57 protein-coding genes and 1 pseudogene (2 of these 58 only partly in view) are annotated in these 55,412 nt (G+C 61.2%); 28 read left to right on the top strand and 30 right to left on the bottom strand.

The features are described 5' to 3' along the window. The 4 genes from RA29_RS05730 to RA29_RS05715 form a co-directional block, all read left to right on the top strand. On the top strand, nt 1-408 hold the final stretch of the coding sequence (locus RA29_RS05730; RefSeq protein ID WP_039683648.1) for an alpha/beta fold hydrolase. 528 nt of this gene lie to the left of the window's left edge; 408 of the gene's 936 nt are visible here — the last part of the coding sequence; its start codon lies beyond the left edge, outside the window; its stop codon occupies nt 406-408. A 311-nt stretch (nt 409-719) separates the two neighbouring features. Next, nucleotides 720-1,730 carry a tRNA dihydrouridine(20/20a) synthase DusA gene (gene dusA, locus RA29_RS05725; RefSeq protein ID WP_039683647.1) on the top strand — a complete coding sequence of 337 codons (1,011 nt, stop codon included), beginning with the start codon at nt 720-722 and terminating at the stop codon, nt 1,728-1,730. Between the two features lie 28 nt (nt 1,731-1,758). After that, nucleotides 1,759-2,580: a sulfite exporter TauE/SafE family protein gene (locus tag RA29_RS05720; protein WP_039683645.1), complete on the top strand. Its 822-nt coding sequence runs from the start codon at nt 1,759-1,761 to the stop codon at nt 2,578-2,580. Beyond that, the gene (locus tag RA29_RS05715) at nt 2,577-3,314 is read left to right on the top strand and encodes a hypothetical protein (RefSeq protein WP_039683643.1); all 738 of its coding nucleotides are present in this window, start codon (nt 2,577-2,579) and stop codon (nt 3,312-3,314) included. The genes RA29_RS05720 and RA29_RS05715 overlap by 4 nt, the downstream gene beginning before the upstream one ends. A gap of 21 nt (nt 3,315-3,335) precedes the next feature. Here the strand turns inward: RA29_RS05715 and RA29_RS22350 are convergent, their stop codons facing one another. Genes RA29_RS22350 through ccmI form a run of 3 tightly spaced genes read right to left on the bottom strand, consistent with a single transcriptional unit; the run spans nt 3,336 to nt 5,265 of the window. Next, the gene (locus tag RA29_RS22350; RefSeq protein ID WP_082029442.1) at nt 3,336-3,578 is read right to left on the bottom strand and encodes a DUF1289 domain-containing protein; all 243 of its coding nucleotides are present in this window, start codon (nt 3,576-3,578) and stop codon (nt 3,336-3,338) included. Continuing rightward, a complete protein-coding gene (gene ruvX, locus RA29_RS05710) occupies nt 3,575-4,051 on the bottom strand; it encodes a Holliday junction resolvase RuvX (protein WP_039683641.1) in 477 nt (158 codons plus the stop codon). Before ruvX ends, RA29_RS22350 begins: the two co-directional genes overlap by 4 nt. Then, a complete protein-coding gene (gene ccmI, locus RA29_RS05705; RefSeq protein ID WP_039683639.1) occupies nt 4,048-5,265 on the bottom strand; it encodes a c-type cytochrome biogenesis protein CcmI in 1,218 nt (405 codons plus the stop codon). Before ccmI ends, ruvX begins: the two co-directional genes overlap by 4 nt. Nucleotides 5,266-5,471: 206 nt before the next feature. Here ccmI and RA29_RS05700 point away from each other — a divergent pair, with 206 nt between their 5' ends. Both RA29_RS05700 and RA29_RS05695 read left to right on the top strand, forming a co-directional pair. Beyond that, nucleotides 5,472-6,716, top strand: coding sequence for a sarcosine oxidase subunit beta family protein (locus RA29_RS05700; RefSeq protein WP_039683637.1), 1,245 nt, complete (start codon nt 5,472-5,474; stop codon nt 6,714-6,716). 106 nt (nt 6,717-6,822) lie between these two features. Then, nucleotides 6,823-7,080, top strand: coding sequence for a hypothetical protein (locus RA29_RS05695; RefSeq protein WP_039683635.1), 258 nt, complete (start codon nt 6,823-6,825; stop codon nt 7,078-7,080). Nucleotides 7,081-7,144: 64 nt separating this feature from the next. Here the strand turns inward: RA29_RS05695 and RA29_RS05690 are convergent, their stop codons facing one another. Beyond that, entirely contained in the window at nt 7,145-7,330 is a 186-nt protein-coding gene (locus RA29_RS05690) for a hypothetical protein (protein WP_039683634.1), read from the bottom strand. A gap of 200 nt (nt 7,331-7,530) precedes the next feature. On the opposite strand from RA29_RS05690, the gene RA29_RS05685 reads away from it, so the two are divergent. The 6 genes from RA29_RS05685 to RA29_RS05665 all read left to right on the top strand — a co-directional run bounded on the left by RA29_RS05685 (nt 7,531) and on the right by RA29_RS05665 (nt 13,011). Beyond that, entirely contained in the window at nt 7,531-7,749 is a 219-nt protein-coding gene (locus RA29_RS05685; RefSeq protein ID WP_039683631.1) for a hypothetical protein, read from the top strand. Nucleotides 7,750-7,836: 87 nt separating this feature from the next. Continuing rightward, nucleotides 7,837-8,166 (top strand): sarcosine oxidase subunit delta, encoded by a 330-nt coding sequence (locus RA29_RS05680; RefSeq protein ID WP_039683629.1) that lies wholly within the window; start codon nt 7,837-7,839, stop codon nt 8,164-8,166. Nucleotides 8,167-8,266: 100 nt separating this feature from the next. Next, nucleotides 8,267-11,281 (top strand): sarcosine oxidase subunit alpha family protein, encoded by a 3,015-nt coding sequence (locus RA29_RS05675; RefSeq protein WP_039683627.1) that lies wholly within the window; start codon nt 8,267-8,269, stop codon nt 11,279-11,281. Beyond that, entirely contained in the window at nt 11,274-11,843 is a 570-nt protein-coding gene (locus RA29_RS05670; protein ID WP_039683626.1) for a sarcosine oxidase subunit gamma family protein, read from the top strand. The genes RA29_RS05675 and RA29_RS05670 overlap by 8 nt, the downstream gene beginning before the upstream one ends. A gap of 77 nt (nt 11,844-11,920) precedes the next feature. Then, on the top strand, nt 11,921-12,325 hold the full coding sequence (locus tag RA29_RS22770) for a hypothetical protein (protein WP_152612937.1): 405 nt from the start codon (nt 11,921-11,923) through the stop codon (nt 12,323-12,325). An 86-nt stretch (nt 12,326-12,411) separates the two neighbouring features. Then, nucleotides 12,412-13,011, top strand: a complete 600-nt coding sequence (locus RA29_RS05665) for a superoxide dismutase (RefSeq protein WP_039683624.1) — start codon at nt 12,412-12,414, stop codon at nt 13,009-13,011. 153 nt (nt 13,012-13,164) lie between these two features. Here RA29_RS05665 and RA29_RS05660 read toward each other — a convergent pair whose 3' ends face one another. Continuing rightward, nucleotides 13,165-13,704 (bottom strand): TIGR00730 family Rossman fold protein, encoded by a 540-nt coding sequence (locus tag RA29_RS05660; RefSeq protein ID WP_039683622.1) that lies wholly within the window; start codon nt 13,702-13,704, stop codon nt 13,165-13,167. 126 nt (nt 13,705-13,830) lie between these two features. Here RA29_RS05660 and RA29_RS05655 point away from each other — a divergent pair, with 126 nt between their 5' ends. Both RA29_RS05655 and RA29_RS05650 read left to right on the top strand, forming a co-directional pair. Continuing rightward, entirely contained in the window at nt 13,831-15,171 is a 1,341-nt protein-coding gene (locus tag RA29_RS05655; protein ID WP_082029455.1) for a LysM peptidoglycan-binding domain-containing protein, read from the top strand. Between the two features lie 79 nt (nt 15,172-15,250). Then, the gene (locus RA29_RS05650; RefSeq protein WP_039683618.1) at nt 15,251-17,104 is read left to right on the top strand and encodes an ABC transporter ATP-binding protein/permease; all 1,854 of its coding nucleotides are present in this window, start codon (nt 15,251-15,253) and stop codon (nt 17,102-17,104) included. A gap of 292 nt (nt 17,105-17,396) precedes the next feature. Here the strand turns inward: RA29_RS05650 and RA29_RS05645 are convergent, their stop codons facing one another. Beyond that, nucleotides 17,397-21,287: an efflux RND transporter permease subunit gene (locus RA29_RS05645; RefSeq protein WP_039683616.1), complete on the bottom strand. Its 3,891-nt coding sequence runs from the start codon at nt 21,285-21,287 to the stop codon at nt 17,397-17,399. Continuing rightward, nucleotides 21,284-22,579, bottom strand: coding sequence for an efflux RND transporter periplasmic adaptor subunit (locus tag RA29_RS05640; protein ID WP_039683614.1), 1,296 nt, complete (start codon nt 22,577-22,579; stop codon nt 21,284-21,286). The genes RA29_RS05645 and RA29_RS05640 overlap by 4 nt, the downstream gene beginning before the upstream one ends. Before the next feature lie 243 nt (nt 22,580-22,822). On the opposite strand from RA29_RS05640, the gene RA29_RS05635 reads away from it, so the two are divergent. Together RA29_RS05635 and RA29_RS05630 are read left to right on the top strand one after the other, a co-directional pair. Then, nucleotides 22,823-23,494, top strand: coding sequence for a hypothetical protein (locus tag RA29_RS05635; protein ID WP_039684056.1), 672 nt, complete (start codon nt 22,823-22,825; stop codon nt 23,492-23,494). A 1-nt stretch (nt 23,495) separates the two neighbouring features. Then, nucleotides 23,496-24,851, top strand: a complete 1,356-nt coding sequence (locus RA29_RS05630) for a PQQ-like beta-propeller repeat protein (protein ID WP_241462552.1) — start codon at nt 23,496-23,498, stop codon at nt 24,849-24,851. A 651-nt stretch (nt 24,852-25,502) separates the two neighbouring features. Here the strand turns inward: RA29_RS05630 and RA29_RS05625 are convergent. From RA29_RS05625 to RA29_RS22345, 11 genes are all read right to left on the bottom strand, one after another. Further along, the gene (locus RA29_RS05625) at nt 25,503-26,285 is read right to left on the bottom strand and encodes a creatininase family protein (protein WP_039683612.1); all 783 of its coding nucleotides are present in this window, start codon (nt 26,283-26,285) and stop codon (nt 25,503-25,505) included. Further along, on the bottom strand, nt 26,282-27,220 hold the full coding sequence (locus tag RA29_RS05620; RefSeq protein ID WP_039683610.1) for a 2OG-Fe(II) oxygenase family protein: 939 nt from the start codon (nt 27,218-27,220) through the stop codon (nt 26,282-26,284). Before RA29_RS05620 ends, RA29_RS05625 begins: the two co-directional genes overlap by 4 nt. After that, nucleotides 27,217-27,813 (bottom strand): NAD(P)H-dependent oxidoreductase, encoded by a 597-nt coding sequence (locus RA29_RS05615; protein ID WP_039683608.1) that lies wholly within the window; start codon nt 27,811-27,813, stop codon nt 27,217-27,219. Before RA29_RS05615 ends, RA29_RS05620 begins: the two co-directional genes overlap by 4 nt. Then, a complete protein-coding gene (locus RA29_RS05610; protein WP_052249478.1) occupies nt 27,813-28,424 on the bottom strand; it encodes an NAD(P)H-dependent oxidoreductase in 612 nt (203 codons plus the stop codon). Before RA29_RS05610 ends, RA29_RS05615 begins: the two co-directional genes overlap by 1 nt. Continuing rightward, the gene (locus tag RA29_RS05605) at nt 28,421-29,815 is read right to left on the bottom strand and encodes an FAD-binding oxidoreductase (protein ID WP_039683606.1); all 1,395 of its coding nucleotides are present in this window, start codon (nt 29,813-29,815) and stop codon (nt 28,421-28,423) included. Before RA29_RS05605 ends, RA29_RS05610 begins: the two co-directional genes overlap by 4 nt. Beyond that, the gene (locus RA29_RS05600) at nt 29,812-31,083 is read right to left on the bottom strand and encodes a cytosine deaminase (protein WP_039683604.1); all 1,272 of its coding nucleotides are present in this window, start codon (nt 31,081-31,083) and stop codon (nt 29,812-29,814) included. Before RA29_RS05600 ends, RA29_RS05605 begins: the two co-directional genes overlap by 4 nt. After that, entirely contained in the window at nt 31,083-31,943 is an 861-nt protein-coding gene (locus RA29_RS05595) for an ABC transporter permease (protein ID WP_039684050.1), read from the bottom strand. The genes RA29_RS05600 and RA29_RS05595 overlap by 1 nt, the downstream gene beginning before the upstream one ends. Beyond that, nucleotides 31,940-32,722 (bottom strand): ABC transporter ATP-binding protein, encoded by a 783-nt coding sequence (locus RA29_RS05590; RefSeq protein WP_039684048.1) that lies wholly within the window; start codon nt 32,720-32,722, stop codon nt 31,940-31,942. The genes RA29_RS05595 and RA29_RS05590 overlap by 4 nt, the downstream gene beginning before the upstream one ends. Nucleotides 32,723-32,805: 83 nt before the next feature. Continuing rightward, nucleotides 32,806-33,792, bottom strand: a complete 987-nt coding sequence (locus RA29_RS05585) for an ABC transporter substrate-binding protein (protein ID WP_039683602.1) — start codon at nt 33,790-33,792, stop codon at nt 32,806-32,808. Between the two features lie 197 nt (nt 33,793-33,989). Then, a complete protein-coding gene (locus RA29_RS05580) occupies nt 33,990-34,469 on the bottom strand; it encodes a protein tyrosine phosphatase family protein (protein ID WP_039684046.1) in 480 nt (159 codons plus the stop codon). 14 nt (nt 34,470-34,483) lie between these two features. Continuing rightward, on the bottom strand, nt 34,484-34,738 hold the full coding sequence (locus RA29_RS22345) for a DUF1272 domain-containing protein (RefSeq protein WP_082029441.1): 255 nt from the start codon (nt 34,736-34,738) through the stop codon (nt 34,484-34,486). 63 nt (nt 34,739-34,801) lie between these two features. On the opposite strand from RA29_RS22345, the gene RA29_RS05570 reads away from it, so the two are divergent. Further along, complete coding sequence (locus tag RA29_RS05570; RefSeq protein ID WP_039683598.1) at nt 34,802-35,806, top strand: helix-turn-helix domain-containing protein; 1,005 nt, start codon at nt 34,802-34,804, stop codon at nt 35,804-35,806. A 195-nt stretch (nt 35,807-36,001) separates the two neighbouring features. Beyond that, nucleotides 36,002-37,066, top strand: coding sequence for a Hint domain-containing protein (locus tag RA29_RS05565; RefSeq protein ID WP_039684044.1), 1,065 nt, complete (start codon nt 36,002-36,004; stop codon nt 37,064-37,066). A gap of 96 nt (nt 37,067-37,162) precedes the next feature. Here the strand turns inward: RA29_RS05565 and RA29_RS05560 are convergent. From RA29_RS05560 to RA29_RS05550, 3 genes and pseudogenes are all read right to left on the bottom strand, one after another. After that, nucleotides 37,163-38,092 (bottom strand): annotated as a pseudogene (locus tag RA29_RS05560) (sterol desaturase family protein). Then, complete coding sequence (locus tag RA29_RS05555; protein WP_039684042.1) at nt 38,089-38,478, bottom strand: hypothetical protein; 390 nt, start codon at nt 38,476-38,478, stop codon at nt 38,089-38,091. The pseudogene RA29_RS05560 and the gene RA29_RS05555 overlap by 4 nt, the downstream one beginning before the upstream one ends. 155 nt (nt 38,479-38,633) lie before the next feature. After that, a complete protein-coding gene (locus RA29_RS05550; RefSeq protein WP_039683596.1) occupies nt 38,634-39,200 on the bottom strand; it encodes a TlpA disulfide reductase family protein in 567 nt (188 codons plus the stop codon). 24 nt (nt 39,201-39,224) lie between these two features. On the opposite strand from RA29_RS05550, the gene argH reads away from it, so the two are divergent. The 5 genes from argH to RA29_RS05530 all read left to right on the top strand — a co-directional run bounded on the left by argH (nt 39,225) and on the right by RA29_RS05530 (nt 45,153). Next, entirely contained in the window at nt 39,225-40,616 is a 1,392-nt protein-coding gene (argH, locus tag RA29_RS05545) for an argininosuccinate lyase (RefSeq protein WP_039683594.1), read from the top strand. Continuing rightward, on the top strand, nt 40,613-40,789 hold the full coding sequence (locus RA29_RS23145; RefSeq protein WP_193743470.1) for a hypothetical protein: 177 nt from the start codon (nt 40,613-40,615) through the stop codon (nt 40,787-40,789). Before argH ends, RA29_RS23145 begins: the two co-directional genes overlap by 4 nt. A 3-nt stretch (nt 40,790-40,792) precedes the next feature. Continuing rightward, nucleotides 40,793-41,110: a DUF2834 domain-containing protein gene (locus RA29_RS05540; RefSeq protein ID WP_039683592.1), complete on the top strand. Its 318-nt coding sequence runs from the start codon at nt 40,793-40,795 to the stop codon at nt 41,108-41,110. 94 nt (nt 41,111-41,204) lie between these two features. Further along, nucleotides 41,205-42,470: a diaminopimelate decarboxylase gene (gene lysA, locus RA29_RS05535; protein ID WP_039683590.1), complete on the top strand. Its 1,266-nt coding sequence runs from the start codon at nt 41,205-41,207 to the stop codon at nt 42,468-42,470. A gap of 70 nt (nt 42,471-42,540) precedes the next feature. Further along, nucleotides 42,541-45,153 (top strand): TIGR02302 family protein, encoded by a 2,613-nt coding sequence (locus RA29_RS05530; RefSeq protein ID WP_039683588.1) that lies wholly within the window; start codon nt 42,541-42,543, stop codon nt 45,151-45,153. 3 nt (nt 45,154-45,156) lie between these two features. On the opposite strand, the gene RA29_RS05525 is transcribed toward RA29_RS05530, so the two are convergent. Further along, nucleotides 45,157-45,966, bottom strand: coding sequence for a zinc-ribbon domain-containing protein (locus RA29_RS05525; protein WP_039683586.1), 810 nt, complete (start codon nt 45,964-45,966; stop codon nt 45,157-45,159). 147 nt (nt 45,967-46,113) lie between these two features. Between RA29_RS05525 and RA29_RS05520 the strand changes: the two genes are divergently transcribed. Genes RA29_RS05520 through RA29_RS05505 form a run of 4 tightly spaced genes read left to right on the top strand, consistent with a single transcriptional unit; the run spans nt 46,114 to nt 49,010 of the window. Next, nucleotides 46,114-46,791, top strand: coding sequence for an ATP-binding cassette domain-containing protein (locus tag RA29_RS05520; RefSeq protein ID WP_039683584.1), 678 nt, complete (start codon nt 46,114-46,116; stop codon nt 46,789-46,791). Next, a complete protein-coding gene (locus RA29_RS05515) occupies nt 46,788-47,693 on the top strand; it encodes an FtsX-like permease family protein (protein WP_039683583.1) in 906 nt (301 codons plus the stop codon). The genes RA29_RS05520 and RA29_RS05515 overlap by 4 nt, the downstream gene beginning before the upstream one ends. Then, complete coding sequence (locus tag RA29_RS05510; protein WP_039683581.1) at nt 47,690-48,421, top strand: lysophospholipid acyltransferase family protein; 732 nt, start codon at nt 47,690-47,692, stop codon at nt 48,419-48,421. The genes RA29_RS05515 and RA29_RS05510 overlap by 4 nt, the downstream gene beginning before the upstream one ends. Beyond that, on the top strand, nt 48,408-49,010 hold the full coding sequence (locus tag RA29_RS05505) for a pyridoxamine 5'-phosphate oxidase family protein (RefSeq protein WP_039683579.1): 603 nt from the start codon (nt 48,408-48,410) through the stop codon (nt 49,008-49,010). Before RA29_RS05510 ends, RA29_RS05505 begins: the two co-directional genes overlap by 14 nt. Before the next feature lie 39 nt (nt 49,011-49,049). On the opposite strand, the gene RA29_RS05500 is transcribed toward RA29_RS05505, so the two are convergent. After that, a complete protein-coding gene (locus RA29_RS05500) occupies nt 49,050-49,550 on the bottom strand; it encodes a fasciclin domain-containing protein (RefSeq protein ID WP_039684040.1) in 501 nt (166 codons plus the stop codon). Between the two features lie 326 nt (nt 49,551-49,876). Between RA29_RS05500 and RA29_RS05495 the strand changes: the two genes are divergently transcribed. Then, a complete protein-coding gene (locus tag RA29_RS05495) occupies nt 49,877-50,245 on the top strand; it encodes a hypothetical protein (RefSeq protein WP_152612936.1) in 369 nt (122 codons plus the stop codon). Between the two features lie 81 nt (nt 50,246-50,326). Here the strand turns inward: RA29_RS05495 and lpdA are convergent, their stop codons facing one another. The 7 genes from lpdA to RA29_RS05460 all read right to left on the bottom strand — a co-directional run. Next, nucleotides 50,327-51,715: a dihydrolipoyl dehydrogenase gene (gene lpdA / locus RA29_RS05490; protein ID WP_039683575.1), complete on the bottom strand. Its 1,389-nt coding sequence runs from the start codon at nt 51,713-51,715 to the stop codon at nt 50,327-50,329. Nucleotides 51,716-51,790: 75 nt separating this feature from the next. Next, a complete protein-coding gene (locus RA29_RS05485) occupies nt 51,791-52,201 on the bottom strand; it encodes an MAPEG family protein (protein WP_039683573.1) in 411 nt (136 codons plus the stop codon). Next, nucleotides 52,198-52,743, bottom strand: coding sequence for a hypothetical protein (locus tag RA29_RS05480; protein WP_039683571.1), 546 nt, complete (start codon nt 52,741-52,743; stop codon nt 52,198-52,200). Before RA29_RS05480 ends, RA29_RS05485 begins: the two co-directional genes overlap by 4 nt. Further along, complete coding sequence (locus tag RA29_RS05475; RefSeq protein WP_052249476.1) at nt 52,740-53,168, bottom strand: MAPEG family protein; 429 nt, start codon at nt 53,166-53,168, stop codon at nt 52,740-52,742. Before RA29_RS05475 ends, RA29_RS05480 begins: the two co-directional genes overlap by 4 nt. Beyond that, nucleotides 53,165-53,566, bottom strand: a complete 402-nt coding sequence (locus tag RA29_RS05470) for a hypothetical protein (protein WP_152612935.1) — start codon at nt 53,564-53,566, stop codon at nt 53,165-53,167. Before RA29_RS05470 ends, RA29_RS05475 begins: the two co-directional genes overlap by 4 nt. Nucleotides 53,567-53,776: 210 nt before the next feature. After that, nucleotides 53,777-55,297, bottom strand: a complete 1,521-nt coding sequence (odhB, locus tag RA29_RS05465; protein ID WP_039683567.1) for a 2-oxoglutarate dehydrogenase complex dihydrolipoyllysine-residue succinyltransferase — start codon at nt 55,295-55,297, stop codon at nt 53,777-53,779. A 4-nt stretch (nt 55,298-55,301) separates the two neighbouring features. After that, nucleotides 55,302-55,412 carry the final stretch of a 2-oxoglutarate dehydrogenase E1 component gene (locus RA29_RS05460; RefSeq protein ID WP_039683565.1) on the bottom strand. Its footprint extends 2,847 nt past the window's final position, so only the last 111 of its 2,958 coding nucleotides appear in the window; its start codon lies beyond the right edge, outside the window; its stop codon occupies nt 55,302-55,304.

Genomic DNA, 55,412 nt, shown 5'->3' with positions numbered 1-55,412 from the left:
GCTTGGCGTACGGGTGCCAAGCATGTGCTTTTCCATCGGTTGCCAACACCGCAGCAGGATCGAGCCCACGCACAGATGGTATTCGAGCCGGGCAAGCTTTTCGCGGACATGGCCAACGGCATTGAGGTCCGGGCAAAAGACTTGCGCATACCAACGCTTACGGTCGCCGCCCGCAGGGATCGTGCCGTGCCTGCCAGAGTTGTCGGGTGTATCACTGACTATTATTCCCGCGCACCCCAGCCGACGACTCTGAAGATTTACGATCAACATGGGCACTGGCTTTTGGACGAACCGGACAGCGCGCAGCTGTTTGATGATGTTGCGGATTGGATCGAAATACCTATGAAAATGAACATGAATGAGGCCGCATGGGTGAAGTCAGTCGCACGTCAGGTCGGTAAAGTCTGAACTGCTTTCCCGATACCAACGTGCGTGTACTGCCTGTTGGCTTAGTGGCCTCGGAAAGCGATTGGGGACGATCCGCAGGTTAGACTGGTGCAAAGCGCGTCCTTCAGAAAGCTGGTCGAAGCTCCACTGTAAGATGCGGTAGGTGGCTCTGTGCTTAAACCCGATTTCAGGGTTCACCTCTTGCCACCAATGACCTAATCGCTGATGCAAGATCGCCTTTGCGCCAGATGGGCGGGGCATTATCTGTCAACCGAACATCGTGTACACCACAGGCCGGTTTCGGGATTTGCCCGACCTCAGGAGAGAGCCCAATGCCGACGAATGCAGCCACCAATGCCGCGCGCTTGTCCGTTGCGCCGATGATGGATTGGACAGATCGGCATTGCCGTTACCTGCATCGACAACTGAGCGCACATGCGCTGCTCTACACAGAGATGGTGACTTCACCAGCCTTGGTACGGGGCCGCGCCATTCATCTTTTGGATCATGATCCGGCAGAACATCCTGTTGCTCTGCAACTTGGGGGCTCTGACCCGACCGAGCTTGCACAGGCGGCACGTCTCGGGGCTGCGGTCGGGTATGACGAGATCAATCTGAACTGCGGCTGCCCGTCCGACAGGGTGCAGTCGGGAACCTTTGGCGCGGTCCTTATGCGGAACCCCGCAACGGTCGCGGCTTGTGTGGCGGAAATGCGTGCTGCGGTCGACGTGCCCGTAACCGTAAAGTGTCGCATCGGCGTCGATGACCAGGACCCCGAGGAGGTTTTGCCCGAATTCCTCGCGCGCATAGTGGCTGCGGGCTGCGAGCGGGTTACGATCCACGCCCGCAAGGCTTGGCTCAAGGGGCTTAGCCCAAAAGAAAATCGCGACATTCCTCCGCTGGATTACGATCTTGTGCAGCGGATGAAGGGGCTTTTTCCCAATTTGCACATCTCAATAAATGGTGGGATCACGTCGCTCGAGCAGGCCGAGGCGTTGCTGGCCAGTGGCCTTGATGGTGTGATGATCGGGCGGGCGGCCTATCACCAACCAACAGACATTCTGGCGCAGGCAGATCGCAGGGTCTTCGGCTCCGGCACGGATACCTCTGCCGAAGACGTCGTGGCTGCGATGTTGCCATATATCGAAGCGCATCTGACCGCCGGTGGGCGGCTGCATCAGATCACCCGGCATATGCTGGGTCTTTTTGCGGGGCGTCCAGGTGCGCGCGGCTGGCGCCGTGTGCTGAGCGAGGGCGCCACACGCGACGGTGCGGGCCCCGAAGTTGTGGACGCGGCGCTCGCCCACGTGACGGCACTGGCCCCTGACGCCAAAGCGGTGTAGCACCACGCGACGTTGCGTGGGGTGCCTGATGCCGGACACAGTTCTACTTATCCAGATGTCACTGGTCCTTGCGGGCATAGGGGCGTTCGCTGGCGTATTGGCCGGCCTTCTCGGCGTCGGCGGCGGCATCGTGCTTGTTCCTGCGTTCTTTTATGCCTTTCAAACGCTTGGATATGACGGGCCCGACCTGATGCAGATGTGTTTGGCCACGTCGCTTGCGACCATTATTGTGACATCTGTCCGTTCAGTGATGAGCCACAACAAAAAGGGTGCTGTCGATTGGGACATCCTCAAAGGGTGGGCGCCCGGCATCGTGATCGGGGCAGTGCTTGGCATGCTTCTTGTTGCGCAATTGCGGTCAACGACGCTGCAAGCCATCTTCGGCATCCTCGCCCTTGTCGTTGGGCTCTACATGGGCCTTGGTCGGGCAAGCTGGCGTGTTGGACCAGCCATGCCCAAGGGCGTTGGCCGTGCCGCGCTGTCACCTGCGATGGGCTTTTTGTCTGTCCTCATGGGCATCGGCGGTGGCAGCTTCGGTGTTCCCATGATGAGCCTGTTTTCCGTCCCGATCCACCGTGCTGTCGCGACCGCTGCGGGTTTTGGTGTGCTGATCGCGGTTCCGTCGGTCATAGGCTTCCTTCTCGTCGGGGTCGAAGGGCCTGTGCCGCCGATGACCATTGGTGCGGTCAATCTGATCGCCTTTGGGATCATCATCGCGATGACGCTGATCACCGCGCCTTGGGGTGTCAAGCTGGCGCATGCGATGGATCCTGGCCCGCTCAAGCGGGTCTTTGCGGTCTTCCTCGTGCTGGTCGCACTCAACATGCTGCGCAAGGTTGTCCTGGGATGATGTCGCGCGACGGGTTTGTGGTTTTCGACCACGATCCGCGCACAGCGCATTGGGCCGAGGTTGCGCGGACAACTGCGACACGGCTGGCGCAAGATCCGAAAACAAGGGCCGCCAACCTGCGACACGGAAAGACGTGGTTCGTGGGCGTCGATCTCTTGCCGAATGATGCGCAGGGGAGCGTCGATGGCGTGCCGCTCGAGGGCCCGTGGCAGGCGCATGTGCCCGATCTTCCGCTTCATGCCGCACAGGTGTCCATTGTCTATCCCGGCTATCCCATGCGCGACCCGGATCAGAGCGAGGCCAACCACCGTTTTCGCCAGACCCGTATGGCGGCCCATGTGGACGGTCTCCTGCCCGAAGGGCCAGAACGCCGTCGGTTCCCGCGTGAATGTCACGCCTATATCTTGGGCCTGCCCTTGAACGAAGCCACGGCGTCACCAACCGTTGTCTGGTCGGGCAGCCATGTCATCATGCAGGCTGCGCTGGCTGATGCCGTCGCAGACGAGGACCCCCGAAAGGTCGACGTGACCGATATCTACCAAGCCGCACGGCGCACCGTGTTCGAAAAGTGCGCGCCGGTTCCAATCTGTGCACGTCCTGGACAGTCCTTCCTGATCCATCGTTTCGCCTTGCACGGAACACAGCCCTGGGACGGGCCGGATGGCGATGGACGTATGATTGCGTTTTTCCGACCAGAGTTCACGGATGCGCGCCAATGGCTCACCGCACCCTGACATCGCCTCAACCGCACGCAGCTATCGTTTAAGGCGTGCAGCTCGTCCGCCGCGGCGGCCTTTTGGTGCTGCCTCGCGCTGAGGCAGCTCATCCATGATAGCGCGGCGTTCTTCCGGGCTCATGCGGCTCCAGCCGCCAATCTCGTCGATGGAGCGTGCGCAACCTGTGCACAGCCGTGTCTCGGGATGGATCACGCAAATCTGGACGCACGGGCTCTCGATCTCGTTGCGCTTCCAGACTGCTGAACGGGGAACGTCGGTCATGCCTGCCTCTTCATTGCTGCCAGCCTATCCAGCAGGCCCTGCAAGATATAACCGGCAGCCACGTGATCAATGACCTCCGCGCGACGTTTACGTGTCGTATCCGCCTCAAGCAGCGCTTTTTCCGCAGCCACCGTGCTTAGCCGTTCATCCCAGAAGGTGATGGGGCCGTCCCAAAGCCGTTCGAAGTTACGCGCAAAGGCGCGGGTGGACTGGCAGCGCGGTCCCTCGGTCCCGTCCATGTTGCGGGGCAGGCCAAGGACAAGGCCGCCCACGCGCCGTTCGGCGAGGATGTCCTGCAGCCGCGCAGCATCGACGCCGAACTTCTTGCGGCGCACCGTTTCAAGGGGTGTGGCGACGGACCAGAACGTATCAGAGACTGCGACGCCAATGGTCTTGTCGCCCAGGTCCAGACCCACAAGCGCTTGCAGCGGGGGCAAGGCAGCCAGAAAAGCGTCCGTATCGTCCGTGATCATTCGAGGCCCACGCGGTCGGCCACTTCGCTCAGGATGTCAGCCGCCCGCGGGTCGTCGCCGAAAACGTCGCGCGCATTGATCAGAATTGCACGGGCCTGATCCATCTGGCCAAGCACACCCAAGGCCGAAATCAGCTGTGCCCAATCCTCGACAGGTCCGCCCTCGGTCGCGAGCCTGTCGGACAGGCCGGACACCATGCCCTGGATCATCTCCATCCGCTCTGACGGGCTCAGGTCTTGGGCTGCTTCGATCTGGGCAGCGTCCGGACCGCGGCCCGTGCCAATCGCGGGCAACGCATAGTTCACCCCGGCGCGCATCGCGATATCCTCAATTTGTGCAGAAACGGGGCCAATCCAAGGGGCGTCCGCGGGTCCTTCGCGCAGCAACTGGTCCCAGATGCGCAGCGCCGTATCCGGGCGCCCGGTCTGGGAATTCATCAGCCCATAATAGTAGCGGGCGGGACCATCGGTAGGGTCCATGGACAGCACGCGCTCCAGCACATTTTCCGCTTCGGGCGAAACATATCCGCCCGCGGCAAGGATCAACAGGTCGGCATATTCGGAAAAGTCGGTTGCCGTCGCATCAGGCCCTTTCAACTGGATCACCTTTGCCTTCGCGGCATGGGCTGCGGCAAAGTTGCCCAATCGTCCTTCGGCCCGGCTGAGCAGTTCGTGACCCTCTATGTCGTTCGGGCGCGTCGTGATGGCTTGCCTCAGACGCTCGACCAAGGCCACGTAATCCGGGTTTTCGTTCACTGGTGCAGATTGTTCCCCGACGCTCGCCTCGGCGTTTGCCTGGCTTGGGCGTTCTTCGCGCAGAAGCTGGGCCGTTTCTATCCGGTCGGCGAGCGCCAGATCTCCATAGCCCGGCGCACCCAATTCATTGTAGATGAAGTAAGACCCAACGACGATTGCGCCGACGGTAAGGGCCAGCGAAATGTATCCGCCCGAGCCATCCAGCTTCTGTTCCTGCTTTTGCAGTTGTGCATCAGCGGCCAAAATGCGCCGTGATACTTCGGCGCGCACCCGGTCTGCATCAGCTTCCGAGACCACGCCGCGCGCCAGGTCGCGGTCCACCTCGCGCAACTGGTCACGATATACATCCAGATCATAGGCCGCTGGGGGGCGGTCTCCGACCGAGCCGCGCAGCATTGCACGGGCCAGCATTGCTATTGCTGCAAGTGTCAAAAGAGCGGTGACGGTCCAGAAATACATGCGCCTCACATCCAAGCCTTCACGTCATGTAACCCCTGCATGCGCCACGCAAAAGGGGCCATGTCTGGCCCGTGATGTCGCAGCATGGGAACCCGTGTCGCAAATCCGCCAAAAAGCGACGCGCGTGCGGTCCCTTTTCCTGCACGTAAAGGCGATTAAGACGTCAGACATCCGCATCGCGATTCCAGGGTTCGGGACGGCCGCATATGAAACGATACTCCGCCTTTGCTATCGCTCGAGAGGCTGCCCGTTACCACACCGGTTGGGAACGAGCCTGGCGCGCGCCCGAGCCGAAGAAGAAGTATGATGTGATCATCGTCGGCGCAGGCGGGCATGGCCTGGCGACGGCGTACTATCTGGGCAAGAATTTCGGCATCACCGATGTCGCCATCCTTGAAAAAGGCTGGCTCGGTGGTGGCAACACTGGCCGCAACACGACGATCATTCGCTCGAATTATCTTCAGGACCCCTCGGCCGCCATCTACGAAAAGGCGCGCAGCCTGTATGAGACGATGAGCCAGGATTTGAACTACAACGTCATGTTCAGCCCCCGCGGCGTCATCATGCTGGCCCAGACCCATCACGAGGTGCGCGGCTACCAACGCACCGCCCATGCCAATGCGCTGCAAGGGGTCAAGACCGAGTTCATCGGCCCCGAAAAGGTCAAGGAACTCGTGCCGATCATCCGCCTTGAAGGCCCGCGCTATCCCGTCCTCGGTGGTCTGTGGCAAGCGCGTGGCGGCACCGCCCGTCACGATGCCGTGGCCTGGGGCTACGCACGCGCATGTTCTGACATGGGCATGGACGTGATCCAGAAATGCGAAGTTACGGCAATCCGCCGCGACGGCGACAAGGTCGTGGGTGTCGATACGTCCAAGGGACCTATCGATTGCGACAAGCTCGGCATCGTGGTGGCAGGTCACTCTGGCCATCTGGCAGATATGGCGGGCTTCCGTCTGCCCATTGAATCCGTCGCGCTGCAAGCGCTGGTGTCTGAGCCGATCAAACCCTGCATGGACGTGGTGGTAATGGCCAACACGGTCCACGGTTACATGAGCCAGTCCGACAAGGGCGAGATGGTCATCGGCGGCGGCACCGACGGCTACAACAACTACACCCAGCGCGGTTCTTTCCACCATATCGAGGAAACGGTGCGCGCTCTGATCGAAACCTTCCCGATGATCTCTCGGCTCAAGATGCTGCGGCAATGGGGTGGGATTGTAGATGTGACGGGTGATCGCTCGCCGATTCTGTCGAAAACGCCCATCGACGGAGTGTTCATTAACTGCGGGTGGGGTACCGGTGGGTTCAAGGCGATCCCGGGATCGGGCTGGGCCATGGCTGAACTCATGGCAAAGGGGCGGTCGCCGCTGACGGACGAGTTTGGCCTCAACCGTTTCCGCGAGGGCCGTTTCATCGACGAAAGCGTGGCGGCGGGAGTAGCGCATTGAACGCATCCGTATTCCTTGCCGCTGGCAGGTCGAAACTGCTTTTCCGGAACCAACCTGCGAAAGACGACGTTTCCCTTCCGACTAACAGATCGAAAGGAGCCGACACATGTCGTCGACAGACCAAGCAGGTACGAACCATACAACCACGAATTCCGGGGGCAAGGCAGAGCTTGCCTTTGTGGTCGGTATCCTTGTCGTTGTCGTGGCTGTTCTGGCCTACGCCGTGTTCTCGGGCGAAGGTGCATCCGGCGATGACGTCAGCATCACCATCGAAGGAGCAGGAGCAGCAATCGAAGGGGCGGGTTCCGCACTCGAAGATGCCGCAAATGCTGTCGAAGGTGCTGCATCGGGCGAAGGGAACTAAGCCAACAAGCAAGTCCATTCTTTCGGGCACAGGGTCTCTCCCTGGCCCGCATCAGACGCACGGGTCACTCGTGCGTCTTTTTGCCTTCCCCGGCAGCAGAACCAAAGGCAATCAGGCTTGCGACGTCCACTTCGCGCCCGCCTCGCGCCTCGAGCCGCTTGGCGGCGGCACGGCGTTCCAGCAGAAACATGACAACCGCGCCCACGGCGATTGCGCCAAAGACCAGAATGGCGCCCGTTGTGTGATCCATGATGACCTCCTGTCAACTTTAGTTGACAGTGGCACAGAATTGCCGGTCAGGTCACGCAAAATCACCAAACCGGCGGAACGTGGCCGCCTAATTTCCGTGAAACCGGCTGCCATCGGCCCGTTTTGGATCCTTTCCGGCGCTCCCATTGCACAGACTGGTCCCCGTGATGACATGAAGCTCCAGAAAATGGAGGCTTACCCATGTCAGACTATCCAAACCCGAATATCCATCGTGGCGACGGCGTGTCGGGCCACGGGCTGCTTATCTCCTTTGCGGTCATCGTGGCGGTTGTCGCCCTGCTGGCCCTCCTCGGCTCTGTCGGGTCCGGCGGGCGCGAAGGTGCACCGACACCGGACGCCATCGCGCCGACTGCCATCGACTCGACAGGTGCTGCAGGCATGGCGGTACCAACCGAATAACTCCTCCCCACGTATTCGGACCGCACAGGGCGGGCGTCTTCGGACGTCCGCCTTTTGCGTGTCCGCTCATCAAACCGGAGCGCGCGCATGTTGATACTGACTTGCCCCTATTGCGGCGTAACCGCCGAAGAAACTGAGTTCCACGCAGGCGGCGAAGCGCATCTGAAACGCTTCGGCCCGGGATCATCGGATGAGGATTTCGAAACCTACCTGTTCATGCGCGAAAATCCCAAGGGCGTGCATTTCGAACGCTGGCGGCACGTCTATGGATGCGGCAAGTGGTTCCATGCGGCGCGCTGCACGACAACGCTTGAAGTGTTCGGGACGTATTCGGCACAGGTCACTGAACCGCCGCAAGAGATCCTCGACACTATATCCGAAAAGCGCCCCGGCTGGGCGTGGAGGGACCTCGCATAATGTTTCTTCTGACTGAAAATACGACTGCCCTCTGCCCGACAGGTGGCTTTGCCACCGCAAGGGGAGGCTCCTACGCTCGCCGCGGCGATGAGGCCCGCACATGAGCACACGTCTTGCGACAGGCGGCCGCCTTCTGAACAAGGAAAAGGCGGTGCGTTTCACCTTCAATGGCCAGCAGATGCGCGGGTTCGAGGGCGACACGCTCGCCTCGGCCCTGCTTGCAAATGATCAGATGCTTGTGGGCCGGTCCTTCAAATACCACCGCCCGCGCGGCATTGTCGCGGCTGGTGCTGAAGAACCGAACGCCCTTGTGAACCTTGGCGTCGAGGGGAAGTTCGAACCCAACCAGCGCGCCACTACGACCGAGCTGTTTGAAGGGCTGCTCGCCACCTCGCAGAACCACTGGCCCAGCCTTGAATTCGATGTGGGCGTGATCAATGCCAAACTGGCGCGCTTCATGCCAGCGGGCTTTTACTACAAGATGTTTATCCACCCGCGCCCATTGTGGAAACATCTCTACGAACCCTTCATCCGGCAGGCTGCCGGGCTGGGACAAGCGCCCAAGGGGCGAGATGCGGACACCTACGAGCATTTTCATGCGTTCTGCGATGTTCTGGTGATCGGCGGCGGCATTGCTGGTCTCTTGGCCGCGCGCTCAGCGGCTCAGGCGGGTGCGCGTGTCCTAATCCTCGAACAGACGGCCCATTGGGGCGGTCGTGCGCCCGTTGACAGCGGCGGAATTGACGGCAAGCCTGTGGATAAGACCGTGGACGAATTGGTGTCAGAACTGTCTGACATGCCGAATGTCACGATGCGCACACGCACGATGGGGGCGGGGGTTTACGACCACGGTTACGTTCTCGGTTACGAGCGTCTGACAGATCACGCGCCCGAAACAGATGGCCCGCGTCACCGCCTATGGCGTATCCGGGCCGGACACATCATCACGGCGACCGGCGCTATCGAACGTCCCCTGTCCTTTGCGGGCAACGATGTTCCGGGTGTCATGCTGGCCTCTGCTGTGCGCGACTATGTTGTGAACTACGGTGTCAGCCCCGGCGACCGCACAGTCATTGTCACCAACAATGACGACGCATACCGCACTGCAATAGCTTTGAAAGCCGCGGGACTGGACGTTCCGGTCATTCTGGACGCGCGTGTCCTACCGGCGGACAGCCCGCTAATGGCCGAAGCGAAAGCTGCGGGCATTCGCGTGATGATGGGCCACGGCGTTGCCAAGGTTCTGGGGGGCAAACGTGTCACCGGCGTCGCTGTCTGTTTGCAGGCAGGCGAAGGGGCCGTACGGGAAGAATTCGCTTGCGATGCGGTCGCGATGTCAGGCGGCTGGTCCCCGGTCGTCCACCTATGGTCGCATTGCGGCGGCAAGCTGCTCTGGGACAACGATTTCGCCATGTTCCGCCCCGATGTGGATAAAGCACCGACGGGGGCCGATGGTGCGGCCTTCGTCAGCCCGGCCGGTGCCGCCAACGGTCATTTCGGTCTGACCGAGATCGTCGGAGACGCGCACGCCATGGGTCATGCCGCAGCACGTGCGACCGGGTACGAGGTCACACCCAAACCTGCACCCGATGCCACCAGCTTTGAAGAGGCGCCATTGGCACCTGTCTGGCTCATGCCACAGGGGGCAGGGGCTCCGCTGCGCAGCAAGGCATGGCTCGACTATCAGAACGACGTCAAAGTGTCGGATGTGCAGCTTGCCGCGCAAGAAGGGTTCGAAAGCGTCGAACACGCGAAGCGTTACACAACGCTCGGCATGGCGACGGACCAGGGCAAGCTTAGCAATATCAACGGGCTTGCGATCTTGTCGGGCGCCTTGAACCAGCCGATCCCGCAGACCGGCACGACCACCTTCCGCCCGCCCTACACGCCCATTTCGATGGGCGCCATCGCGGGCGAGGCACGGGGTAAGGTGTTCCAACCCGTCCGCCGGACCCCCATGCACGCCTGGCACGATGAAAACGGCGCAAACTGGGAACCAGTGGGCCATTGGCGACGTCCGTATGCCTATGTGCGCAGCGGCGAAAGCGTCCACGACGCGGTGATGCGCGAGACTAAGAATGTGCGTGAAAATCTCGGCCTGCTCGATGCCTCCACCCTTGGCAAACTCATCGTGAAGGGGCCGGACGCGGGCAAATTTCTCGACCTGCTCTACACCAACATGATGAGCACGTTGAAGCCAGGCAAATGTCGTTACGGCCTGATGTGCAGCGAAAACGGTTTCCTGATCGACGACGGCGTCGTGGCTCGGATCGACGAAGAGACCTTCCTCTGCCACACTACCACCGGCGGGGCCGAGCGCATCCATCAGCACATAGAGGAATGGCTGCAGACCGAATGGTGGGACATGCAGGTCTATGTCGCCAACGTCACCGAACAATATGCACAGATTGCCGTGGTTGGCCCCAATGCCCGCAAGGCGCTCGAAGCGTTGGGCGGCATGGACGTGTCTGCCGAAACGCTCGGTTTTATGGAATGGGCCGATGGCACGCTTGGCGGCTTTAAGGTTCGGGTCTACCGCATCTCGTTCTCGGGCGAATTGAGCTATGAAATCGCTGTCAAAGCTTCCGAAGGGCAGGCGTTCTGGGACGCGCTCATGACTGTCGGCGATGCGCTGGCTGTCATGCCCTACGGCACCGAAGCGCTGCACATTCTGCGCGCCGAAAAAGGGTTCATCATGATCGGTGACGAAACCGACGGCACCGTCATTCCCCAGGACCTCGGCCTGCACTGGGCGCTGTCCAAGAAGAAGGACGACTATCTCGGCAAACGGGCGCAAGAGCGCACACACATGACCGACCCGGAGCGGTGGCGGCTTGTCGGGCTCGAAACCGTCGATGGCTCCGTCCTGCCGGATGGGGCCTATGCCATGGCCGATGGCGCAAATGAAAACGGTCAACGCACCATGCAGGGGCGTGTGACTTCCTCTTACCACTCCCCGAACCTGAACCGAGGTATCGCGATGGGCCTTGTGCTGCACGGGCCAGAGCGCATGGGCGAAGTGGTTGCGTTCCCCGGCACTGACGGGACCACTTATCAAGCCAAGATCGTGAGCCCGGTCTTTTACGATCCCGAAGGGGAGAAGCAGAATGTCTAACCCCTTAAGCGCATTGAACGGTGCCACATGGTCTGATGGAATTGCTTCGGTCGTCGAAGTGCCGATGCAGGGCATGATCACCCTGCGCGGCGATCTGAGCGATCCAGTTATCAAAGCGGCAGCCACAGCGGTGGCAAGCGTTGATGTGCCGGGGCAGGGTCATGCGAACTGCGACGACAGTCGCGGCATTTGCTGGATGTCACCCGATGAGCTTTTGGTGCTCTGCTCCTATGAAGATGTCGCGGCCAACTTGGAAAAGATGCAGTCGACACTCGACGGAGTGCACAGCCTTTGCGTGGATGTGTCCGATGCGCGTGCAGTTTTTGAGGTCTCAGGCCCATACGCCCGCGAGGTTTTGGCCAAGCTGGCGCCGGTTGATCTGGCTCCCGATCAGTTCACCAAGGGGATGTTCCGACGCACCCGAATGGCACAAGTGCCTGCGGCCTTCTGGCTGCAGGATACGGATTGCTTCCGCATCATCTGTTTTCGCAGCCACGCCCAGTACGTCTTTGACCTGCTGACAGTCGCCGCGCAAAAGGGCAGCGCCGTCGATCTTTTCTAGATTTGCGTGAATTATTTCTTGAGCTTGCATGCTTTGTCGCGCATCAGCGTCAGACAACTAAGCTCGAGGGAACAGAAATGAAACGCTTTCTTTTAGCATGCGCTGTAGTGTGTGGTTTTAGCACACCGGCCCTTGCGCTCGACTTGGTGTGTAATGTCCGAGATACCGGTGATGGCTTCATATCACCGGTTATTGTCTTTCGCTTTCCCGACAATGGCGGAAAGACTGAAGTCTTCGACGTGTTCATTCGGGAAGTTTATGAAAAGCCTATTCCGGCACGGGTACGTCAACGGCGAGATGGATCATATGTTTTGACATGGCGCATCAGTAACTTGCCTGCGCGTCCACGTCCTGCAACCATCGGGTATCGGGCGGTGTTGAATGCGCAACGCAACACGGTGCAAGTCACCGGATCGCTGCGTGGCGTGACGAACTCGATCAATGGACGTGGACAATGTGCGCCGGGCCGGTTTGACGGATAGGCAAATTCGGCCCCTTTCGCCTTGAACTTGCTCACCTGCGCACAATCTGTCAGGCACAACCTCGAAATACTTGAAAGGGGCCCCGCATGGCTTTTGAACTTCCTGACCTTCCCTACGCTCATGACGCACTTGCGTCCAAAGGCATGTCAAAAGAGACGCTGGAATACCACCACGACCTGCACCACAACGCCTATGTAACCAACGGCAACAAGGCGATTGAAGGCACCGAGTGGGAGGGCAAGTCGCTCGAAGAGATCATCGTTGGTACCTATGACGCGAGTGCTGTGGCGCAGAATGGCATCTTCAACAACATCAGCCAGTTGTGGAACCATAATCAATTCTGGGAAATGATGGGGCCTGGTGACAGCGCAATGCCCGGTGAGTTGGAAGCGGCACTGACCGAGAGCTTCGGCTCGGTCGACAAGTTCAAGGATGAGTTTTCCGCCGCCGGTGCGGGCCAGTTCGGGTCTGGCTGGGCGTGGCTGGTCAAGGACAAGGACGGCAGCCTGAAGGTGACCAAGACCGAAAACGGTGTGAACCCGCTATGCTTCGGTCAAACGGCTCTGCTCGGCTGCGATGTGTGGGAACATTCCTACTACATCGATTTCCGGAACAAACGCCCGGCCTACCTGACCAACTTCCTGGACAACCTGGTGAACTGGGAAAACGTCGCCAGCCGTATGTGATCGGTCTGGCCGCCCAATGCGGCTTTGTGGGGGCTGGCAGCTTTGTTGCCGGCCCTTTTCATTTGTGTTTGATGGAACGAAGAGGCCAGGTTGAAGCGACGTCGGGCATCACGAGGATCGCTTTTTGCGGATTGATCCCGTTACAGCCGGTGCCTAACCCAGTTCCGCCAGTGCCTCAGCAGCTCCATCGACAACTGAGTAGTAGTCCAGCAGTGATTTGTCGGCGAACCCCTTTGTCACCACGTGCTGCAAAAGGTCGACCAGCGGGTCCCAATACCCTTCGACATTCATCAGAACGACCTGCTTCTCATGCAAACCAAGTTGCCGCCATGTCAGCACCTCGAACAACTCGTCCAGCGATCCGGCTCCGCCGGGCATGACGACGACAGCGTCGCAGTTCATGAACATGACCTTTTTGCGTTCGTGCATGGTCTCGGTCACGACATAGCGGGTCAGGTCAGTTTTTCCGACCTCCCAGTCGACCAGGTGGCGGGGGATCACACCGAACGTATCGCCGCCCTCGGCTTGTGCGGCACGGGCGACCGACCCCATCAGGCCGACGTCCCCTGCGCCGTAGACCAGCCGCCAGCCGCGTGCCGCGATGCCTGCGCCGAGGGCCTCCGCCTCGGTGCTGAAGGTGGGCGATGCGCCCGAGCGGGACCCGCAATAGACGCAAACAGACAGATGGGACATGTGGTGCTCCTGTAACGGACGCGCGAAAGTGATGGTTTTGTGACGCCCTCATTTTGACCGCTATAGCGCCGCCTGTTATGCAAGCGCAACGAAACCGGGAAAACCGGTGCGGTGGAGAGGGTCTACATGTCCAAATGGGCGGCATTTGCCGGGTTGAACGGTGCCCTTGTGGGTACGGTGGCGGTTGTGATTGCAGCCGCCATTGGCGCTGGCCTTTACATCAACGCAAACCAGCAGACGCCGACTCTGGTTCAACCGGCGGAGGTCGCGACCGCACCGCAAGTTGCTGCCGTTGAACCGAAGGCCGAGGCAGCCCCGGACGTCGCGGTTCCGCTTGATCCCCCTTCGATTGACGAGGTGCGCGTTGAACCGGACGGGCTGACGGTCATTGCGGGCCGTGCGGCACCGGGCAGCAAGGTCTCCGTCCTGCTTGATGGCGCTGAAAACACCGAGACGACCACGGATGACAGCGGCAGCTTTGCTGCAATCACCATCCTTCCGCCCAGCCCGAAGGCGCAGGTGCTTACGGTTGTGCAGCGCGTCGGCGTCGATGAAATCGCATCGGTGGATGAGGTGATCCTGGCCCCACAAGCCCAGCCCGAACCGCTGGAACCGGAAGTCGTGGCCGAAGCGCCAGCCGAAACCGCGCCAGAAACTGAGACTGCGGACAATGCACCCGTTACGCGCGCTTCTGAAGAGGTGCCAACTGCGCAGGCTGCAGTGGAACCCCAAGGCGCGGAAACGACCGTCGTGGAAACAGCCCCGAACGATGCCGCTTCGGAAGACATAGCCGCAACGACTGAGGCAGACTTGGCAGAGCAGGACGAAGGTTTGCCTGACACAGTACAGCCGTCTGAGCCGGAAGCAGTGGCTGCCGCAGATGTCGCGACGCCGGCCCCCGTCACTCCGGTTGAAAGCGCAGAGGCAAGCGCGGCGCAGCAAGTCACAGTCCTGAAATCCACCGAAGATGGGGTGGAGGTGCTCGGCAACACACCGCCAGACGCCCTCGACAATATCGCTCTCGACAGCATCAGCTATTCCGCAGCAGGCGACGTTGAACTTGCAGGCCGTGCGCAACCGCAAGCAGATACCGTCCGGGTCTACGTGAACAACACGCCTGTGGCGGATCTTGATGTAACGGCGGACGGCCGCTGGAACGGCGCATTGCCCCAGATCGACACCGGCACTTACACATTGCGGGTGGACGAGCTGGACGCCGAAGGCGAAGTCACCAGCCGCGTCGAAACCCCTTTCCGCCGAGAAGACCCCGAGGTGTTGGCGCAGACGGATGACGTAGACAGCCCCGCTAAGCAGATCACTGTACAGGCCGGCAACACGCTCTGGGCCATCGCCCGCGACCGTTATGGCGAGGGCACGCTCTATGTTCAGGTATTCGAAGCGAACCGCGACCGCATCCGCGATCCCGATCTGATCTTTCCGGGCCAGGTGTTTGCGCTTCCCAACTGATGCCAAATGGGCGGCTGCGCTGGCAACTCGTCTCTTCCTGCCTTAGATAGTGGCCCCTGAACGTCAGGAACCTACCCGCATGTCTGCAGACCGCTCGGCGTCGTCAGCACCCGCTGGCCAAGCGCCCCAAACGAATGACCCCAAGGACAAAGTGGCAGAAGCCGAGCGCGCCTCAGGCTTGCGCACGATCCGCAAGGTTGCCCCCTATCTTTGGCCTGCGGACAAACCGTGGGTAAAGAAACGGGTCGTGCTGGCCATGCTGGCGCTGTTTTTATCGAAACTCGTGTCGGTCTACACGCCTATCCTTTACCGCGACGCCGTGAACGTTCTGAGTGGTGAGGGCGTATCGGACCTCGCCCTCGGCGCCATTGGCCTGACCGTGGCCTACGGGGTTGCGCGGCTGATGAATGTGGGCTTCCAGCAACTGCGCGATGCCATCTTTGCGCGCGTGGCACAGCGGGCGCTGCGGATGCTGGCGCTCGAAACCTTCCAGCATATCCACAAGCTGTCGATGCGCTATCACATCACGCGCAAGACCGGTGGGCTTAGCCGGATCATCGAGCGCGGGGTCAAGGGCGTCGAATTCCTGCTGCGCTTCCTTCTGTTCTCCATCGGTCCGCTGGTGCTGGAGCTTCTGATGATCGGGGTTGTTCTGACGATCCTGTTCGACATCTGGTACCTGGTCGTCGTAGCCGTCACCATCGGGCTCTATGTTTGGTTCACATTCGCCGTCACCGAATGGCGGGTAAAGCTGCGGCGTGTCATGAACGATCAGGACACCGACGCCAACCAAAAGGCCATCGACAGCCTGCTGAACTACGAAACGGTCAAGTATTTCGGGGCCGAGGCGCGCGAAGCGGGCCGCTATGATAAGGCGATGGAAGGGTACGAGGCAGCGGCCCTGAAAACCAGCTACTCGCTCGCCTTCCTGAACTTCGGGCAGTCGCTGATCATCACGGCGGGCCTTGTTGGCGTCATGGTCATGGCAGCCATTGGTGTGCAAAACGGCATGCTCACCGTGGGCGACTTTGTCATGGTCAACGCCTACATGATCCAGATCACCATGCCGCTCAATTTCCTCGGCACGGTCTACCGCGAGATCCGGCAGGCGCTTGTGGACATGGGCGAGATGTTTGATCTGCTCGAACAACCGGCTGAGGTGGTCGATGCGCAAAACGCCAAGGCCTTGAACGTGACTGGTGGCCGCATCGAACTGGACAACGTGCACTTCGGCTATGACCCGGCGCGGCCCATTCTCAAGGGCGTGTCGGTGGTGGCCGAACCCGGTCAACAGGTTGCCATTGTCGGTTCCACCGGGTCCGGCAAATCGACTATCGGGCGGCTTCTGTTCCGCTTCTACGACGTTGGTTCGGGCGCGCTGCGCATCGACGGGCAAGATGTGCGCGAGGTGACACAGGATAGCCTGCACGCGGCCATCGGCGTCGTGCCGCAGGACACAGTGCTGTTCAATGACACGATCCGCTACAACATTGCCTATGGCCGGGACGCGGCGACATTTGCCGACATCGAACGGGCGGCCAAGGCTGCACAGATCCACGACTTCATCATGGGGCTTCCAGACGGCTACGATACTGCCGTGGGCGAACGGGGGCTAAAGCTGTCAGGCGGGGAAAAACAGCGCGTGGGCATCGCCCGCACGCTTCTGAAGAACCCGCCCATCCTGCTCTTGGACGAGGCGACAAGTGCGCTTGATACCGAGACCGAGCAGGAGATCAAGGAAGCGCTCAACGCTGCAGGCCAGGGGCGCACGGTGCTGACCATCGCGCACCGGCTTAGCACGATTGCGGAAGCGGACCGGATTGTCGTTCTCGAACAGGGCGAAATTGTTGAGACGGGGACCCATGACGAACTGCTGGCAAATGACGGGCGGTACGCGCAACTGTGGCAGCGTCAGCAAGCGGATGAGGCGTGACGCCGTGCGCCGCTCTTTGCCCTGCGGTCAAAGTCGCCCCGCCCACCGTCCCGTAGTCGCTGAGTGAAAGCGGCCATGACTGAAGCCGCGCGTAGAAGGCGCGTCGCATCCAAGGACTGAGCACGGCGCAGATCCATTGCTGGATCAAAGCACATATGGTCTGGTGCGATAACGCCCCCGGAAAACAGGTGCTGTGCTGGTTCGCGACAGCCAGTCATTGGGTCGTGCCTGGAAATGAAAAGCGCCGGTGAAGTCACCGGCGCTTTTTCTTGTGAGTGTGTTTTTGGCGTGCCTACTCTGCCGCCTTTAGAGGCGCCGTTGTGAGGGGCGGCTTGGACAATGCTGCCTCTGCATGTGCAGGTTCATCGCCGAAATCCCATACCAACTCCTCGCTCGCCACGGTGCGACAATCCCGGGCCAATGCCCAGTCCCGCGCCGCGCGGCTGGCACGGCCCATCGACAGTTTGGCAAACAAGGCGCTGAGCCAGCGGGCATATGTAACAATCCACACACGCAGCGCCAGAAGCGACGGTGTGACAACGAGCGTTAGTACTGTCGCAATCCCAAGACCAAACACGACAGCTGTGGCCAGTTGCTTCCACCACAGTGCCGTCGGGCTGTCGATTGTGTACCCGCCGTTGCCAAAGTCCAGCGACAGGCCGAACATCATCGGGGCCAGACCCGCCATCGTCGTGATCGTGGTCAGCAGCACTGGGCGGATACGAGCCTGGGCTGTACGGATGATCGCCTCGATCCGGGGCATGTATTTTTCATACTCCTGGTAGGTGTCGATCAGCACGATGTTGTTGTTCACCACGATCCCCGCCAGGGCGACGATGCCTGTGCCCGTCATAATGATCGAGAATGCCTGACCCATCACCAGCATCCCGATCAGCACGCCCGCGGTGGACAGAACGACAGCGCCCAACACCAGTAGGGAGTTGTAGATCGAGTTGAACTGCGCCAGCAGGATGATGAACATCAGGAAGAGGGCCCCGGCAAAGGCTTGCATCAGGAAGGCGCTCGATTCCGCCTGATCATCCTGATCACCCGTCCATTCAGTGTCGATCCCGATGGGGAATGGCCCCGTCTCGACCCATTTGGTGATTTCCGCGATCCGTTCGTTGGCGTTGACCGGGATCATGCGCAGGTTGCCCTGATTGAGCTCTGCCTGCAGGTCTAGTCCGCGCCCTTCGTCCGCGAGGTTAAAGATCGCATACCCCTGTCCGGCGGCAGTGACCGTCGCATCAGAGGATGGGCGCAGGGTCGCTACGGTCTGCTGAACAACCTCGCCATCTATTTCCACCGTGCGGACCAGCTTCTGCAGACCGTTCAGCACGTCCGCTTTCACATCGAAGTACCGCTTCTGATCGACGCGGCTGATCTGGGCCAGTTCGGCCACCGGCGTGCGGGTGATGAAGTTGGCCAGCGGGACCAAACCGTCCGCCGTACGCACCTTGAGCGTGTCGAGCGTTGACAGCACGCGGTCGTTTTCGGGCAGGCGCACGCGGATCTCGATCTCTTCGTCAGACGTATCGACGCGCATCGTGTCCAGCAGCAGACCACGGGTCACAAGCTGCACCATGGCGCCAACGGTGGCGACATCTGCGCCAAAGCGGCCCGCTTTTTCGACATCCACGTCGATCTGCCAATCGATGCCGGGCAGGGGGCGGGTGTCCTCGATCCGGATCAGGCCGGGCGTGCTGTCGAACTGGGCACGGGCCAGACCCGCCGACTGCAAAAGGTCCTCCCAGTTGTCTCCCTTGATCCGCAGGTGCACAGGCTTGGCCGACGCCGGTCCTTGGGCCAGGGCCAAAACCTCGGTTCGGATGCCTGGGATTTGCGACAGCTCGGCCGTTAGCTCGTCCATGATGTTGTTGCCGTCAAAGTCTGATGCCTTGACTTGACGCATCACCACCTGGTCGGTGAACGGGATGTTGAACCACGGCTCGGATGTGTCGGGCCGGTCCTCCCAGGCAATGGTCTCAAGCTGGATCTGGCCGATTGTGTCCCGCGGGCTTTGCGCGCCCCCGGTGTTGGCGTTCAGCCCGCCCTCACCGGCAAAGGCAAAGGCGCTTTTGATGCCGGGATGGGCCAGCACGATTTCTTCGGCTTGCTGCAGTAGCGCGTCCTTTTCACCCAGCGACATGTTTCCGCGCGCTAGCACGTAGACGATCGCCTGCTCCGGCTCGGTCTCGACAAAGAATTCGACGCCGCGGTTGTTGTTGATGAAGTAAATGAGCGTCGTGCCGACAAATACAAAGACACAGCCGATCATCACAAGCGGCATCACCGGGTTGCCGACGATGCCCTGGATGACATAACCGAATTTCGACCGCTGATAGCCCGACCGTACCTTACGATTGGGCGCGCCAAAGAGCTTACGTGCACCCCAGGTCACACCATAGCCAAGGCGCAAGAAAACAGCCGTCACGGACAGCATCGCCATGACTGCTGCGGCAAAGGCCAGAGCCGCCAGCACCAGCATCCCAAGGCCAAACATGAACACATCGACAAAGGTCGGCAGGACAGAGCGCCAGACCTCTTGCTGGTCCATAACGGCAAAGGCACCACTGACCCGCTCAAGCAAGGTCGGTACAACCAACAACCCGGCCATCATCACACCGGCCAGCGCAAACAGACCCAAATGCGCCAGAATGGGCATGGTTGCGATACGCTGGTTGGTTGTGCTCAGGACGTGAATAAAGCGGCCCAGTACACCACCCATCACGGGCAGGTACACCAGCGCCACGATGAGAGATGCCGACAGAACAAAGATCAGGGTGACGGGCAGCATTCCCATGAACTCGCCGGGCACACCAGGCCAGAACAGCATCGGTAAAAAAGCGCAAAGCGTCGTCGCAGTGGACGACACAACCGGCCAGAACATTCGCTTGGCGGCATCCACATATGATTGCATCGGACCGACACCAGCCTGTTGCCGCTTGTCAGCGTATTCGACCACGACAATGGCCCCATCGACGAGCATGCCCACGGCGAGGATCAGACCGAACATCACGATGTTCGAGACCGAAATGCCCATGATCGCCAGCAGAACAAAACACAACAGGAACGACGTCGGAATGGCAAAGCCCACGAGCGCTGCCGCCCGAGGCCCAAGGAAGGCAAGCGACACGATCATCACCAGTGCGATGGCGGTCAGAACGGACCCTTCCAACTGACGCACCATTGACGCGACTTCCCGGCTCTGGTCGTTAGACGTGCCCACATTGACCACCGCTTTCAAACCGTCCGGCCAGAGGCCCGACCGTTCGGCGACTAGCTCTTTCACCTCTGTCGCGGTGTCGATCAGGTTGAAGCCCTTGCGTTTGACGACCTGCAAAGCGACCGTATCGGCCCCATTGAAGCGGGCCGTTGATACGCGGTCCTCAAAGGTCAGGTTGATCTGCGCGAGGTCACCCAGTGTCACCACGCGGTCACCGTTGGTTTTGACCGGTAGATTATAAATGTCGCGCACATCGTCAAAGGATGACGGGATCTTGACCGCAAAGGCCCCTTGGGCCGTCTCGACCTCACCTGCTGCAATCAACTGGTTGTTGTTCTGAACGACAGTGATTAACTCGCTTGCGGTGACGTTGTAGGCCTCAAGGCGCAGGGGGTCGATGACCACCTCGACCATCTCATCGCGGTTGCCAACAAGGCTGGCTTCCAGCACCGCGTCCAGGCTTTCGATATCGTCCTGCAAGTCCCTGGCGACGCGGGCAATCGTCCGCTCGGGCACGGGACCCGAAAGGTTGACGATCACGATGGGGAATTCGGAAAAGTTGAACTCGTCGACCGTGTATTGCTCATATCCGTCGGGGAAGTCGGCTTCGGCCTTGTCCATGGCATCACGGACATCGGCCATGACTTGGGTTTTGTCCCAGCCGAATTCGAATTCCAGAACGACGTTTGCATAGCCTTCCGCCGCAGTGGAGGACATGCGGTCCAACCCGTCCAGATCGGCCAGTTCCGTTTCCATGGGCTTGATCAGCAGCGTCTCTGCGTCAGCTGCGGAAATGCCGGGGAAGGGCAGTGAGATGACAAGTGTGGGGATTTCGATGTCGGGCTCACCCTCCTTGGGCAGCACCACATAGGCCAAAGCCCCTGCCGCAATCGACAGAAAGACAAAGGCCACAACCATCCGGGCCCGTGACGCGGCCCAGTCGACGATACCTGTCATTGTGTCTGCTCCTGAAAGGTGGGCGCGACGGTGACACCCGCAGTAACGAACTCTTGCCCGACAACGATCACGTTTATTTCATCGGGAAGGCCCGCCAGCCAGATGCCCTGTGCTGTGTCCCGCACGACGGTTGCGGGGTTGAAGGCCACCACACCGTCGTCATCCACCGTGCGCAAACCCAGCGTCCCGTCTTCATTCAGTGTCAGCGCTGAGGACGGCAGCAGATGCGCCTTGGCGCCAGCTGCGGAAATCCCGATTTCGGCGGTTTGGCCATCGCGGATCTTCAGGTCGGCATTGGGCACTTCGATTTCCACACGAAAGGTGCGGGTCATTTCGTCGGCGGCGCGGCTCAGGAATGTAACTTTGCCAGTCACCTCGTGATTGCCAGCTGCCAACCGTGCACCTGCAAGCGCGCCGACTTCGATGCGAGCCACTTCAGTTTCGGGGGCAAAGGCCACCAGCTTGATCGGGTCCAGCTGGATCACGGTCGCACACAGCGAGCCGGGTTGGAGCAACGTGCCCAATTCGGCGGTGTCACTCTCCAACAGGCCGGAAAACGGCGCGCGAATCTGCAGGCGGTCCAGTTCCTTTTCTGCGGTGGCGATGGATGCCGTCGCACTTTCGATGGTGGCATCTGCGCTTTGCAAACCTGATTTGGCGGCTGTCACACTGGCTCTGGCTCCTTCCAGAGCGGCTTGGGCTGCTGCGACGGCCGCATCAGCGTTTTTCACACGGGTTTCGGCGGCAAAGCCGTCTTCGCTCAGGCGGCGGGCGGCGTTTTGGTTGACGAGGGCCTCGTCAATGCGCGCTTGCGCCTCGATCACCCGGCTTTCAGCTTCGGGCACCCGACTTTCGGCTTCGGTCTTGCGGGCAATGGCCTCTGCCAGTCGTGCACGCGCTTCAGCGAGGGTCGAGGCGCGCGTGCCGGGGGCCAACTCGCACATCAATTGTCCGGCTTCGACAAAACTGCCCTTGCGCAAGGGGGGCGAAATCACGGTGGACGATGTCTCGGCCCGAACCTCGACCTCCCGTGCGGCTGCGGTCTGGCCACGCAGGATCACTGCATTGTCAATTTCCCGTGCCACGGATGCGCGGGCCACCACTTTAACCAAGGCCTGCGTGTCGGCTGTATCTGGCGTTTCGACGACCGTGTCCTGCGGTGCGTCCGCTTCGGCCGCCTCTGCGCCGGCAGGTTCACCCGAGATAAACGCAAGCGTCCGCTCCCGCTCGATAATCCAAAAGTACAATCCTGCGCCTACAGCAATGGCCAAGATCAACGACACAATCCGCATTTGGTATTCTTTCCTGGTAGACCGCGCTTCGCCAAGTGACGAAACGTCATGCGCCATATAAGAGCTTACGTCTAAACTAACCAGTTCAGATTAAAAAAAGTGAGACGCAACTGCAAGATTGCCCAATTGCCGCAGTTTTGAGCAAATGCGCCTGCTCTTGGCTTGGGCGCAGTGGCGCGGTAAGAGGGCCGCGAAAACAATGATGCGGTGTACAAATCGGCCGCAACAACTGGGAGCGCGGGCGTGAGCGATACCGACAGTTTTATCGATGAAGTCACCGAAGAGGTCCGCCGCGACCGCCTGTTCGGCTACGTCAAACGCTATGGCTGGATCGCGGGGCTCGTGATCCTCCTGATCGTCGGGGCCGCGGGCTTCAACGAATACCGCCGCGCGCAGGAACAGGCGCGGGCGCAGGCGCTGGGTGACGCGATGCTGGCTGCATTGGCAGCAAATGAAGACGACGCACGGGCTGAGGCGTTGTCTGGCATCACCGCCGAAACGCCGGAAGGCGCGGCCGTCCTCGCCTTCATGACCGCCGGTGCTCAAGCGCAGGCTGGGCAGGCACAGACAGCAATAGAAACGCTCGCGCCCATCGCGCAATCCGCCGAACTCCCCCTGATCTACCGCCAGATCGCTACATTCAGATCGCTCATGTTGCAGTCCGAAACGGGTGACACGCAGACCCGCCGTCAGGGTTTTGAGGCGCTGGCCGTGCCGGGGGTGCGCCTGCGCCTGCACGCCGAAGAACAACTGGCGTTGATCGACATTGAGACCGGCGACACGCAGGCGGCGATCACCCGCTTTCAGGGCATTCTCGACGATGCGGAAGCGACCCCGGGCTTGCAACGCCGCGCCCTACAGGCAATGGTGGCGCTGGGCGGCGCGCCAGAGGCCACAGAGACCGCTGGAGACTAAGATGAGTCGGACGATGGGGGATCTGGGCATGGGACTTCACACGCAGCGCCGTGCCGTTCTGGTAACCGTAGCTCTGGTTGTTCTGGCTGGTTGCGCCGAACGTGAAACTATCCTGCCGGGCAAACGCGAGCCCGTATCAGCCATCCTGTCGGCCGAAACGCCTGAAGCGGCAGCGCTCACAAACGCTGCGCGGGACATCAGCCTACCGCCACAGGTCGCAAATGCCGATGCGGCGCAAAGCTTTGGCACACCGGCCTTTCGCACAGACCATCCCCAACTGAACAGCACGCTTACACCAATATGGTCGGTGGACATCGGTGCAGGCGATAGCCGCAAGCATCGTATCGTGGCTGACCCGGTTGTATCGGGCGGGCGCGTCTTCACCCTTGACGCCGAAACGACGGTTTCCGCCGTCTCGACGTCCGGACAACTGCTCTGGCAACGCGACATCCTGCCCGCACGTGCCGAAGGGGGAGAAGGCACCGGCGGTGGGCTCGCCGTCGATGACAACGTGCTTTACGTGTCGAGCGGCCTGGGCACGCTGACCGCGCTCGACGCCAGCAGCGGCGGTATTTTGTGGACGCAAGAGCTTGAGGCAATCGGCGTTGGCCGACCGACCGTGTTCGAAAACCTCGTCTATGTGATGGCGGGCGACGATACCGGCTGGGCGATTGAAAAAGACGATGGCCGCATCGCCTGGCGGGTCACCAGTTCAGAAGCACGGACCAATGTGCTGGGCGGACCTGCACCCATCGTGACGGATGGGCTCGCTGTCTTCTCCTTCGGCTCGGGCGAATTGCAGGCGGTGTTCCGGCAGGGCGGTCTACGCCGCTGGGATGCGTCTGTTCTGGGCGAACGGCGGGGACGTGCGCTGGCCAAGGTAGACGATGTTACCGGTCGCCCCATCGCAAAAGACGGAGTGATCTATGCAGGCAACCAGTCCGGACGCACCGTAGCTGTGAATGCAAGCTCCGGCACGCCGATATGGACCGCGGGCGAGGGCGCCATTGATAAGGTTCTACCGGTCGGCGACAGCGTATTCCTGATCTCGGACCGCAACGAACTTGTGCGGCTCAGCGCCGAGGATGGCAGCCGCATCTGGGGTACTCAACTGCCAAACTTCGTGCGCGACCGGCCCCTGCGCCAGTCCGAGGTCTTTGCCCACCATGGCCCCGTCCTCGCCGGTGGGCGCTTGTTGGTTGCATCTTCGGACGAGGTGTTGCGCAGCTTTGATCCGACAAACGGCAGTTTGACTGGTGTGACCGACATTCCGGGCGGTGCCTCAACAGCGCCTGTGGTGGCGGGACAAACGCTATACGTGGTGTCGCGCAAGGGGCAGTTGCTGGCCTACCGCTAGGCCAGGTTCAGCTTCGCTGGCCTTTTGGTCCTGCATTGCATGCATGCAGGGCAGACTTTCAAACCAAAGTGCGATAGCGACCTCTGGGCTGAAGGCTACACAATTCTGCAGCAGTGTCGGCAAAGTCCGCCTTCGACGAGCCGACTAAACCAGCATATGCTACTTCGTCCGTAAGTGCATGATTATTCATGCGCTACAGTTTCGTAAACTCGTGCCGCTCGTAGCTTGAGCTGCCTGTCACTATGGCTGCGTGGTGTTCCATTCCGACAATTGCTGGCACACTGCACACGCCACATTTCTACGTTGTGGTCCTGTCCGTCCCGACAGGACAAGCTAACGTTGGGCCAATGCGTTGAGCGGGCGTGGTATAACGCACACATTGCCAGCGCGCGGGGTGCAGCAATTGCGCGCTAAATGTCATCGAAACAAATGATCACCCCAATGCAAGGACAGTGACATATGTCTCCTTACGATGCGGTGGTGTTTGTCGTCAGGCATGCGTATGTTTTGCAGTTGTGGGTCGAAGCTTTGGTTGATCATCGCTTCTGTGGCGTGCGCTGACCAGATACACAGTCAAAGCGTGTGTCCGGACCGTTACACCCGGACATTCCAAAAAGGTTTTGCGTGCGGGGCTCTCATTTCCCGGTGCGTTCAGCGATGCGCCGGCGCGCTCAGCACGGGTGCGTCTACCATATGCTTGGCCAATGCGATGCACCCTGCTGCTTGATGCTCTGCCAGAGCGCGGCCCTTGTCTGCAGTTGCGAGATGCGCCTCACCCACCACGCCGTTATCTGACAGATCGGAGGCGATCCAGCCGTAGGAAATTGGCCCGATTGGTGGGATGGTTGCCGTCTCGGCACTGGAGCGGAAATCGCGTGCCGCGCCCATGTCTACCGTTTCGGGGCGGAAGGTCAGCATGAGCGATGTCTCGCGATCCCCGCCATGAATGCCGAACATGTCTTCTTGTGCGCTGAACAACCCGTCGGGCGCACCGAACGAGCCCCATTGCGTTTTGACCGCCAGCATCCCGGCCTGCACCCGTAACTCGCGGCTCAGAATCGAAATCAGGTCGAGGTTGCCGCCATGGGAATTCACGATCATGAGCTTTTTCAGACCCGCGCGGGCCACCGACAGGCCAATCTCGGTCCAGGCGCGCAAAGCGGTTTCGGCGGTCAATGTGCAGGTGCCCGCCGCCCAGAGATGTTCGTTTGACTTGCCAATGGCCTGCACCGGCAGGATCAACAGATCAAGGTCATCGGGACACACCGCGCGGACTGCGTCCAACATCCCTTCAGCAATCAGCGTGTCCGTGCCGACCGGCAAGTGTGGGCCGTGCTGTTCGATTGCGGCGGTGGGTAGCAGCACGATGGTCCGGTCCGGGTCTAGGTCGTCGAACTCCGGCATGCGCAGGTTTGCCCAATCGCGTGCGCTCATACGTTTTCCTTTGGCGCGTAGGTCGCCTCAAGGCGCGAGGCCAGATAGTCGGCCGCGCGGATCGGCGGATACTTGGCCTCTCCTGTGCCAGGCAGGGCTTCGACCAGTGCGCCCGGGTTGGCTTCGCAGAAAAACGCAACCGACCGGCGCTGACGCTTTGGCGGCAGCACGCGATGCGGGGTCGAGACATAAATGTCGTTGGTCCAGCGCATCAGGCAGTCGCCGACATTGACGATGAACGCATTGGGTATGTGCGGCACGTCGACCCAATCGCCGTTCCTGGGTTTGACTTGCAGCCCTGGTTCTCCGTCTGTCATCAAAAGTGTGAACGCACCATAGTCGGTATGAGCACCGGCGCCGATTTCATTCGCTGCGCCTGTCGCCGGCGGATAATGCAGAAGCCTCAGGGCGGATAGCGGTTGGTCGAAGAGTGGATCGAAGTAGTTGACCCCTGCACCGAGACCACATGCCACGATGCGCAGGAGCGAGACACCCTGCGCCTGACAGGCGTCATAGTAGGCTCGCATGGTCTCTGCAAACCCCGGGATATCAGGCCAGCGGTTCACTCCCCGGAACGGCTCTTGCGCCAATACGCGTACATCGTTCTCGGGCAGGTCGAACCCGATGTTGAAGCTTTCTTTTGTGTCTACCTCGGGTCGTTTTTCATCTAGCGACTCATCACCGGGTTTTGCCCACCCGCGGAAGTGTGGCGTGTCCAGAATTGAGAGCTTGGCCTTTTCCGCTTCGGGCAGAGCAAAGAACTGATCCGCCATGGAGAAAACCTTAGCTCGCAGATCTGGTGAGACCTGTGGGTTTTTCAGAAGAAAAAAGCCGGTATCGCGTAGCGCAGTGTTGAACGCTGTTTCGAAAGCGTTGGGTATTTGCGGTTCGGAGCGATGTTCGTTGTGCTTGGTCCAATCCAATACAGGGATCATGCTGTCAGCCTTTCCATCCGTTCGGCCACTTTCCTTAGATAGCTGGCGCGCGACGTGTCTGTCGAACTGTCCATCAGGTAGTGTGCGGCAAAGACGGTGCGACAGCGTTTCGCGCAGATGGCGCGCAGACCGCGGGTCAGCATCTTGCGCCCCGGCGCCCCGATCAGTGTGGTCAGCCACCAAGATGCCCCGCAGGTGGTAAACACGCCGAGCTTTTTGATGTGGGTCAGTCCGGGTCGGATGTTGTCGCCCTCGCCCTTGGGCATGATGAAGGCGACGCCGGGCAAAAGCACGCGGTCCAGCCACCCTTTCAACATGGCAGGCAGGCCGTACCACCATGTGGGATAGATAAAGATCAGCGCATCGGCCCATTGCACATCCGTTACATCCTGCGCCACCGGCTCGGCATTACAGCTTTCGTCCAGATAGCAATCAAGTTCGCGCGCTGTCAGCACGGGCATGAAGTTCGACCGGTAAAGATCACGGACCCGGTATTCGACGCCTCTTTGGTCAAGATGGGTTGTCACCGTCTCCAGCACGGCGGCATTGAAACTGTCCTCCTTGGGGTGGCAAAAAATGATGAGCGCACGCATCAGAATGTCCTTAACTGTTCTCCAACATGTTCGAGGAAGCGGCGGCGTTTTGCGTCCGTTGCCCGGTTCATGTCGTAAAGGGCAAGGTATTTGGTCGTCCTCGGCCTGCACACATGCCAGACCGCTCGGGTCACGCATTTGCGCGGCGGATCCCCGCACAGCATGGCCCTCAGCCGCGTGCCGCCATAGGTGGTGACAGCCGCCAGCCGCCGGATGCGCGTCAGGTTCGGGACGACCTTGCCATCGTCCAACCGGAAAGACACGCCCGGCAAAAACACCCGGTCAAGAAAGCCCTTGAGCATCGCCGGATAGCCAAAATTCCACACCGGAAAGACCATGATCAGCGCGTCCGCCGCGCGCAAGCGGTCCACGTAGTCTTTCACCGGTTCCACATTCTCCGGCACATCGTGATACCCGCGCCGGTCGGATTCGGACATGATCGGATCGAACCCCTCGGCATAGAGATCGCAATCATCCACGTCCCACCCGCGCCCCATCAGCGTCTCGACCACTTGGGTGTGCAGCGCCGCGTTGAAGCTGTCGGGCACCGGGTGGGCCGCCAGCACCAGCGCGCGCTGGGGTTCTGATGGGATAGTGGGTGCTGGCGTCATTCGGCCGCCTGTATCTTCGGATAGGAATACATCTCGGAAAAATCAAAATCCGGATCGTCCCACGCAATCATCTTGCCCGGGTTGAGCAGCCCCTTTGGGTCCGCCTCCCGCTTGAATTTCAACTGCCGATCATCGACCGTCTGCCGCCCGCCTTCCTCCAGCGTGTAACGGTGCGGGTTGAAGACCATCGCACCCGCATCCTCGTGGATCTGGATGATCTCGTCCAGCCGCTCCTCGGTCGTGAACTTCACCAGTGACAGACCCGCAAACATGACCTTGCCGCCCTCTTTCAGCACCTCAAGGTGGTGCAGCACCTCAGGCGACAGCGCCTCACGCATCTTTTCGATCAGCTCCAGCTGGTTCGGATAGCCAAAGCGCACCTGCAGATAGGTGATCGACGGATCGGCCTTCAGTGCGCGCAGCGTGGTGTGGTTCCACCCGTATTCAAAAACAGTGCCCGGCGACCGCTCCCAATCGTGGTCATCGCTGCGGTAGATCAGGTTCAACTCCGGGCTGCGGCCCAAAAGCGTCTGAAACCCGTCCATCGAATGCGGCGCGACCATCAGCCCGATCAGGTGATCGTCGGCCTCCACATGCGGGGCCACACGCTGGAAATAGTCCTTGGCCACGGGAGCCTCGAACACGGTGGCGAGCTTGATCAGGATCCCGTCCTCATTCGCCACATCCTGCGCAAAGCGGGTGGCGGCCATGAAATCCTTGGAACTCACAAACATCTCGACCCAGTCATAGGCGGGCGCGAGGGGCATCTCGATCTCGGTGATGATGCCATTGGTGCCGTAGGCGTGGCTGACGCGGGCCAGTTCCTCGCCCGTGAACTCCAATATGCGCGGTTCTTCCTCCATCGTGACAACACGCAGGCGGATGATATTGCCCAGATCGCGCAAGCTGCCCCAGGTACAGGACCCCACGCCGCCCGAACCACCCGCGATAAAGCCGCCGATTGTGGCCGTGGCCCACGTACTTGAGAACATGCGGATCTCCTGCCCCGACTGCTCCTTGCAGACGGCATCCAGATCCTTCAGCAGACAGCCCGGTTCGACAATCACGCGGCCCGGATGCACCTCCTTCACCTTGTCCATCCAGCGCAGGTGCATCACGCAACCACCCTCAAGCGGCATCGCCTGGCCATAATTCCCGGTCCCTGCGCCGCGCGTCGTGACCGGCACATCGTGCTGATAGCAGACCTTCAGCACCTCGATCACTTCCGCCTCGTTCCGGGGCCGCACGACAAAGTCGGCCACCACGTGATCCAACCGATCCTTCAACACGGGTGAATACCAAAAGAAGTCGCGGGAAGAGGCGCGGATACTGGCCTCTTTCTCTTCGATGTCGAGATGGGCGAGGTCGGCCTTGGCAGCGTCGAGGTTCATTGTGTCTCCCACAAATGATCGAGGGTGGCGTAGTCGGGCAGGGTGCGGTCGATGGCGGCGCCATTCCGCATGACGATACGGTCGGATTGCGGGCGGGCATAGAGTTCGGTCCACTCCCGCGCCTTGAAGATGATCAGGTCAGCTGGGTCGTCAACGGCCAACTCTTGCATAGCATAGCCGCAAGTGGCCGCCGGTTGCGTAGTGAACGACGTCACCCAATCCGTTTCGGAATGATCCAGATGCGCGATACGTGTCGCTTGGCGCATCACTTCGAGCATATCCAGATCGCCATAGGCATAAAATGGATCGCGCGTGTTGTCCGAGGCGAAGCTGACAGGGATACCGCGTTCTTTCATTTCATGCACCAGCGTCACACCGCGCCCACGCGGCGTGCGGGCGGCGCCTGCGGGCGTGCGGTCCTGCAAATACAGATTGCACATGGGCAAGCTCACAACGTGCAGCCCTGCCTTTGCGACCAGATCCAGCGTATCCATCGCTCGGGCCTTGTCCTGCGTGGACAGCGAACAACAGTGGCCGACGACTATGCGGCCCTCAAACCCGATCTCGAGCGCGACCTCTGCAATCAGGCGCAGGGTTTCCGAGGACGCATCCATCGTCTCGTCCACGTGGAAATCCGCGTCTAACCCGCGCGCGGCGGCAAGGCGAAAGAACCCTTCAAGCCGGTCGCGGAGGTCCGGCACGGGGTAGGTCACCATCCCCAACACGCCGCCATATTCGGCCACCAGATCGGCGGTCACCTTGAAATCACCGTTCTCGGAAAACCCATCACAGCCGATCAAGCAAACCCCTTGCAGGTCGATCCGCCCCGCCCATTCCTCGCGCAATTCGGCAAAGACAGGCCAAGTGATCTGCGGCTGCGGCGGGATGCTGTCCAGATGTGTCCGCACGGCCCGCGTGCCATGGGCGTAGGCACAGGCCATTCCAAATTCCATGCGCGCCCGCAAATCATTCGCTGACCAATTGCGATGGTCTTCGCGCACGGTCGTCAACGCGCCCATGAACGACCCGTCAGGATTGGACGCGCGCGGCCAGATATGCCCCTTGTCGAGATGGGTGTGCATGTCGGTGAAACAGGGCAGGACCATCGCCCGACCCATATCCACGCGCTGGCCGGGCGTGTCGGAGATCTGGCCATCTGCAATATGCAGATCGGTTGTGATCAGATCGCCCTCCTGCCCCAAAAGGCAGGCGGGAACGGTAACATCGGCAAGGGTTATGTGTCCGCTGGGCAGTGCGCGAAAGTCCATCAAGTCTCCCGTTTGATGGCGCTTTCGTGCCACTTGCGCAGCAACATATGCGACAGAAGCGACAGGGCCGCAAAGATAAACACGCCCATCGCCGCCACGATGGCGAGGGCCGCAAACATACGCGCGATGTTGAGCCGATACCCCGCCTCCTGAATGCGGAAGGCCAAGCCAGTCCCAACACCTCCGGTTCCCGCGACCAACTCGGCCACGACAGCCCCGATCAGTGACAGCCCTCCCGCGATCTTCAGACCACCCAGGAAATAGGGCAGCGCCGACGGCAATTGCAGCATCCACAACCGCTGCCAGCGGGTCGCGCCGTATATGCGGAACAGGTCGCGCAGGTTATGATCGACCGAGTTCAGGCCCAGCGTTGTCGAACTCAGCACAGGAAAAAACGCAACGATCCAGGCACACATCAGCATGCCCACCGTCTTGCTTTCCACATAGATGAAAATCAGTGGCGCAATGGCCACCACTGGCGTGACCTGCAGGATCACGGCGTAAGGGTACAGCGACAGCTCCACCATCTTGTTCTGGTTGAACAGGATCGCCAGTCCAGCACCGCCCACAACGGCAATCGCAAGCGCCATCAACGTGATGCGCCCGGTCAAAAGCGCGCTGTCCCACAGGATCGCCCAATCACCGGTCAGGCTGCCCCAGACGCGGGCGGGGCTGGGCAAGATAAAGTGCGGGATCTCGTTCCAGACGACAATCCGGTCCCAGATCCAGATCATCAGTGCCATGACCAGTAGCGGCAGCAGCCAGCGCGCTGTCTTTTCGATCCGGCGGCTGCGCGCGCGGCGCGCTTCCTCGGCATCGACCGTCGGCGCAGCGGGCTGGTCCAGGTCTGTGACGCTCATGCCGCCGCCTCCATCGCCTGCTCCAGCGCTTGGCTCGCCGCCCGGCAATGCGCGGCGTATTCCGGAGAGGTGCGGAACATCTCGCCACGCGGATAGGGCTCGTCCACGTGCAACTCTTCGATCACCCGTCCGGGGCGGGCTGCCATGACCACGATGCGATCCGACAGGAACACGCTCTCAAAGACCGAGTGCGTGACAAAGATCACAGTGCACCCGATCCGCGCCTGCATGTCCAAGAGATCGTTGTTCAGCTTGAACCGCGTGATCTCGTCCAACGCGGCAAAGGGTTCGTCCATCAGGATCAGCTTGGGCTGCGTGACCATCGCGCGGGCAATGGACACCCGCATCTTCATGCCGCCTGACAGCTCTCGGGGATAGGCGTTCTGGAACTTGTCCAGCCCAACCAGCTTCAAAGCCTCAAGGATCTCATCCTTAACGCTAGCGTATGTCTTCCCTTCCAGCCGAAACGGAAGATACACATTCTGCGCCACCGTCGCCCAGGGCATCAGCGTGGGTTCCTGAAAAACCACACCCAGATCCCCCTGCGCACGTGGCTTGGACCATTCGATGCGGCCCGAGGTCGGCTCAGACAAGCCCGCAATCAAGCGCAGCGCCGTAGACTTACCGCATCCCGACGGGCCAAGGAGGGAAATGAAATCTCCCTCGCGCACGGTCAGCGACATGGCGCGCAACGCCTGCACGTTGCCGGGAAACACCTTGTCCACGGCGTTCACACGCATCAACTCATAGCGCTCGGCAAAAGGAGCGATTTGCGCCATGTGGCCCTCTTTGTCGTAGAAAATGCCGAACGTACGCACCACACCCCGTTCGGCATTCTGTTGCAAGGATGATAGAACGGCGATCAGGGTTTGATGTCCATCCCAACCTTCTTGTTGGTGAAGTCGAGGGTGTAGGCGGCCTTCCAGTCCAGATCGTCACCGATCACATCGGCATCCACCATCTTCTGGTAGAAATCGCCAATCACCTCATCCGACATCGCGCCAATGCCCAACTCAAGCGTCTTGCCGCTGTCCACGATGCCCTCGTCGCGCATCATGTTCTTGGCAAAGTCGATCTTGTCCTGGGTCATGTCCGCATTGGCCTCGATGATCATCGCATCGGCGGCAGCACTGTCGCCATAAAGGTAGTTGTACCAGCCGGTCAGCGAGGCATCGACAAAGCATTCGACCTGTTCAGGGTTCTCGTCGATGGTGGATTGCATGACCTCGATTGTCGTTGCGTAGGACGAATAGCCATTGTCGGCGATCAGGAACACGTTCGGCTCGAAACCGGCCTCTTTCTGCACCAGATACGGCTCGGACGACAGGTAGCCTTGCATGGCCGTGTCTGTGTTGGCGATGAACGGCGCGGGGTTGAAGGTGTAGGGCTCGCGCTGTTCGGCGGTGAAGCCATGCGCGGCGATCATCCACTGGTAGTAGCTGGTATAGCCATTGTCACCGATCAGCAGGGTCTTGTCCTTCAGGTCCTCCCAGCTTTCCACATCCGGGTGGGCCACGATGACCTGCGGGTGCTTCTGAAAGATGGCAGCGACGGCGACGACCGGAATCTCCTCGGCCACAGCGTTGAAGGCCTGCAGCATGTCACCACCCATGTGGTATTGGATGCGGTCAGCCAGCAGGAGGGCGCGGTTGTTTACCTGCGGGCCGCCCGACACGATGGTGACTTCCAGACCACATGCGGCATAGGTGCCGTCGGCCACAGATTGGTAAAAGCCGCCATGTTCCGCCTGAGCTAGCCAGTTTGTTCCAAAAGTGACGGGTGTCAATTCCTCGGCCATCCCGGCCAGTGGTACTGCGGCCAGGGCCGCGGTCAGCGCAAATTTGTACATCTAAATCATCTCCCCTGTGTTTTTGCATCACATGTCGGCAGAGGATGGCGCTTACCGTTGGGAAAGAAAGGCGCATGCGCTGATGATCACGCCTGTCGGCGCTGAAATGGCAGATTGACGCCTAAAAAATGGGCAAAGCGTTGTGGAAAAGACCCCATAGGGTTGAATAGAGCCTTACTTGGACTGCTTTGACGGCGCTAGTAGTCTTCGCCCGCATACCTGTTTGGCTCTCCCTTGGCGTCCGTGTCGTCGATAAACGCGGCCCAATCGTCGCCGGGACGCCAGATGCTTTCCATGTTTGCGAACGCCTCTTCCCGTGACAGGCAAGCGCCCGACTTGGCATAGCGGTAGAAAAAGGCGCTGACCCGCGCGTTGTAGATGCAGTGGATGTGCACGCGCGCGTTTGGATGCGCTTCGATCGCATTTTTGAATGCTGTGAAGTCGTCATCGGTAGGGGCTTCGAACGCCACGGGGATGTGGATGTATCGCATCCCCAGACCCGCGACCGTCCCGGCCTCATCCTGTAAGGCCCCTTTGTTGTCGTGCGGGCCAAGGTTGACGATATGCGTTACGCCCAGTTCGCGAATATCGGCCAGTTGCGCCTCGGACGGCTGACCGGAGGTTGTTAGGCGATCATTTATGCGGCGCCAGTTCAGGATGTGGGTCAGCTCTGTCATTTGATGCTCCATCGTCAGGCCGGGGATGGCGCGCAAGGGATATGGGATTTGGTAAAACGCTCGGTCGATGCCGGGTGGCTGATCAGTTTGGCAGCAGGACGGATCGGGCGCGGAACAAAGTGACCGCCGCAATTCGGACACGTGTTCTGCAGCTGCGTTTCAGCGCAATCGGCACAGAAAGTGCATTCGAAGCTGCAGATGCGGGCATCCTCTGCCTCAGGTGGCAAATCCGTGTCGCAGCACTCGCAATTGGGTTTTAGAATCAGCATGTCAGACGCTCCCTCGGCGTTTGCACATAGACTAACACCTAGCCGCGTGGCAGAAATGACAAGATGACCTCAAAAGCTGCCAAATCCTCCTGCCGGTCAAAAGCACCGCGATTGGTCGTGTTCGTTGTCTATGACGACATCGTATTGTTGGATCTTGTCGGACCATTGCAGGTCTTTTCGCACGCACCTGACCCGGTTACGAACGCCCCCGGATATGAGTGTATCGTTGCCTCGGTACGCGGGGGCGCGACCGGGACGAACACGGTTCTGTCGATCCCTACGGTGACGCTTGACGCGCTGGGCGGTCGAGACATTCACACGTTGATTGTCGTTGGCGGGGACGGCGCAGTGCCCGGCATGCGGGACGCCGCCCTTCTCGGGCGCGTTCGCCAGCTTGCACGCGGGGCCCAACGTGTAGCTTCGGTCTGCTCGGGCGCTCTCATTCTGGCGGCGACCGGGCTGTTGAACGGCCGCCGAGCGGTGACCCATTGGGAGGACTGCGCCATGCTAGCCGCAGAGTTTCCCGAGGTGATGGTCGAGATGGACCCGATCTTCATCAAGGACGGCGCGGTATGGACCTCTGCTGGGATCACGGCGGGGATCGACATGGCGCTTGCCATTGTGGCCGAAGACTTGGGGCGGGCCGCAGCCTTCACCGTTGCGCGGTCAATGGTGGCGCAGATGGTCCGCTCAGGCGGGCAATCGCAGTTCAGTCCCGCACTTGGTCGTCAATTGCAGGATGAGGCGGGGCAGTTCGAAGCTTTGCACAGTTGGATCGCGGACAACTTGCATGAAAACCTGTCCGTCGATGTCTTGGCCGAACGCGCGGGGATGAGCCCGCGCAACTTCGCGCGCGTCTACGCCAAGACGATGGGCATGACACCCGCCAAGGCCGTTGCTGCCATGCGCACAGAACAGGCGCGCGGATTGCTCGAAACAACGCAGCAAACAGTCAAGCAAGTGGCAGCCTCCTGCGGGTTTCGGGACGAAGACAGGATGCGCCGGGCCTTTGTCGACCAGATGGGTGTGTCACCATCCGAGTATCGGGCGCACTTCAACGTGCCCTGATGTCCGAGCATGCAATTGCCGACAGGAACTATATGTTGCGGATCATGCCGGTGATCTGCGTGCGGCCAAAGCGCTTCATTGACGTTACGTACGCCCCGCAAGGCGCTGGAATATGACACAATTCCGGACTTCACAGATGGAATCGACGTTGATACGCTGATCCCAATAAAAAAAGACAAGGCAGGCATACAGGCAATGAAAACGGGCTTTCGTGGCACGTTTGTCATCTCCTGGACGCAAACAGAAGTGGACGGCCTAGACGCCGCGCCGATTGGGTCTTTGGCTGTTGGGGCAGCCTGGGCCTGGCGCGGTGATCCCGTACAGGTGGACGGTCCACAAGATGTATTGCGCCTGGACAGGGCAAACGGGGAAGAAGACATCCGCAGGCGCGCAGCGCGCATGGTGCATCGACTGGTCGGTGCGGCGCTGCATGATCTACCGCTCACAACTGATGTGGCGGAGCCGGACATGTTAATGTTCGACAGCAGCTTCGTCGTCACGGATGGGGCCAAGAGCTATACGGTGACGGTGATCGACGTCGGAGGCGATGCACCCCCGCTCTTGATGTTTGTCGATGACATTCCCCCGCGCAAAACGGACCTTTGGGTCGTGCATCACACAATCGAACAGGGGGCCACTGCGGCCACTCCCGAACAATCCAGCGGGGTTATCTGCTTTACACCCGGTACCTTGATTGACACGCCGGACGGTCCACGTTTGATCGAGGCGTTGCGCGAAGGGGATCGGGTGCAGACCATGGATAATGGCGCGCAAGAAATCCTTTGGGTCGGCAGCCGCCGTATGACGGGGGCGCGGCTTTTCGCATTGCCCCAGCTGCGTCCCGTTCGCATCGCGACCGGTGCGTTGGGCATCGAACAGCCCGGTCAGGAATTGCTGGTCTCGCCAGAACACAGGATGTTGGTGAAGGGTGATGTGGCCCGGGATCTGTTCAACACGCCGGAAGTACTTGTGGCTGCAAAAGACTTGGTCAACGGGACGACCATCACTGTTGATCTCAAGGCCCGGTCCGCGACTTACGTGCATCTGCTGTTGCCACAGCACGAGGTGCTGCGTGCCAACGGGGTTGAGACCGAAAGCTTTCATCCGGCCAACACGGCCTTTTCGATGTTAAGCGCGGCTGACCGGGCACGACTGGTGTCTGCGATGCCGAACCTTGAACAGGATCCCCACACCTACGGCGACTATGCCAGGCGAAATTTGAGCCCAAGTGAAGCGGCGATCCTGAACCACGCGGCGTGATCCAAAGGCCGCCTTGCGGCGACACCATGGTTCAGGGGGCGCTGCCCCCGTCCTGCGGACTCCCCCGAAGTATTTTCGGCCAGAAGAAAGAGGGCGTCAGGTGAAGCCCGGGGTGCCCTTATCCTCGGGCGTGCGGGCGAGGTGTTTGGCTTTGATCGCTTCGGATGTGTCGCGTGAGCCGTCGTGGCTCCAGCCTGGTGGCGCTACGGCATAGAGCAGGCGGTCTTTCAGGCTCAGGCCCCGTCTGGTGACGTCTTTCCAGATACCCACCCATTCGTGGAACGCGACCCGGATCGGGTTGAATGTGCCGATGTTCTGGACCAACCCGTAGTCCGGTTTTTCGCTATCGAGTTCAGGCACGAAGGTGCCGAATATCCTGTCCCAGATGATGAAGACGCCAGCATAGTTGGCATCGAGATAGCGCGGGTTGCGGCCGTGGTGAACGCGGTGGTGGCTGGGGGTGTTCATGATCGCCTCGACCCAGCGGGGCAGTTTACCGATGGCTTCGGTGTGGATCCAGAATTGGTAGATCAAGTTCAGCCCGCCGACGAACAGGACCATGGCCGGGTGAAAGCCCAGCAGGATCAGTGGCGCGCGGACCACCATCATGAAGGTGAATGTGCCGGTCCATGTCTGCCGCAGCGCGGTCGTAAGGTTGTAGTGCTGGGACGAGTGGTGATTGACGTGGCTGGCCCAGACCCAGCGGATGCGATGCCCGAAGCGGTGGACCCAGTAGTAGCGGAAGTCATCGAGTACGAAGCAGAGCAGAACCACCCAGACGTTGGTGCCCAGATCGAGCGGCGTGATCGTCTAGAGCGACATGAAAAAGCCCCATGCGATAAAGCCCAGGAGGATGCCCGATGCGACGTTGCCCGCGCCCATGATCAGGGAGGTGACGGCATCTCGTGTTTCATATCGACCGCCGCGGCCCTTGATCACGATCCAGGCCAGTTCGATGGCGATGGCGGCGATGAAGAAGGGGACGGCGAAATTCACGACGTCGGGGTAGGTGAGGTCTGCCATCATGTGTGTGCCATCCAGTCTTGCCACGCGCTGTGTTCCAATGGCGTGAGGGTGAGCCGGACTTTGGGCGCGGCATAATCGTCGAGATGCAGGGTGGAGGTGTCGCCGGCGCGCGTCAGGGTTTCCGTGCCGGTGAGGCGGCGTGCGCAGCTGTCGGCGCCCATTTGCCAGAGAACACCCGTGCCCTGATCTGTCGTGATCCGGGCGGCCTTGCCGTCGGTGGTGACCGTGATCGCTTTGACCGCGTCGTTGGGGTGCGCGCGGTGCCATGCGTCTTGGGCCGTTTGGGAAGTGAAGGGGGTGGCGCGGGACAGGCCCAACAGGTGCAGCGCGAGCGCGATGCCCGCGATGCCGCCAACCACCAAAATCAACAGGATGTGCAAGGGCACGGCCTGATCCTCCCGCGCGCAATTCATCGGACGCGGGGTCGGATCGTCAAGCGTGGCGTCGCGTCAGCTTGAGGGATGCGGCGCGGGTAACGGTTACCCGTGGGTAATCATACATATTGTTAGCGTTCTTTAAATTTAGGTGACAGCACCGCGCGTTAGCTGCTTTCGGCACCGATAAGCGATGCGATGATGGCCTTGGCGCTGTCCGATGACCAGTCGGCATCACCGCGCAGGCGCGCGATCTCACGCCCCTCGGGGTCGATGATCACGGTGATGGGCAGGCCGAAGACGCCCATTTGGGCCGCGAGCTTCTGTTTCGGGTCCTGGTGGCGGGGCAGGTTGGTGGCGTTGATCTCATCCAGGAACTTGACGATGGCGGCGGGGTTGTTGCGGCCCGTGGCGATTGTGACGACCTCGAAATCATCACCACCGAATTCGGTCTGCAATTCGGACAGCATCGGCATTTCGTGCCGGCAGGGCGCGCACCAGGTGGCCCAGAAGTTCACCAGGATGTGCTTACCCTCGTAGTCCGAGAGCGAGCCTGTGCCCGCGCCGTCGGCCAGATCGAAGGGCTGGTTCGACACTGCTTCGGGCGTGCCGTGGAAAATCAGCTTCTTCATGTCGCCGTCGCGCAAGGCCTCTGCTGCTGAAGTGTCAGCGAGTGCAGGAATTGCGCCCACGCTCAGGGCCATGTAGAGGGCTGCGGTAACAAGCTTTTTCATGATCTTCCTCAAGGTGCCACGTTCATGTCCGACAAGACCGCAAATCAGATGTGGGGGGGCCGGTTTGCAGCAGGTCCAGATGCGATCATGGAGGCAATTAATGCCTCGATCGGGTTTGACCAGCGCATGGCGTCCCAGGACATTGCAGGCTCGCGGGCCCATGCCGCCATGTTGGGCGCCACCGGCATTCTGAGTGATAAGGATGTGGAGGCGATCCGGGAAGGGCTGCTCACGCTCTTGTCAGAAATCGAAGGCGGCACGTTTCAGTTTTCGACCGCGCTGGAAGACATCCACATGAATGTGGAGGCGCGGCTGAAAGAGGTGATTGGCGAGCCTGCGGGGCGGCTGCATACGGGGCGGTCGCGGAACGATCAGGTTGCCACAGATTTCAAGCTGTGGGTGCGCGACCAGTTCGATGCGGCCGAAGGAGCGCTGTTGTCGCTGATTGCGGCGCTGCTGGATCAGGCAGAGGCGGGGGCCGATTGGGTCATGCCAGGCTTTACCCATTTGCAGACGGCGCAGCCTGTGACCTGGGGCCATCACATGATGGCCTATGTCGAGATGTTCGGGCGTGACCTGTCTCGTGTGCGCGATGCGCGTGCGCGGATGAATGAGTCGCCCTTGGGCGCTGCGGCACTGGCGGGCACGTCCTTCCCGATTGATCGGCAGATGACGGCGGAGGCGCTGGGCTTTGATCGGCCCGCGGCCAACTCGCTCGATGCTGTGAGCGACCGGGATTTTGCGCTGGAGTTCCTGAGCACAGCCAGCATCTGTGCGATGCACCTGAGCCGTTTTGCGGAAGAATTGGTGATCTGGTCGTCGGCCCAGTTCCGCTTTGTCACGCTGTCTGATCGGTTTTCGACCGGATCGTCCATCATGCCGCAAAAGAAGAACCCGGATGCGGCTGAGCTGATCCGGGCCAAGGTGGGCCGGATTTTTGGTGCGAATACAGGCCTGATGATGGTGATGAAGGGGCTGCCGCTGACCTATTCCAAGGACATGCAGGAGGACAAAGAACAGGTCTTTGACGCCGCGGACAACTGGATGCTGGCGCTGGCGGCGATGGACGGGATGGTGCGCGACATGACCGCCAATCGCGAAAGCCTTGCGGCTGCTGCTGGATCGGGCTTCTCCACAGCGACCGACCTGGCAGACTGGCTGGTGCGGGTGCTGGGCCTGCCGTTTCGCGATGCCCACCACATCACCGGCAGCCTTGTGGCATTGGCCGAAGCCGAGGGCTGCGACCTGCCTGATCTGACGCTGGATCAGATGAAAACGGCGCATGAAGGCATCACCGACGACGTGTTCACCGTTTTGAGCGTGGAAAATTCCGTCGCATCGCGTACAAGTTACGGAGGCACTGCGCCGACCCAGGTGCGCGCGCAGGTCGCGCGGTGGAGAGAGGTGATCGCATGATCCGTGTTCTTTGTGTCCTGTCGCTGCTGGCCGTTGCGGCCTGTGGCGCTGATGGCGAGCCGGTGCAGCCCACGGGCGGCGTGACCATCGGCGTGGGATCGAACGGCGTGCATGCGGGCGGCACCGTTGGTGTGCGGCGCGGGCCTCTGTCTGTCGGTGTGAGCCTGTTCTGAGCCATGGCCCCGGTGCGTATGATCTATCTGGCCTTGGCCATCTGGGGTGCGGTGCACCCGATGTATTACTTCATCACGTGGTTTCAGGCGAACACCTGGGACATCATGGCGATGGTCGATGCGTGGCACGTGAATGCCGCCACCAGCGGGCTGGTGTGGGATCTGACGATTGCTGCGCTTGCCCTCACGGTCTGGATCACTTCGGAAGTGGCCGTGCGCAGGAATTGGTCGGCCCTGATTGCCATCCCCGCCACGTTCTGCATTGGCGTCAGCTGCGGCTTGCCGCTCTATCTGTTCCTGCGTTCTCGCCCTGTTCAATAAAGGCTCTCTTTTTGCGGCCCTGATTGGCCCAAAGCTTAGCCTTTCCCGCGCTTATCAATTGAAGCTGGACGCGCGCTGAATTAGGCAGGCCCTCATGGATCATTTTCTCTACCGCGATGGCGTTCTGCACGCCGAGGATGTGCCTGTGGCCGACATTGCCGCCGCTGTGGGCACGCCTTTCTATGTCTACTCGACAGCGACGCTGCTGCGCCACTTCACCCTGTTTGATGAAGCACTCGATGGTATGGACCATCTCGTGTGCTACGCGATGAAGGCGGCGAGCAATCAGGCGATCCTCAGGACGCTGGCACAAGCAGGCGCAGGCATGGATGTGGTGTCGGGCGGTGAATACGCGCGAGCAAAGGCAGCAGGCGTGCCGGGTGACAAGATCGTGTTCTCGGGCGTGGGCAAGACCGCCGATGAAATCCGGATGGCCCTGACCGGTGGCATCCGCCAGTTCAATGTGGAATCCGAGCCCGAGATGGAGGTGCTGAACCGTGTCGCGGGTGAGGTGGGCGCAATCGCGCCCATCACAATCCGCGTGAACCCGGATGTCGACGCCAAGACCCACGCCAAGATCGCGACCGGCAAGTCAGAGAACAAGTTCGGCATTCCCATTGCGCGGGCGCGCGAGGTCTATGCCATGGCGGGTGCCATGGAGCACCTCGACGTCATAGGCATCGACGTCCACATTGGCTCTCAACTCACAGAGTTGGCACCATTTGAACTCGCGTACCAAAAGGTCGCTGAACTAACCGTGCAATTGCGCGACGATGGCCACGACATCCGCCGCCTCGATCTTGGGGGCGGCCTTGGGATCCCCTATGCCCGCTCCAACGAAGCGCCGCCCCTGCCCACGGACTATGGCGCGCTGATCAAGCGGACGGTTGGCCATCTGGGCTGCGAGGTCGAGATTGAGCCGGGCCGCCTGATTTCCGGCAATGCCGGGCTGATGGTGTCCGAGGTCATCTATGTCAAATCGGGGGAGGGGCGCGATTTCCTGATCCTCGATGGGGCCATGAATGACCTGATCCGACCCGCGATGTATGAAGCCTACCACGACATCGTGCCGGTCATCGAACCCGCTCCGGGCACGGAACAGGCTCCGTATGACATTGTGGGGCCGGTCTGCGAATCCGGGGATACGTTCGCTAAGCAGCGCATGATGCCGCCATTGAGCGCTGGAGACCTCGTCGCCTTCCGCTCCGCTGGCGCATATGGCGCAGTAATGAGCAGTGAGTACAACACGCGCCCACTTATTCCCGAAGTTCTGGTCCACGGTGATCAATACGCGGTGATCCGCGCACGCCCGACCTTTGACGAAATGATAAATCGCGATACCATCCCTGAATGGCTCTGATCCAATCAGCGCCTATATGAGGCTGAGGGCGCTATAACGTGGCCCGCGCCACCGACAAGGGACGCGACGCATGGCCAGTTTTTCCAAACATGATGCGCGGCGTGGGCTTAAGGGCTTGCGCTGGCCGCTTGCGCTCACACGCGCTGGCATGTTCGCCGAGGCGTTCTGGCAAGCCACATGGCCGCTCGCAACTGTTGTGCTTGGGGTTTTGGCGGTTCTGATGCTGGGCCTGCAAGACACCGTCATGGTGGAACTGGTCTGGTTCTTCGCGGTCGTCGCGACCGGCGCTGCCATTGCAACACTGCTTTATGCGCTGCGCAGGTTCCGTATTCCGACCCGCGAAGCGGCGCTCGTCCGTCTGGATGAGACACTGCCGGGCCGCCCGATCCAGGCGCTGCTTGATGAACAGGCCGTGGGCGATGGCGATGCGGCCTCAACAGCCGTCTGGCGCGCGCATCAGGCACGCATGGCGGAACGCGCCGCCCAAGCGCAACCGGTGCCAGCCGATCTGCGTATCGCACGCCGCGACCCCTATGCCTTGCGCTATGTGGCTGTCCTGATCTTCGCGGTGGCACTGATCTTTGGCTCCATCTGGCGCGTGGGTTCCGTGGCTGACATGACGCCCGGCGCGGGCGATGGCCTGGCCACAGGTCCGGTCTGGGAAGGCTGGGCAGAAAGCCCGCGCTACACCGGGCGACCAACGATCTACCTCAACGACATTCCCGAAGGTGTCTTGGAAGTCCCTGCAGGATCGCTCATCACCCTGCGGCTCTACGGCGAAGTGGGCGCACTGACGGTGGCCGAAACCGTATCGGGCCGTGCCGGAGAAGTGCCTCCGGCGTCCGCGCCCGAACAGGATTTCATCGTCAATCAGGCGGGTGAAATTGCGATCAACGGACCCGGCGGGCGCACATGGTCCGTTGCGGTGCTGCCGGACAATGCGCCCAGCATTGAGGTGCTGGACGCCCCGGAAACCACGGCGCTGGGCGAGATGACGCTGCCCTTTGCCGCGTCTGACGACTACGGGGTCGAGGCGGGCGAGGCGCGCTTTGCCCTTGATCTGCCCGAGGTCGACCGCCGCCACGGCCTTGCCATCGCGCCCGAACAACGCCCGGAAATCACCGCATCCCTGCCCATGCCGTTCACCAGTGATCGCACCGCATTCGAAGAGGCACTGGTTGAGGATTTCTCGGAACACCCATGGGCCAATCTTCCGGTCACGGTGGTGATGACAGCGCTGGATGCCGCTGAACAACAGTCCGAGACCGAGCCTTACCAGATGATCCTGCCCGGTCGTCGGTTCTTTGACCCGGTTGCTGCGTCCATCATCGAACAGCGGCGCGATCTGCTCTGGTCCAGGGACAACAGCACCCGTGTGGCCCAGATCCTGCGCGCAGTCGCCCACCGTCCCGATGACGTGTTCCGCCGCGAGGTGGACCAGTTGCGCCTGCGGCGTGTCATCACCAAGCTGGAACTCTTTGCCAGTTATGGCCTAACGGATGAAAAGCAGGACGAGATTTCGCGCGATATGTGGGACCTCGCCCTCGGGATCGAGGAAGGGGACCTTGCCGACGCGCTCGAACGTCTGCGCCGTGCGCGCGAACGACTTGAGCAGGCGATGCGCGATGGCGCCAGCCCAGCCGAGATCGAAGAGCTGATGCGCGAGCTGCGCCGCGCCACCGACGACTACATGCAGCAGCTGTCGCGGCAGGCCGAGCTGGACCGCCAGAACAACGAAGAGAGCCCGCGCAACCAGCAATCCGAAAACCAGATGCAAATGACGCAGGATGACATCCAGCGCATGATGGACCGCATTCAAGAGCTGATGGAGCAAGGCCGAATGGCCGAGGCCGAACAGGCCCTGCGCGAGTTGCAGGAGATGCTCGAAAACATGCAGGTCACCCAAGGGCAGGGCGGTGAAGGCCAAAGTCCGGGTGAACAAGCCATGGAAGGCCTGGCCGAGACGTTGCGCGAACAGCAGGGGCTGAGCGATCAGGCCTTCCGCGATCTGCAGGAACAGTTCAACCCGAACGCTCAAGCGGGCGAAAGCCGGGGCAATGAGGGGCGCGACGGTGGCGCTGGCCGCGGTCAAGAGCATACAGAGGGCGGCCAGGGACAGGGCCAACAAGGCAATCAGGAGCAAGGCGGCGAAGGCAACCAGCAGGCCGAAGGGCAGGGTCAGGACCAGGAAGGCTCGCTTGCCGACCGTCAGCAGGCGCTGCGCGATGAGTTGCGCCGCCAGCAGGGTAGCCTGCCCGGCAGCGGCACACCCGAAGGCGATGCCGCGCGCGACGCGCTCGACCGTGCAGGCCGCGCCATGGACAATGCCGAAGACGCGCTGCGCCAACGCGAATTTGCCGATGCCATCGACAACCAGTCACAAGCTATGGAAGCGCTGCGCGAAGGGATGCGCGCGCTCGGCGAAGCGATGCAGCAGGAACAGCAAGATGCGCAGCAGGGGCAGGGCACGTCTGAAAGCGACCGCCGGGCCGAGGCGCGCGATCCGCTTGGCCGCGAGCCGGGCTCGAACGGGTCTGTCGGCACAGAAGAAGGGCTGTTGCAGGGCGAGGATGTCTATCGCCGCGCCCGCGATCTGCTGGACGAAATCCGTCGTCGCTCGGGCGAGGGGGAGCGCCCGGATGTAGAGCTGGACTACCTCAAGCGCCTGCTGGATCGGTTCTAGGCTCTATTCGCCGTCGCTGGCCGTCAGGTTGTCCATCCAGGTCAGCCCTGCAGCAACCTGGCCATCCAGCCACAGCCGGGCACTGTCGATCTGCGCGACATATGAACTGAGGAACGGATCGACCTGGGGCACCGCCCGCGCGATGTCAGGTGCAAAGACGTAGACAACCAGCAGCACGACCGCCAGCAGCACCATCAGCATGAAACCACGCCGAAAGCCTGATCGGGCCTGCGCGGCCTCTTCCGTTTCCACCGCCGTGTCCGAGGCGCTCGCAGATTGCCGGTCGCCCGTGGATCTCAGGGTTGAGTTGATCTCTTCAATATCTGGCAGCAGATCGCGGCGCGATCCGATGGCTGCAGCGGTGGCTGCGGTTTCAGACACCTTTTCCGGTGCGGTTTCTTCGCCTCGCATGCGGGCCATGCGCTCACGCGCCTCGCGTGCGCGGCGGTCACCGTCGGTTTCGGCGCTGTCCAACCCAAGCTCGGGCTGACTTTCCAATGCCTCGGCCTCGCTGGCACGGGCCTGGCTTTCGATCTCGGCCTCTTGGCGCAGAATGTCTGCAATCGACGGATCCAACTCCCGGCGCTTGGGCTCCGGGGCCTCGGCCCGCTCTTCGTCTTCGGCGGGGGTATCGTCTGTAGGGGGCAGGTCGGCAGGCGCGTCCTCGGCCTCCGACTCTTCGGGCACATGGTCGGGGTGGTGCTGGAACCACGTCTGTCCGCAGTTCGAACACTGCACGTCGCGCCCTTCGGCGGGGATCACGTCATCCACCACCTCGTATTGCGCATCGCAATTGGGACATATCAGCCGCATTTCGGATCCTGCCTCGTTTTTTACAGGTTACCATATGTTGTAGGCCGTGTTCAGAAAAGACATAACTGCGCGGCCCGCATCCAAGCATTCACATTGAATCCGGCATGGTGCTGAGGCACAACAGGTCGCAAAGGGGCGGGGGCGCACGTGATCGAGCTGGAAAATGTTGCCTACAGCTATGGCGGGGGTGAGCTTTTGTCCGATATTTCGGTCAAGCTTGCGCCCGGCTCGTTCCATTTTCTGACAGGGCCGTCGGGTGCGGGCAAGACCACGTTGCTCAAGTTGTGCTATGGCGCGCTGTTGCCCACGGCGGGCCACGTGCGCCTGTTCGACCGCGACGTGCGTAGCCTTGAGCGTGATGACATCGCGAAGGTGCGGCGACGGGTCGGGGTCGTACATCAGGACGTGCAATTCCTGGACCACTTGTCGGTCTCCGACAACGTCGCCTTGCCGCTGACGGTGTCAGGGCGTCAGGCAGAAACGGCGAACGGTGATCTGACCGAGCTGTTGGCTTGGGTGGGTCTCACCAACCGCTCCGAAGCCATGCCACCTGAACTGTCTGGCGGCGAACGGCAACGCGCGGCGCTGGCACGCGCTGTCATCATGTCACCGGACGTGGTGCTGGCCGATGAGCCGACTGGCAATGTGGATTGGGACATGTCGCAGCGGCTCCTCACTCTGCTCGTCGAGTTGAACAAGATGGGTAAGACGGTGCTGATCGCCACGCACGACCTGTCCCTGATCCGTGCGGCCAAGGCGCAGGTGCAGGCGCGTGTGCTGCGGATTTCGAACCGGCGGGTGCAGCTTGCGGGGGCAGACCTGTGAAGTTTGACCTCAAGACCCTGCGCGCCCTCGTGGCCGGCGATCGCTATGCCGACCGGGTCGTGCCGCCCACAGGATTTACCGCGCAACTGACCCTTTTCGTGTCGGGTGCGATGGCGTTTCTTGCCGTTTTCGCAATGGCGCTCTCGCTCGCCTCTGGTCGCTTGGCGGACCGTTGGGGGGACGAGTTGGCTCGCACGGCCACCATCCGCATCGTGGCCCCCGAAGACCAGAGCGCGATCCAGACCAACGCCGCGCTGCAGGTGTTGTCGACCACCCCCGGCGTTGCCGAGGCGCGCGCCCTCACGGATGAGGAACAACAAGCTCTGCTGGCCCCCTGGTTCGGTCAGGATCTGCCGCTGGATACGTTGCCCGTCCCCCGGCTGATCGAGATTCAGGCGACGGATCAGGGTTTTGACGTCACAGGCCTGCGCCTGCGTCTGGCGGCAGAGGTGCCGGGTGCCGTTCTGGATGACCACGGGCGATGGCGCGCACCGCTGGTGTCTGCGGCCCAACGGCTGCGTCTTCTGGGGTGGACGGTGGCCTTGCTGATCATCGGCGCGGTGGCGGCGATGGTCACCCTTGCGGCCAATGCTGCCCTTGCGGCCAATGCCCAGGTCATCGCTGTCCTGCGCCTCGTGGGCGCAACCGACAGTTACATCGCCAATGCCTTTGTCCGCCGCTTCACGCTGCGGGCGCTTGCGGGCTCCGCATGTGGTGCCGTGATCGGCGTGGCTGCCGTGTGGCTCATGCCGTCGGGCGGCGACACGCCCGGCTTCCTCACCGGCCTTGGCTTTCAGGGTGCTGGCTGGCTCGTCCCTCTTCTACTTCCGCCGGTCTGCGGTGGCGTCGCCCTGTTGGCGACCGCCTATGCCGCCAGCCGCGCGCTAAGGACCCTCACATGATTCAGTACCTTCGATCCCTTGTATTCGTGCTCCACATCTATGTGATGATGCTGGTGATCGGGGTTGTGTTCGCGCCCTACGCCATCGTGAGCAAAAACGGCGCGCGTGCAGCCTGCAAGACCTATAGCCGTTACGTGTTCTGGTCGATGCGCTGGATGGTCGGACTAAAGGCAGAGGTGCGAGGCGAAGTGCCCGAAGGCGAGGTGCTGATCGCGTCCAAACATCAGTCATTTCTGGATATCATGATGATCTTCACGGCCTTGCCGTCGGCCAAGTTCATCATGAAGCGGTCGATCCTGTGGACGCCTATCATCGGGCTCTACGCCAAGCGCCTGGAATGTGTGCCGGTGGATCGCGGCAAGCGCGGCGCGGCCATTGCCAAGATGGTTCGGGACGTTGAAGCGGGGCGCGCCTCTCCGGGGCAATTGATCATCTATTCGCAGGGCACGCGCGTCGCGCCGGGCACCAAGGCGCCTTACAAGGTGGGAACAGCGGTGCTGTACGAGCAATTGGGCCAGCCTTGTGTGCCCGTGGCTACGAATGTCGGAGTGTTCTGGCCCCGCACCGGGATCATGCGGAAGCCTGGGACCGCCATTGTGGAGTTCCTGCCAGCCTTGGAAGAGGGGCTGGATCGGGACACGTTTTTGTCCCGGCTCGAAGACACGGTAGAGGAGCGGTCAGATGCGTTGATGCGCGAAGGAGGGTTTGAACCCAATGGAGTTCATTGAAGACATCCCTGCGCTTGAAGCGCTCTACGGTACACCGGGGCAGGCATCGTTGCGCAAGGTCGCAGACCATCTGACGCCTCTTTATGCCAAGTGGATTGCGGCCTCGCGCTTTGTGGTGCTCACCACTGTCGGACCGGATGGAACAGATGGCAGCCCCCGTGGTGACGACGGCCCCGTTGTGTTGCAGCTTGATCCCAAGACCCTCGCGCTGCCCGACTGGCGCGGCAATCAGCGCCTCGACAGCCTGCGCAACATAGTGGCGGACGGGCGCGTATCGCTGATGTTCATGGTGCCCGGATCGAACATGGTTGTGCGGGTGAACGGTGAGGCGAAGCTGACTGCCGATGAGGGCCTGCGCCAGCGGTTCGAGCAGAAGGGGCGTCATCCCGCGACGGTCATCGTGATCCAGATTGGTGAGGTCTACACCCAGTGTGCCCGCGCCCTGATCCGGGCCGGTCTGTGGTCACGCAACGACGCAGGCGACCTGCCGACACCGGGCGAAATTCTGGAAGAGGTGTCGCAGGGTGAAGAGGGCGGCACCTCCTACGACGCGGCATGGCCCGAGCGCGCAGCCCGGACCATGTGGTGATTTAACATAATCTGTCCCCGCGGGGACAGATTATGTAAATTACGGCAGCAGCACCTGATCGATGGCGTGGATCACGCCATTCGATGCAAAGATGTCCAGCTGAATGACGTTGGCGCCGTTCACAGTCACGCCCGAGCCAAACTTGCCCACGATCCCGTTCACGTCCAGCGTGCCGCCCTGCACGGTCGTCACGTTCTGGCGCGTGCCCAACACGTCACCCGCTGTGATCTGACCGGGCACCACGTGGTACGTCAGGATGTTGACCAGCTGATCCTTGTTCTCGGGCAGCAGCAGGCTGTCGAGGGTGCCTGCGGGCAGGGCCGCAAAGGCGTCGTTTGTCGGGGCAAAGACGGTGAAGGGGCCGGGGCCCTTGAGCGTATCGACAAGGTCAGCCGCGGCTACCGCAGCGACCAGGGTTGAGAAATTCGGATCGCCCGAGGCGACGTCCACGATATCGGGGTCTTGCGGCTGTGCACAGGCGCTAAGGGTGACAAGGGCGGCGCCGCCCCCGATCAGTTTCAAAGTACTGCGACGATCCATGGTGATGTCCTCTTGTCTTTCCAACTGCGTCCACGGCCAAGAATGGCTGCGTTATGAAAGAGGCGCTGCGGCATTGAAAACAATGGCGCTTACGCTCCGGTACTCTCGTAACTGGGATTTCGGCAAAAAAGTTCCCTCGCGTATGGAGCAGATCGGCAGGAATGTGCTTGAAGTACGGATTTGTCCCCACGCGCCGGATCCCGGCTGTCCTGGATGAACTGCGTTTCTTCGACTTGATTCGAATGCTGCCCAACTTGATGTGTGGGACTTAACGGATCCCAAAGTGCCGTGCCGTATCCCGACGTGAAGATCGAAAGGATACCCCCATGTTCAAAGTAACCAGTGCCTGTGTCATGGCCGCCCTTCTCGCCGTCGCAGGCTGTGCGCAACAGGCGGATAATATCAGCGCCACCTATGTGTCGCCCCTGCAGTTTCAAAGCCTGAACTGTACCCAATTGCGGCAAGAAGCGACGCGCGTCAGCCTGCGCGCGTCTGAAGTGGCTGGTGTGCAGAACAAAAAGGCCAAGGATGACGCCGCTGCGACAGCCGTGGCGCTTGTTCTGTTCTGGCCCGCCGCGTTCTTTATCAAAGGGGACAAGGCGAGCGCTGCCGAACTGGGGCGTCTGAAGGGCGAGATGCAGGCACTGGAAAGCGCCAGTACACGGCGCGGATGCGGCGTCACGTTCAGCGGTTGATAGGTTCAGAGGCCTGTCGCGGGCCCGATTGGCCCGCGATTGTGCGTCATTGGTGCAGCGCCGACTAAGGGCGCGCCGGGATCAGCTGTGGATCGGTCCCAATCCACACGCCAATGCCGCTTCTCGCACAGCTTCGGAGTAGGTTGGGTGGGCATGGCAGGTCAGAGCCAGGTCTTCGGCAGATGCACCGAACTCCATGGCCACGCAAACCTCGTGGATCAGGTCCCCGGCGCTTGGTCCGATGATATGCGCGCCCAGAATGCGATCGGTTTCGGCATCGGCGAGGATCTTGACGAAACCGTCTGCCGCGAAATTCGCCTTTGCCCTACCGTTGCCCATGAAGCTGAACTTGCCCGCTTTGTACTTGCGGCCCTCGTCCTTCAGCTGCTCTTCGGTCTTGCCGACATTGGCGACCTCCGGGTGCGTATAGATGACGCCGGGGATCACGCCGTAGTTGACGTGGCCATGCTTGCCCGCGACCTGTTCGGCGGCGGCCATGCCTTCATCTTCGGCCTTGTGGGCGAGCATCGGCCCCTCGATCACGTCGCCGATGGCGTAGATGCCGGGGATGTTGGTTTGCCAATGGGCGTCCACGGCGATCTGGCCTCGATCCGTCATCTTTACGCCAAGCGCATCAAGGCCAAGCCCCTCGGTGTACGGTTTGCGACCCGTCGCGACGAGGACGACATCGGCGTCCACCTCGTGTGCGCTGTCGTCCTTGCGCAGCTTGTAGTGGACCTTGGCCTTGTTCTTGGCGACATCGACAGACTGCACTGCCGCGCCCATGGTGAAGCTGAGGCCCTGTTTCGTCATGATCTTCTGGAACTGGCGCTGCACTTCGGCGTCCATGCCCGGTGTGACCGCGTCAAGGAACTCAATCACCTGCACCTCCGATCCGAGACGGCTGTAAACGGACCCAAGCTCCAGCCCGATCACGCCCGCGCCGATCACCACCATCTTCTTGGGGATCTTGCCCAGTTCCAGCGCGCCGGTGGAGGACACGACGACCTTTTCGTCGATCTCCACCCCCGGCAGCGTCGCGACGTCGGAACCGGAGGCGATGATGATGTTCTTGGCCTCGTGAATCTCACCCCCGACCTTGACCTTGCCTGCTTCGGGGATGGAGCCCCAGCCTTTGAGCCAGTCGATCTTGTTCTTCTTGAACAGGAATTCGACACCCTTGGTGTTCTGGCCGATGGTGTCGGTCTTGTATTGCAGCATCTGCTTCCAATCGACCGACGGGCTTTTACCCTTCAGGCCCATGGCAGCGAAGTTGTGTTCGGCTTCGTGCAGCATGTGGGAGGCATGGAGCAGCGCCTTCGATGGGATGCAGCCCACGTTCAGGCAGGTACCGCCCAGGGTTTCGCGCCCCTCGACACAGGCCGTTTTCAGGCCCAGCTGCGCGCAGCGGATGGCGCAGACATAGCCGCCGGGGCCGGAGCCGATGATGATCACGTCGTAAGAAGCCATGTGTTTGGTCCTTTTGTTTTGCGGTCGGACCGGGGCGCTGCCCCGGACCCCGTCGTATTTTGGGTCAGAAGAAGATCAGATGAGCGTTGCGATGAGCATGAGGGGTGCTGTGAGAAAGCCCACGAACCAGATCAGCGACCGCCAGGGGGTCAGGCCGAAATAGTAGGCGGGGATGTAGAGCGTGCGGGCGATCAGATAGGTCCAGGCGCAGGTGGCGGTGAAGGTGGTGTTTGCCTCTGCGAGGGATACGACCAGCACGGCGATGGTGAAGAGCGCAAGGCTTTCGAAGTGGTTCTCCCAGGCGCGGATCAGGCGGCCGGTTTTGTCCGACACCTGGTCCTGGATGTCGCCGCCGAGGCGTTTGCGGTCGCGGGGGGAGAGCGTCTTGCCCTGTGGGAGTTCGATGTTTGTGGGGATCGCCATCAGCAGGAACTGGATGAATTGCAGGAGCGCGGCGAGCGCGAGGGCGGTGAGTTCTGGGGTCATGCGGCTTGCACCGCCTGTGCGATTTGTTCGGCGCGCATGTCGTAGCTCCCGATGCGGGCCGACGGGTGGGGCGCGGTGACGTGGTCGATGCCGAAGTGCTGCAGCACCCGGGCGCTGTCGGTTCCAAGTGCCACGGGGCGGCGGCCAAGGAGTTCATGCCTGCCGATGGCGTCGAAGCTGGCGCGCGCGTGCGCGACCGGGATCGTGCTGGAGCGTTTGGAGGTAAGCAAATGGAATATGGGCGTGATGTAGATGTCGGCGCGGGTGAGGTTCAGGCGCTTGAGCACCCGATCGATCACCTTGTTGTAGGGGATGTTCGGCAGGTAGCCGGTGCGTTTGAGTTGCGCTTTGTTGGCGTTTGCGGATGGGGCATCAAGCCAGTCCTTGGACATCAGAAGGGGGCCGGTGAGGTTGCCGGAGGTCATCTGGATCGGTGAGACGTAGTCGCCATCAAACCCGGCCTCGGCCAGTGTTGGGTAGCCCGGCAGGCGGAAGGCGCGGCGTGCGGCGATGGCCCGGTGATATGCGGCGGTGAGGCTCATCCCTTGGCGGGCTGCAGCAGGACGGGTTCTGGTGGGGTGCCGAACATGGCCAGCACCATCATCACGAGGCCGATCATGGAGATGATCCATGCGACCGAACGCACCATTGGGACGCCGGAGGCGTAGGCGGGGACGTAAGCTACGCGCGCCCAGAACCAGATGGCCGCGCCGAGGGCCGTGGTTTCCGTGTTCAGGTTGGTGACCGTCAGGGCGAGAGCCATCGCGGCGAAGGCCGGGAAGTAGGTGACGTAGTTCCAGAGCGCCCGTTCGATGCGCCCTGCCACGGCGTTTGGTTCGCGTTTTTCATCCTGGGGGCCGAGCGCCCAGCCGATGCCCTTGGACATGTCCGACAAGGTTGCCTGGATCAAAACGTGGGCGACTAGGAGGAGGACGGCATATGTGAGGTAGGTGAGTTCCGGTGTCATTGTCTCGGTCCTGGTTTCACATTTTTTCGGTAGGCCCTTAGATTTGCAAGCATATCGCGCCGTTCCGCGCGCGGCATTTTCCAAAGGCGACGTTGCATTTCAACTGGGACACGGGCGGCTTCTATGTTGCCAAGTGATTTTCTGGCCCTGCTGATCAGGGCAAACGACAGGATGATGAATGGCAAGGCCAAGCCGAGTTTGCGATCCAGCAGACCAAACTCGGGTAAGACAACGCCCAGTGCCAGAAGGCCGAAAAGGCCAAGATGCAAGCTGCGCGCGAAAACGGGGGCACCCCGCAGCACCAGCCAAACGTAGATGGCGCACGCCCCCAAAATCATGGTCATCCAAGCCTCAATCGGATGGGCAAAAACCAGTGAAGCAGTTGCAAGTGCGCCCATAAGCAGGCTCAGCCCCAACCGCAGCTGAAGAAACTGCCGCGCGCGTGCACCGCTTTGGTCAGGGGGGTCAGCGGCACAGGCATCGACAAAGGCGATTGCTTCGGCAACATCCTTGTTAACGCCCTGTGCCATGAGCTGCAGGACACGCCCGGATACTCCGAAGCTGGTTGCACCGTCAGACGCGACCATGCCGTTCCTCCTGCCAGTGCCTCACAAATCCATCAACAACCGCCGCGGATCCTCCAGCGCTTCTTTCACCCGCACAAGGAACGTCACCGCCCCTTTGCCGTCCACGATGCGGTGGTCGTAGCTGAGCGCCAGGTACATCATGGGCCGGATCACGACCTGGCCGCCGATGGCCATGGGCCGGTCCTGGATCTTGTGCATGCCCAGGATACCCGACTGCGGGGGGTTCAGGATGGGCGAGGACATGAGCGAGCCGTAGACCCCGCCGTTCGAGATGGTGAATGTGCCGCCCTGCATTTCGGCCATCGAGAGTTTGCCGTCGCGGGCGCGGGCGCCTTTTTCGGCGATCTGTTTTTCGATGTCGGCAAAGGACAGGCTGTCGGCTTCGCGGATCACCGGCACGACGAGGCCGGTGGGCGTGCCTGCGGCGATGCCCATGTGGACGAAGTTCTTGTAGACGATGTCGGTGCCGTCGATCTCGGCATTCACTTCGGGAACCTCTTTCAGGGCGTGGCAGCACGCCTTGGTGAAGAAGGACATGAAGCCCAGTTTGACCCCATGCTTCTTCAGGAACAGGTCCTTGTATTCGTTGCGCAGCGCCATGACCTCGGTCATGTCCACCTCATTGTAGGTGGTGAGCATTGCGGCGGTGTTCTGGCTGTCCTTCAGGCGTTTGGCGATGGTCTGGCGTAGGCGGGTCATTTTGACCCGTTCTTCGCGTGCCGCATCGTCGGCAGCCACGGGTGCACGCGGTGCTGCAACAGGGGCGGAAGGTGCGGGTGCGCTCGCGGCTGCGGCGACTGCTTTGGCGACGTCCTCTTTCATCACGCGGCCATCGCGGCCCGAGCCGGTCACCTGATCGGAGCTGATCCCCGCTTCGGCCATAGCTTTCTGGGCGGAGGGGGCGTTTTCCACGTCCGAGCGGCCTGTTCCTGCTGGAGCAGCTGCGGCCGTTGAGGCTGGTGTGGCAGTAGCTGCGGGGGCCGCCACTGCACCCAAGGCTGCGATAACAGCCAGCTTGGCCGAGGCGTCCACGGTGGAGCCTTCGGGCGCTGTGATCTCGGCCAGCACACCGGCGGCGGGGGCGGGGACTTCGACGCTGACCTTGTCGGTTTCGAGCTCGCAGAGCATTTCGTCTTGCGCGACGCTGTCGCCCACGGCCTTGAACCAGGTGGAAACGGTGGCTTCGGTCACGCTTTCGCCCAGGGTCGGGACCATCACGTCGACGTTCTCACCCGAAGGTGCCTCATCTGCTGCCGGGGCAGCCTCTTCGGTTTTGGAGGCGGGCTTGGACTGTGTTGCCTCACCACCCTCGGAGATGTTGGCGAGCAGCGCGTCAACGCCCACCGTTTCACCTTCAGCGGCCACGATGTCGGCCAGGGTGCCAGCGGCGGGGCTGGGCACTTCAACCGTCACCTTGTCGGTTTCCAACTCGCATAGCATCTCGTCCACCTCGACGCTGTCGCCCGGCTTTTTGAACCAGGTGGCGACGGTGGCTTCGGTGACGCTTTCGCCCAAGGTAGGCACGCGGACTTCGGTGGTCATTGTCTTATCCTTCGATGGTCAGCGCTTCGTTCACGAGGGCTGCTTGTTGTGCTTTGTGCTGGCTGGCGAGCCCCGTGGCGGGGCTGGCAGAGGTGGCGCGGCCGACATAGTGGGG

The sequence above is a fragment of the Tateyamaria sp. ANG-S1 genome (genome assembly GCF_000814025.1).
GTDB lineage: Bacteria > Pseudomonadota > Alphaproteobacteria > Rhodobacterales > Rhodobacteraceae > Tateyamaria.
The sequence above is the reverse complement of the archived record's forward strand: the minus strand, read 5'-3'. Positions and strand labels throughout refer to the sequence as shown.

Excerpts from the sequence above, each read along its gene's own strand:
- RA29_RS22345 (WP_082029441.1), bottom strand. The coding sequence starts at position 34,738 with ATGCTGATTCTAAAACCCAATTGCGAGTGCTGCGACACGGATTTGCCA.
- RA29_RS05470 (WP_152612935.1), bottom strand. The coding sequence starts at position 53,566 with ATGGGCGCACTTGCAACTGCTTCACTGGTTTTTGCCCATCCGATTGAG.
- RA29_RS05530 (WP_039683588.1), top strand. The coding sequence starts at position 42,541 with ATGGCCAGTTTTTCCAAACATGATGCGCGGCGTGGGCTTAAGGGCTTG.
- RA29_RS05625 (WP_039683612.1), bottom strand. The coding sequence starts at position 26,285 with ATGAGCGCACGCGATTGGGCAAACCTGCGCATGCCGGAGTTCGACGAC.
- RA29_RS23145 (WP_193743470.1), top strand. The coding sequence starts at position 40,613 with ATGATCCGTGTTCTTTGTGTCCTGTCGCTGCTGGCCGTTGCGGCCTGT.
- RA29_RS05645 (WP_039683616.1), bottom strand. The coding sequence starts at position 21,287 with ATGACAGGTATCGTCGACTGGGCCGCGTCACGGGCCCGGATGGTTGTG.
- RA29_RS05675 (WP_039683627.1), top strand. The coding sequence starts at position 8,267 with ATGAGCACACGTCTTGCGACAGGCGGCCGCCTTCTGAACAAGGAAAAG.
- RA29_RS05715 (WP_039683643.1), top strand. The coding sequence starts at position 2,577 with ATGATGTCGCGCGACGGGTTTGTGGTTTTCGACCACGATCCGCGCACA.
- RA29_RS05650 (WP_039683618.1), top strand. The coding sequence starts at position 15,251 with ATGTCTGCAGACCGCTCGGCGTCGTCAGCACCCGCTGGCCAAGCGCCC.
- RA29_RS22350 (WP_082029442.1), bottom strand. The coding sequence starts at position 3,578 with ATGACCGACGTTCCCCGTTCAGCAGTCTGGAAGCGCAACGAGATCGAG.
- RA29_RS05480 (WP_039683571.1), bottom strand. The coding sequence starts at position 52,743 with ATGAGCCTCACCGCCGCATATCACCGGGCCATCGCCGCACGCCGCGCC.
- ruvX (WP_039683641.1), bottom strand. The coding sequence starts at position 4,051 with ATGATCACGGACGATACGGACGCTTTTCTGGCTGCCTTGCCCCCGCTG.
- odhB (WP_039683567.1), bottom strand. The coding sequence starts at position 55,297 with ATGACCACCGAAGTCCGCGTGCCTACCTTGGGCGAAAGCGTCACCGAA.
- RA29_RS05660 (WP_039683622.1), bottom strand. The coding sequence starts at position 13,704 with ATGTCCCATCTGTCTGTTTGCGTCTATTGCGGGTCCCGCTCGGGCGCA.
- RA29_RS05580 (WP_039684046.1), bottom strand. The coding sequence starts at position 34,469 with ATGACAGAGCTGACCCACATCCTGAACTGGCGCCGCATAAATGATCGC.
- argH (WP_039683594.1), top strand. The coding sequence starts at position 39,225 with ATGTCCGACAAGACCGCAAATCAGATGTGGGGGGGCCGGTTTGCAGCA.
- RA29_RS05620 (WP_039683610.1), bottom strand. The coding sequence starts at position 27,220 with ATGATCCCTGTATTGGATTGGACCAAGCACAACGAACATCGCTCCGAA.
- RA29_RS05595 (WP_039684050.1), bottom strand. The coding sequence starts at position 31,943 with ATGAGCGTCACAGACCTGGACCAGCCCGCTGCGCCGACGGTCGATGCC.
- RA29_RS05690 (WP_039683634.1), bottom strand. The coding sequence starts at position 7,330 with ATGGATCACACAACGGGCGCCATTCTGGTCTTTGGCGCAATCGCCGTG.
- RA29_RS05485 (WP_039683573.1), bottom strand. The coding sequence starts at position 52,201 with ATGACCCCAGAACTCACCGCCCTCGCGCTCGCCGCGCTCCTGCAATTC.
- RA29_RS05565 (WP_039684044.1), top strand. The coding sequence starts at position 36,002 with ATGAAAACGGGCTTTCGTGGCACGTTTGTCATCTCCTGGACGCAAACA.
- RA29_RS05655 (WP_082029455.1), top strand. The coding sequence starts at position 13,831 with ATGTCCAAATGGGCGGCATTTGCCGGGTTGAACGGTGCCCTTGTGGGT.
- RA29_RS05590 (WP_039684048.1), bottom strand. The coding sequence starts at position 32,722 with ATGGCGCAAATCGCTCCTTTTGCCGAGCGCTATGAGTTGATGCGTGTG.
- RA29_RS05605 (WP_039683606.1), bottom strand. The coding sequence starts at position 29,815 with ATGAACCTCGACGCTGCCAAGGCCGACCTCGCCCATCTCGACATCGAA.
- RA29_RS05500 (WP_039684040.1), bottom strand. The coding sequence starts at position 49,550 with ATGGATCGTCGCAGTACTTTGAAACTGATCGGGGGCGGCGCCGCCCTT.
- RA29_RS05630 (WP_241462552.1), top strand. The coding sequence starts at position 23,496 with ATGAGTCGGACGATGGGGGATCTGGGCATGGGACTTCACACGCAGCGC.
- RA29_RS05665 (WP_039683624.1), top strand. The coding sequence starts at position 12,412 with ATGGCTTTTGAACTTCCTGACCTTCCCTACGCTCATGACGCACTTGCG.
- RA29_RS05685 (WP_039683631.1), top strand. The coding sequence starts at position 7,531 with ATGTCAGACTATCCAAACCCGAATATCCATCGTGGCGACGGCGTGTCG.
- RA29_RS05670 (WP_039683626.1), top strand. The coding sequence starts at position 11,274 with ATGTCTAACCCCTTAAGCGCATTGAACGGTGCCACATGGTCTGATGGA.
- RA29_RS05540 (WP_039683592.1), top strand. The coding sequence starts at position 40,793 with ATGGCCCCGGTGCGTATGATCTATCTGGCCTTGGCCATCTGGGGTGCG.
- RA29_RS05510 (WP_039683581.1), top strand. The coding sequence starts at position 47,690 with ATGATTCAGTACCTTCGATCCCTTGTATTCGTGCTCCACATCTATGTG.
- RA29_RS22770 (WP_152612937.1), top strand. The coding sequence starts at position 11,921 with ATGAAACGCTTTCTTTTAGCATGCGCTGTAGTGTGTGGTTTTAGCACA.
- RA29_RS05585 (WP_039683602.1), bottom strand. The coding sequence starts at position 33,792 with ATGTACAAATTTGCGCTGACCGCGGCCCTGGCCGCAGTACCACTGGCC.
- RA29_RS05495 (WP_152612936.1), top strand. The coding sequence starts at position 49,877 with ATGTTCAAAGTAACCAGTGCCTGTGTCATGGCCGCCCTTCTCGCCGTC.
- RA29_RS05550 (WP_039683596.1), bottom strand. The coding sequence starts at position 39,200 with ATGAAAAAGCTTGTTACCGCAGCCCTCTACATGGCCCTGAGCGTGGGC.
- RA29_RS05720 (WP_039683645.1), top strand. The coding sequence starts at position 1,759 with ATGCCGGACACAGTTCTACTTATCCAGATGTCACTGGTCCTTGCGGGC.
- RA29_RS05475 (WP_052249476.1), bottom strand. The coding sequence starts at position 53,168 with ATGACACCGGAACTCACCTACCTCACATATGCCGTCCTCCTCCTAGTC.
- RA29_RS05615 (WP_039683608.1), bottom strand. The coding sequence starts at position 27,813 with ATGCGTGCGCTCATCATTTTTTGCCACCCCAAGGAGGACAGTTTCAAT.
- RA29_RS05600 (WP_039683604.1), bottom strand. The coding sequence starts at position 31,083 with ATGGACTTTCGCGCACTGCCCAGCGGACACATAACCCTTGCCGATGTT.
- lpdA (WP_039683575.1), bottom strand. The coding sequence starts at position 51,715 with ATGGCTTCTTACGACGTGATCATCATCGGCTCCGGCCCCGGCGGCTAT.
- RA29_RS05680 (WP_039683629.1), top strand. The coding sequence starts at position 7,837 with ATGTTGATACTGACTTGCCCCTATTGCGGCGTAACCGCCGAAGAAACT.
- RA29_RS05570 (WP_039683598.1), top strand. The coding sequence starts at position 34,802 with ATGACCTCAAAAGCTGCCAAATCCTCCTGCCGGTCAAAAGCACCGCGA.
- RA29_RS05700 (WP_039683637.1), top strand. The coding sequence starts at position 5,472 with ATGAAACGATACTCCGCCTTTGCTATCGCTCGAGAGGCTGCCCGTTAC.
- ccmI (WP_039683639.1), bottom strand. The coding sequence starts at position 5,265 with ATGTATTTCTGGACCGTCACCGCTCTTTTGACACTTGCAGCAATAGCA.
- RA29_RS05695 (WP_039683635.1), top strand. The coding sequence starts at position 6,823 with ATGTCGTCGACAGACCAAGCAGGTACGAACCATACAACCACGAATTCC.
- RA29_RS05505 (WP_039683579.1), top strand. The coding sequence starts at position 48,408 with ATGGAGTTCATTGAAGACATCCCTGCGCTTGAAGCGCTCTACGGTACA.
- RA29_RS05525 (WP_039683586.1), bottom strand. The coding sequence starts at position 45,966 with ATGCGGCTGATATGTCCCAATTGCGATGCGCAATACGAGGTGGTGGAT.
- lysA (WP_039683590.1), top strand. The coding sequence starts at position 41,205 with ATGGATCATTTTCTCTACCGCGATGGCGTTCTGCACGCCGAGGATGTG.
- dusA (WP_039683647.1), top strand. The coding sequence starts at position 720 with ATGCCGACGAATGCAGCCACCAATGCCGCGCGCTTGTCCGTTGCGCCG.
- RA29_RS05610 (WP_052249478.1), bottom strand. The coding sequence starts at position 28,424 with ATGACGCCAGCACCCACTATCCCATCAGAACCCCAGCGCGCGCTGGTG.
- RA29_RS05640 (WP_039683614.1), bottom strand. The coding sequence starts at position 22,579 with ATGCGGATTGTGTCGTTGATCTTGGCCATTGCTGTAGGCGCAGGATTG.